The following is a 53,743-nucleotide window of genomic DNA, read 5'->3' on the forward strand; positions in this document are numbered from 1 at the left end:
CGCCCTCATCTGCCTTGCCCGACGCCGCTGCGACGTCCTATTCGCCATGCTCCGCCACAAGACCCCCTACCAACCACGCCCGACGGCCCCCGTCGCTGCTTGACGAAACCCATAGGGACACCCCCCCCGGGCCCCCCGCTCACCCCGGTGATCATGAGGTTGGCGGGCGGATCCGTCCGGATCCGGCCCGCCAACCTCATGATCAACCAGGAGTGGTCGCGTGGTCAGCCCACTATCGCGTCGGACGGGGGCGTGAACTGCCGGGTGGGTTTGCCCTTCAGGGCGTCCCGGAGGGTCTCCGCCACGGCGCTGATCGGGATCTGGGACTGGCCGTCACCCACCGCGTTGAACGGGTTGTCGGGGTCGGAGATGAAGCTCGCCGCCGCCAGCTCCGGCGTGTAGCCCACGAACCAGGCCGACCGGGTGCTGTCCGTCGTACCCGTCTTGCCGGCCACCGGCCGCCCCACCGTGCCCCGGACGCTGTCCGCCGTCGACCAGCCGCCGCAGCTTCCCCGGGCCGGGGTGTCGCCGGTCGGGCAGCGGGCCGCGTCGGTGGCCGCGCGGGCGGCGTCCGCGCTCACCACCTGCCGGCAGCGGGGCTTGGCCACCTCCCGGGTGATGCCGGACGCGGTCGTGTACGTGGTCGGCGTACCGTCCCGGTTGTAGATCGCCTGCACCGGCATGGCCTCGCAGTACCGGCCGTCGGCGGCGATGGCCGCGTACGCGTTGGCCATCTCCAGCGGGGTGGCGTCGGAGACGCCCAGCGTGAAGGCCCCCCACTTCTTCACCTTCTCCGGTGAGGCCTGGTCGCGGTCGACGTCGGTGCGCCAGCGCAGCCCGAGCTGTTCGGCGAGCCGGACGCCCGCCTCGGCGCCGATCTGCTCCTCCAGCCAGACGAAGTACGTGTTGACCGACTTGCCGAAGCCCGACCACATGGTCTGCAGGCCGGACATCGCCCCGCTCGCGTTGGACGGCGCCCACCCGTCGAAGACCTTCGACTGGTACCGGTACGGGGCGTTGAACGAGGTGGACAGCGGCATGCCGGCGTTGAGCGCGGCCAGCATCGGGAACATCTTGAACGTCGATCCGGCCTGGTAGCCCGGCAGGTCGCCGCCGCCGAGCAGGGGCGCCACGGTGTTCGGGTAGTTGGCCTTCACGTTCGGCCCGGCCTCCGGGTTGGAGCTCTGCGGGTTCTCGTTGAGGTCCAGGGAGTAGGTGCGGTTGACGGCCATCGCCTTCACCCGCCCGGTCCCGGGCTCGCTCACGACGATCCCGTTGGCGAACGGGCTGCCGGTGCCGGCGCCGAGGTTCTTCTCCGCCGCTTCCTGGATCTTCGGGTCGATGCCGAGCACGATCCGGTAGCCGCCGCGGCGGAGCTTGTCCATCCGCTCCAGCCGGTTCGCCCCGAACGCGGGCTGCGCGCTCCACCAGTTCTTCAGGTAGTCGCAGATGAAGCCCCAGCTGTTGTACTTCTTCGGGACGGCGGCGCAGTCGTTCGGCGGGTCGGTCAGCTTGAGCCGGATCGGTTCGGCCTTGGCGGAGGCGGCCGCGTCCGGCGAGAGGTAGCCGAGCTGCGTCATCCGGTCCAGCACGTAGTTGCGCCGTGCCGTGGCGTCCTTCTGGTCGGAGGTCGCCGGGTCGTACTGGCTGGGTGACTTGACCAGGCCGGCCAGCGTCGCCGCCTCGACCGGTGTCAGGTCCTTCGGCGTCTTGGAGAAGAAGATCTCGCTGGCGGCGTAGATGCCGTACGCGCGGTGACCGAAGTACGCCGAGTTGAGGTACCGCTCGATGATTTCCTCCTTGCTCAGCTCCTTCTCCAGGTCGAGCGCCAGCCGCATCTCCTTGATCTTGCGCAGGCTGGTCTGCTGGGTGGCCTCCTGCACCTCCTTCGGTGTCGTGGCGCTGTCCCGCAGTGCCATGCGGACGTACTGCATGGTGAGCGTGGACGCGCCCTGGGAGACGCCGCTGGAGCGGGCGTTGGCCACGAACGCGCGGACGACGCCCTTCGGGTCGACGCCGTGGTGCTGGTAGAAGCGCGAGTCCTCGGCGGCCACGATCGCCTGCTGGATGTGCGGCGACATGTCCGACAGCTTCGTGTACTGCCGGTACTCCTCGTAGAACATCGTCAGCACGGTCTTGCCGTCGGGCAGGTAGAGGTAGGAGGTCTCGGCGGGCAGGGCCTTGGTCAACAGTCTGGTCTTGTGCTCCGTGGCGTGCGCGGTGGCCTTCGCGCCGAGCCCGGTGAACGCGACCACGGGGTAGGCGACGGCGGCGATCACGATGCCCGCGATCAGTCCGGCGCGAAGGAGAGGAATGGCACGACCAGCGGTGGCAAGGGGTCGGTTGCTCACAGGGTCAAGCTATGACATTTCCGATTCGGAAATGAGAAAAATTCATAAACGGGCGGACGGCAATGGAGTGGTGACGCGGCCCACGTCGTGATCGGCTGTCCCGCACGCCGCCTTCCCGGCAGGATCGCGGACATGCGTGGTCAGCCGATGGGGACGCCGCCCGGCGCCGGAGCGCCACCGGCCCCCGCGCCGCCCGCGGACGACGGGCCGGACCTCGGTCACCACGGCGACGCCGAGGTCGGGGAAGGGCTCGTGGACCTCGCCGTCAACGTCCGGCACGCCGCGCCGCCGCCGTGGCTGGCCGAGCCCATCGCCGCCACCCTCGGCGACCTCGCCCGCTACCCCGACCCGGCACCGGCCCGGGCCGCCGTCGCCGCCCGGCACGGCCGCGCCCCGGACGAGGTGCTGCTCACCGCGGGTGCCGCCGAGGGGTTCGTGCTGATCGCCCAGGCCCTGCGCGGCGTACGCCGCCCGGTGGTGGTGCACCCGCAGTTCACCGAGCCCGAGGCGGCGCTGCGGTCGGCCGGTCACCAGGTCGAGCGGGTGCTGCTCGACGCCGCCGACGACTTCCGGCTCGACCCGGCCCGGGTGCCCGCCGACGCCGACCTCGTGATGATCGGCAACCCGACGAACCCCACCTCGGTGCTGCATCCCGCGGACGACCTCACCGCGCTGGCCCGCCCGGGCCGGGTGCTCGTGGTCGACGAGGCGTTCGCCGACACCACCACGGTCCCCGGCCGCCCGGGCGAACCGGAGTCCCTCGCCGGCCGGCGGGACGTGCCCGGTCTGCTCGTGGTGCGCAGCCTCACGAAGACGTGGGGGCTGGCCGGGCTCCGCATCGGCTACCTGCTCGGCGCCCCGGAACTACTGGCCCGGCTCGCCGCCGTCCAGCCGCTCTGGGCGGTCTCCACGCCCGCGCTGGCGGCCGCCGCGGCCTGCGCCAGCCCCGTCGCGGTCGAGGCCGAGCGCGCGATCGCCGCGCGACTGGCCGCCGACCGCGAACACCTGGTGGCCCGCCTCGCCGGCCTGCCGGGCGTACGCGTCGCCGGCCGGCCCGCGAGCGCGTTCGTCCTGATCCACCTGCCCGGCGCGGCGGCGGTCCGCGCCGCCCTGCGCGAGCGGGGCTGGGCCGTACGCCGCGGCGACACCTTCCCCGGCCTCGGGCCGGACTGGCTGCGGGTGGCGGTCCGCGACCCGGCCACCACCGACGCGTTCACCCGGGTACTGGGCGAGATCCTGGAGGCATGATGCTGGAGAGCACGATCGCGGCCATCCGACCGCTGGACGACGCCGCGATGGCCGCGGCCCGTGAGCTGCACGGGCGGCTCACCAAGCCGGCCGGTTCACTCGGCGCGCTGGAGGAGCTCTCGGTACGGCTCGCCGGCCTGGCCGGCGCCTGCCCACCCCCGCTGCCGGAGCGGGCGGCGGTGGCGATCTTCGCGGGCGACCACGGCGTGCACGCGCAGGGCGTGAGCCCGTGGCCGCAGGAGGTCACCGCCCAGATGATCGCCAACTTCCTGGCCGGCGGCGCCGTGGTCAACGCGTTCGCCCGGCAGGCGGGCGCCGCGGTCACCGTGGTGGACGTCGGGGTGGCGACCCCGATCCCGACCGCCGGCACGGAACCGCTCGACCCGGCCGGCGGCGCGGTGCTCGATCCCGCCGGCAGCGCGCGGGTGCTCGACCCGGCCGTGCCGCGCCTCGTCGACGCCAACGTCCGGCCCGGTACGGCCGACCTCACGGTGACCGCCGCCCTCACCCGCGACGAGGCCCGGGCCGCGGTGGAGACCGGTGTCCGCGTCGCCGACGAGCTGATCGACGCCGGCGCCGGGATCCTGCTCACCGGGGACATGGGCATCGGCAACACCACCCCGGCCGCCGCGCTCATCGCGGCCTTCACCGGCGCCGACCCGGCCGCGGCGACGGGTCGCGGCACGGGCGTGGACGACGCCACGTACCAGCGGAAGGTCGACGTGGTGCGGGCGGCGCTGGAACGCCACCGGCCGGACCCGACCGACCCGCTGGGCGTGCTGGCCACGGTCGGCGGCCTGGAGCACGCCGCGCTGGCCGGGCTGATCCTCGGTGCGGCCGCGCGTCGGGTGCCGGTGCTGCTCGACGGGGTGATCGCGGGCTCCGCCGCCCTCGCCGCCGCGGCGTTCGCCCCGGACGCGGTGGGCGCCATGGTCGCCGGGCACCGGTCGGCCGAGCCGGGCGCCACGCTCGCGCTGCGGAAGCTCGGCCTCGACGCGCTCATCGACCTCGGCCTGCGCCTCGGCGAGGGGACCGGCGCCCTGCTCGCGCTCCCCGTGGTCACCGGTGCCGTGCGGGTGCTGCACGAGGTCGCGACGTTCGACTCCGCCGGCGTGGCCGAGAAGTGACCGTGCCCGTCGGCCTCACCCTCCGGCCGCGCCGCACCGCGCCCGTCCGCGCCGCGACGGCGGGCGGGGCCGCCGTCCCTTCGGGGAGTGTCGCACCGTGAGCGGTCGCGTCGAGCCGTCGGGCGGCAACCCGTACCCCCTGGGCCTGCGCCTGCGCGGCCGGCGGGTGGTCGTGGTGGGCGGGGGGACGGTCGCCACCCGGCGCGTGCCGGCGCTGCTCGACGCGGACGCCGACGTCCTGCTGGTGGCCCCGGAGCTGACCCCGGCGCTGCGCGCCCACGTCGACGCGGGACGGCTGCGCTGGGAGGCACGCCGGTTCGTCCCGTCGGACCTCGACGGCGCGTGGCTGGTGCAGGTGGCGGTGGACGACCGGCGGGCCGCCGCGGCGGTGAGCGCCGCGGCGGACGAGCGGCGCGTCTTCTGCGTACGCGCGGACGACCGGGACGCGGCGACCGCCTGGACGCCGGCCGTCACCCGGCACGGTCCGGTGACCGTGGCCGTGCTCGGCGGCGGTGATCCCCGCCGGGCGATGAGCGTGCGCGACGCCGTCCGGGCGCTGCTGGAGGCGAGGCCGGGCCCCCTGTCGACGGATCCGGCAGAGGAGGCGGGCCCTGTCCACGCCCCCGGCGGCCGGGTCGCCCTCGTCGGCGCCGGGCCGGGCGATCCCGAGCTGATCACCGTGAAGGGCCTGCGGATGCTCACCGAGGCGGACGTGGTGGTCGCCGACCGGCTGGTGCCCGGGCTGCTGCTGGACGAGCTGCGCGCCGACGTGGAGCTGGTCGACGCCTCCAAGATCCCGTACGGGCCGGCCCGGACGCAGGAGGAGATCAACCGGATCATCGTGGACCGGGCCCGGGCGGGGCGGTTCGTCGTACGGCTGAAGGGCGGCGACCCGTACGTCTTCGGCCGTGGCGGTGAGGAGCTGCTGGCCTGCGCGGAGGCCGGCGTGCCGGTGACGGTGGTGCCCGGGGTGACGAGCGCCGTGGCGGTCCCCGCGGTGGCCGGCATCCCCGTCACGCACCGGGCGGTGGCCCACGAGTTCACCGTGGTGTCCGGGCACGTCGCGCCGGACTCCCCGGCGTCGCTGGTGCGCTGGGACGCGCTCGCCGCCCTGCGCGGCACGCTGGTGATCCTCATGGGGCTGAAGAACCTGGCGGCGATCACGGCGACCCTCGTCGCGCACGGACGCCCGGAGGGAACCCCGGCGGCCGTGGTGCAGGAGGGCACGACGGGCGGGCAGCGGGTGCTGCGCTCGACGCTCGGCAGGGTCGCCGCCGACGTGGCGGCCGCCCACCTGCGCCCACCCGCCATCGTGGTGGTCGGCGAGGTGGTAACCACACTCCCGCCCGGCTAACCGACCCCCGGCCCGCCCCGGGGCCAGGGCCGTCGATCATGAAGTTGTCGTCACGACACGCCGTGCCGGACGGCGATAACTTCATGATCAACGGGGTCGGGCGGGGCCAGGCGGGGCCAGGCGGGGCCAGGCGGGGCCGAGCGCGGGGGCCTCGGGGCGCCCAGACGGGCGCCCCGAGGCCCCCGCCGGTCACTGCTTGAGCATGTTGTCCAGCAGCAGGGCGCAGCGGATCAGGCCGAGGTGGCTGTACGCCTGCGGGTGGTTGCCCAGGCCGCGCTCGGCGAGCGGGTCGTACTGCTCGGGCAGGAGGCCCGTCGGCCCGGCGGTGTCGATCATCTGGGCGAACAGCTCCTCGGCGTCACCACGCCGCCCGGTGCGCAGGTACGCCTCGATGAGCCACGCCGTGCAGATGTGGAAGCCGCCCTCCCGGCCGGGCAGGCCGTCGTCCCAGTGGTAGCGGTAGACCACGGGGCCGCTGCGCAGGTCCGCCTCGATCTTGAGCACGGTCGAGAGGAACCGCGGGTCGTCGCCGGGCAGCAGGCCGGACAGGCCGATCCACAGCGACGAGGCGTCCATGTCCTCGTCGCCGTACGCGACGCTGTACGCCTCGGCGTGCTCGTGCCAGCCGTACTCCAGCACGTTGTCGGCGATCCGGTCGCGCAGGTTCACCCACTCCGGCCGGTCCTCGCCGCCGTGCCGGCGTACGACGTGCAGGGCCCGGTCGACGGTCATCCAGCACATCACCTTCGAGAAGATGTGGTGCCGCGGCGGGAGGCGCGCCTCCCAGATGCCGTGGTCGGGTTCGTGCCACCGGCGGCTGACCGCCTCGACCATGGACTCCAGCACCCGCCACTCCGTCTCGCGCACCGAGCCGCGCAGGTCGGCGACGGCGGCGATCAGGTCGGCGACGGGCCCGAAGACGTCGAGCTGGAGCTGGTGGTTGGCGAGGTTGCCGACCCGGACGGGCCGGGAGCCGGCGTAGCCGGGGAGGGTGTCGATGACGGCCTCGGCGCCCAGCTCGTACCCGTCGACCGTGTAGAGCGGGTGCAGCCGCTCCGGGTGGCCGCCGGTGCGCTCGACGACCCCGTCGATCCACCGCAGCAGCGCCTCGGCCTCCTCGGTCGAGCCGAGGTCGACCAGCGACCGGGCGCTCAGCGCCGCGTCCCGCAGCCAGCAGTACCGGTAGTCCCAGTTGCGTACGCCGCCGAGCTCCTCGGGCAGCGAGGTGGTGGCGGCGGCGAGGATGGAACCGGTCGCCTCGTGGCAGAGCCCCCGCAGCGTGAGCGCGCTGCGGATGACGAGGTCACGGGCGGTCGTGGGCAGCCGGAGCGAGGCCACCCAGTCCTTCCAGGGCTGCTCGGCCGCGGCCTGCCGCTCGTGCACGGGCACCCGGTGGTGTTCGAGGCTGTGCGTGCCGAAGCGCAGCTCCAGCACGACCTGCCCGCCGGCCGCCCGCAGGTCCACGACCGCCTTGGCGCTCTCGTAGACGCCGTCGCTGACGACCTCCCACTCCACGCCGGGGGAGTAGAGGGCCACCGGCTCGTTGGAGCCGAGCACCAGCAGCCCGTCGTCGAGCGGTTGCAGCTGTACGGCCACCTGGCCGAACTCGGGCCGGGGTGCGAACTCGATCCGGGCCCGGGCGGTGCCGCTCAGCACCCGGACGAGCGTCGAGTCGCCGCTCATGACGGCGGGACCGTCGGGCGTCGTCTCCCGGGCCGGCTTGTCGAGCCAGTCGGTGACGGTGAGACCGGACCAGCGGGTCTCCACGGTCATGGTGCCCGGACGGTAGCGCTGGCCCAGCGGGATGCCGCCCCGCTCGGGCGAGACGGTGAAGTGGCCGGCCGGGCTGCCGCCCACGAGGTCGGCGAAGATCGCCGCCGAGTCCGGCTTCGGGTGGCACAGCCAGGTGACCTTGGCCGCCGGCGTGAGCAGCGCGACGGTGCGGCCGTTGGCCAGCATCGAGTGCCGCTCGATCGGCACGGCCCGCTCGCCGAAGAGCCAGTGCCGGCGGGTCTCCAGGAGCAGCCCGAGGGCGCGGGCGGCGTCGAGCGGTTCGGCGACCCGGTAGTCGGCCTTGGTGTCGCCGGGACCGATCTTGATCCCGACGTCCGGGCCGTGCAGGTTGCCGAAGGCGTTCTCGTCGGTGACGTCGTCGCCGATGAACAGCACGGCGCTGGCGGAGAGCTGGGTGCGCAGCTGGTCGACGGCGGTGCCCTTGTGGGTGGCGACCACCGACAGCTCGATGACCTCCTTGCCCTGGGTGACGGTGACGCCCTCCCAGGTGGCGGGGCCGCTGCGGACCGCCTCGATGGCGGCGGCGGCGATCTCCGGGTCCACCCCGCGGGTGTGCACGGCGACGCTCGCCGGCTTGCGTTCGAGGCGGATGCCCGGGTGGGCGGCGGCGATCTCGCGCAGCGCGTCGCGCAGCCGGGTGCGGATCGCGATCAGCTCGGGGGAGAGGCGCTCCACGAAGCCGATGTCGAACTCGGAACCGTGGCTGCCCACCAGGTGCACCTCGCTGGGCAGCCGGGAGAGCGCGGCCAGGTCGCGCAGCGCCCGGCCGGAGACCACCGCCACGGTGGTCTGGGGCAGCGCGGCGAGCGCGCGTACGGCGGCCACGGCCTCGGGCAGCGGCACGGCCTTGCTCGGGTCCTCGACGATCGGCGCCAGGGTGCCGTCGTAGTCGCAGGCGACCAGGAGCTGCGGCACGCGGGCGATCCGGCCGATGGCGGCACGCAGCTCGGGGTCCATGACGTCGGTGAGGACGGTGGACCCGCCGGGGACGGGGGTGGTCACGCGGCCTCCGCCTCCGGGGCGCCGAGCTCGGTGAGGAAGGACTGGGCCCAGTGGCCCACGTCGTTGGTACGCAGATGGCGTTGCATTGTCCGCATGCGGCGGCGGGCCTCCGGCTTCTCGACATGCACGGCCCGCAGCAGGGCGTCCTTGACCGCGTCCGGGTCGTGCGGGTTGCACAGGAACGCCTGACGCAGCTCGGTGGCCGCGCCGGCGAACTCACTGAGCACGAGCGCGCCACCCTGGTCGGCGCGCGATGCCACGTACTCCTTGGCCACCAGATTCATCCCGTCTCGCAGCGGGGTCACCATCATCACGTCGGCAGCGACGTACAACGCGGCCAGCTCGCTGCGACTGTACGACTGATGCAGATAATGCACCGCCGGCACGCCCACCCTGCCGAATTCGCCATTTATCCGACCAACTTCGCGTTCTACCTTGACGCGGAGTGCCTGGTAGTGCTCCACCCGCTCCCGGCTGGGCGTGGCGACCTGCACCATGACCGCGTCCGGAACGCTCAGCTTGCCGTCGGCGAGCAGTTCGCGGAAGGCCTTGAGACGTAGCTCGATGCCCTTCGTGTAGTCCAGCCGGTCCACGCCCAGGATGATCGTCCGCGGGTTGCCCAGCTCCTCGCGGATCTCCTTGGCCCGGGCCTGGACGGCCGGGTCGGCGGCCATCCGCTCCATCTCCTTCGTGTCGATCGAGATGGGGAACGCCCCGGCCTTCACCTGCCGGCCGTCGACCTGGATCATCTGCCCCTCGTAGCGCAGGCCGAGCAGGTGCCGGGCCAGCCGGACGAAGTTCTGGGCGGCCAGGCGCTGCTGGAACCCGACGAGGTCCGCGCCGAGCAGGCCGCGCAGGATCTCCGTGCGGAACGGCATCTGCATGAACAGCTCGATCGGCGGGAACGGGATGTGCAGGAAGAAGCCGATGCGCAGGTCCGGCCGCAGCTCGCGCAGCATCGCCGGCACGAGCTGGAGCTGGTAGTCCTGCACCCAGACGGTCGCGCCCTCGGCCGCGACGTCCGCCGCGGCCTCCGCGAACCGGGCGTTGACCAGGCGGTACGTCTCCCGCCAGCGCCGCTTGTAGACCGGCGTCTCGACGGCGTCGTGGTAGAGCGGCCAGATCGTCGCGTTGGACTGGCCCTCGTAGTAGCGCTCCAGCTCGTCGGCGCTGAGCGGCACCGGGTGGAGCCGGATGCCCTCCAGGTCGAACGGTTCGGGGGCGGCGCCGGTGCCGCCCGCCCAGCCGACCCACGTGCCCTTGTGCGCGGCGAGGACGGGGTGCAGTGCGGTCACCAGCCCGCCCGGGCTGCGCCGCCACTGCCGTCCCTCGGGTGTGCTCACCTCGTCGACCGGCAGGCGGTTCGCCACTACGACAAAGGAGCTGCGGACGGTCACGTTCGGCCACCTCCGGTGCTGACGGGTCAACCGCATGAGCGTACTGAGCGTAGCTGCGGCGTCTGGACCCCCGTGCCGGAGTTCCCTACCCGTCCCACGCTCGCCGAATCCCAGATCGTGATCTTGTCAACAGCCGGGGCCCGGGGCGCGACCGGGGGCCCCGGTGCGCGGGCCGGCCGCGACGCGGACGTACGCCCGGCGGGGTGATGTGGGCGCTGCGCCGCGTACCTGTCAGGATTGACGATGGCGTGCGTGCGGCCGGCCCCGGCCGGCGGCCCCGGAGGCACCCGTCGCCCGGGCCCATCGCCCGCCGGCTCCCAGTCGAAACCTACGGAGGTAGCCCGCACCGTGGCCCAGTTCATCTACGTCCTGGAAAAGGCGCGCAAGGCGCACGGCGACAAGGTCGTGCTGGACAACGTGACGCTGAACTTCCTGCCGGGGGCCAAGATCGGTGTGGTCGGGCCGAACGGCGCCGGTAAGTCCAGCCTCCTCAAGATCATGGCAGGGCTGGACCGGCCGAGCAACGGCGAGGCCCGGCTGATGCCCGGCTACACCGTCGGCCTGCTGGCCCAGGAACCGCCGCTCAACGACGCCAAGACCGTCCTCGGCAACGTCGAGGAGGCGGTGGCCGAGACCAAGGCCAAGCTGGAGCGGTTCAACAAGATCGCCGAGCAGATGGCGACCGACTACTCCGACCAGCTCATGGAGGAGATGGGCCGGCTCCAGGAGGAGCTGGACAACGCCGACGCGTGGGACATCGACTCGAAGCTCGAACTGGCCATGGACGCGCTGCGCTGCCCGCCGCCGGACGCCGACGTCACGACGCTCTCCGGTGGTGAGCGTCGCCGGGTCGCGCTCTGCAAGCTCCTGCTGGAGGCGCCCGACCTGCTCCTGCTCGACGAGCCCACCAACCACCTGGACGCGGAGAGCGTGCAGTGGCTGGAGCAGCACCTGGCCAAGTACGCCGGCACCGTCATCGCCATCACCCACGACCGGTACTTCCTCGACAACGTGGCCAACTGGATCCTCGAGCTGGACCGCGGCCGCACCTACCCGTACGAGGGCAACTACTCCACCTACCTGGAGAAGAAGGCCGCGCGGATGGCGGTCGAGGGTCGCCGCGACGCCAAGATGAAGAAGCGCCTCGCCGAGGAGCTGGAGTGGGTGCGCTCCAACGCCAAGGCCCGGCAGACCAAGTCCAAGGCCCGTCTCGACCGGTACGACGAGATGGCCGCCGAGGCGGAGAAGACCCGCAAGCTGGACTTCGAGGAGATCCAGATCCCGCCGGGCCCCCGCCTGGGCAACACGGTCATCGAGGTCAAGAACCTCACCAAGGCGTTCGGTGACCGGGTGCTGATCGACAACCTGTCGTTCTCGCTGCCGCGCAACGGCATCGTGGGCATCATCGGTCCGAACGGCGTCGGCAAGACGACCCTGTTCAAGACGATCGTCGGGCTGGAGCAGCCGACCAGCGGCGAGGTGCGCATCGGCGAGACCGTGTCGCTGTCGTACGTCGACCAGAACCGGCAGGGTCTGGCCGGCGACCGGACCGTCTGGGAGACGGTCTCCGACGGGCTGGACCACCTCATGGTCGGCAAGGTCGAGATGCCGTCGCGCGCCTACATCGCGGCGTTCGGCTTCAAGGGACCGGACCAGCAGAAGCCGACCAAGGTGCTCTCCGGCGGCGAGCGGAACCGGCTCAACCTGGCGCTGACCCTGAAGATCGGCGGCAACGTGATCCTGCTCGACGAGCCGACCAACGACCTGGACGTGGAGACCCTCGGCAGCCTGGAGAACGCGCTGCTCGAGTTCCCCGGCTGCGCCGTGGTCATCTCCCACGACCGGATGTTCCTGGACCGGGTCGCCACCCACATCCTCGCGTGGGAGGGCGACGACCAGAACCCGGCGAAGTGGTTCTGGTTCGAGGGCAACTTCGAGGCGTACGAGAAGAACAAGGTCGAGCGGCTCGGCGCCGAGGCGGCCCGCCCGCACCGGGTGACGTACCGCAAGCTGACCCGTGACTGAGGACGGCCGACCGGTACCGCGCCATGAGTGACCGTTTCGTGTACCACTGCACGCTGCGGTGGTCGGACCTGGACGCCTACGGTCACGTCAACAACTCGCGCTTCCTCACCCTCTACGAGGAGGCGCGGGTGGCGATGATGTTCGCGGGCGCCCGGGCGTGGGGGGTCGACTCGTTCGCCGAGGGGGTCGTGATCCGCCGGCACGAGGTCGACTACCTGCGCCCGGTCGACTACTCCCTCGACCGGGCCACCGCCGAGGCCGCGCCCACGGTGCGGATCGAGTTGTGGGTGGAGGAGATCCGGGCGTCGCGCTTCACCGTCGCGTACGAGCTGTACGACGGCGAGGTGCTGGCCGGGCGGGCCCGTTCCGTGCTCGTGCCGTTCGACCTGGGTCGGCAGGTGCCCCGACGGATCACCGAGCGGGAGCGGGAGTTCCTGCTGAACTACGCCCCCTCGGGCGGGCCCGCGTGACCCGCCCGGGGGGCTCGACCGGCGTCCCCGGCCGGACCGGTCCCGGCGGGGGTTCGTCGACCGGCCCCGGCCGGGCCGGTCCCGGTGGCCGCCCGACGCTGCCCGAGCAGCCGGGCGGGGGCGCGGCGCCGGCCGGCGGCCACGGGATCGTCGGGGTGGCCGACGCGGGCGCCTTCCTCGCCCGGCTGGTCCGCCTGGACCCGGCGGCGCCGGTCCGGTTCCGCCCGGCCGGGCCGGACCGGACCGCGCTCTGGGCCCGGCTGCCGTGGCGCGTGCTCGTGGTGCGGACGGTGGCGGGCGCCGGCCCGGGCGACGCGGCGGTCGCGGCGGGGGAACTCCTCGCCGAGCTGGAACGCTCCGGTGCCGCGCTGCCGCCGCGCCGGGACGCGTTGTGGCGCTGGCCGCTGCCGCCGGCCGCGAGCCGGCCCGTGGAGACGCTGCCCGCGGACGACGTGTGGCGGATCGCCCGGGCGGCGGCGGGCACGCTGCGCGTCGCGAGCGAGCAGGGTGTGGCCGGGCGGGCCGTCGGGCAGCGGGCCCTGCGCGACGCCCTGCTCGACCACGTGGCCGTGCTGGTGACGCCCGAGGATCCGCCCGGTCCTCCGGTGGAGGTGCCCCAGCGGCTCGTGCAGGGTCTGGTTCGGATGGGCTTCCTGGGCTCGCCGGACGCGGCCCGGCCGGCGGCCGACGTGCAGGTGCGCGTCGTCGGTCGATGGGTCGGTCTCGTGGGACCGTACGGAGCGGCCTGGTTGCAGAAGGGCACCGATCTTGCCCTGACGCCGATCGCACCTCGTCCGAACGGATGACCACCGGTCATCCTTCCGGTTTGGGGCGGCCGTTGGGGGGATGCTTCAACCCGGCTGTCCGGGTACCGTCCATCCTCGGATCCAACGCACGGTAGGCGGCTGGATCCGCTGGGGAGTGAGGTGCGCGTGCGATGCCGTGGTGGTCATGGCGCCCCGGTCCCGCCAACGGCGGCGACCCGGAAACTCGAAGCGGGATCACAGTGGAGGGCACCGTCCGGGTCGGAGCGCCGACCCCGCGCAAGCCGGGAGACGACTGCACGGGCAACGAGCGGCCCGTCCTCGCCGAGATGCCGGCCACCGTCGCGCCGGTCACCCTGAGCCGGGTCTGCGACGCGCTCGACCTGCTCGACGTCCGCTACCTGGCCGACGGCGACGGCAACCTCCTGGCCATGTGGGAGCGGCACGCCGTACTGGTCACCCTCGAGGGCCCCGAGGACGAGATCCTGGTCATGCGGGCCCGTCCACACGCGACGGTGCCGCCGGACTGGGCCGACCGGGCCTACCGGGTGGTCAACGAGTGGAACCACACCCGCCGGTTCTGCAAGGCGTACGTCGGCGACCCCACCGAGCGCGGGCAGTTGCCGATCTACGCCGAGCTCCAGGTGCCGCTGGGCGCCGGGACGCACGACGCGCTCCTGGTGGAGATGCTCGACTGCGGCGCGGCCGTGGCCACGAGCTTCGTCGACTGGCTGCACGACGAGGGCGCCCTGCTCTGAACCTCCGGCGTGGGGTCCGGCCCGTCAGGCCGGGTCCTCCATGACGTTGACCATGAAGTACGCGGCCCGCTCCAGGTAGTCCCACAGCACCGTGGCGTGCTCCTGCGGCAGGTCGAGCCGGTCGACGGCCCGGCGCATGTGGCGCAGCCAGGCGTCGCGCTCGGCCGCGCCGATCCGGAACGGGGCGTGCCGCATCCGCAGCCGCGGGTGCCCCCGCTGGGCCGAGTACGTGTTCGGGCCACCCCAGTACTGCATGAGGAAGAGCGTGAGCCGGTCGGCCGCCGGGCCGAGATCCTCCTCCGGGTACATCGGCCGCAGCAGCGGGTCGGTGGCGACACCGGCGTAGAACTCGTCCACCAGCTTCCGGAAGGTGGGCTCGCCTCCGATCGCCTCGAAGAGGGTCTTCGTCGGCCGGGAAGTGTCGGATTCGCCTGCGGGATTCACCGTTCCATCCTGCCAGGCGCCCCCGCGGGTGGCGGTAGGCAGGAGACCCGCTTCGCTGTGCGGCCGGTCACGAGGGCCGTCGGAGCGCGCCGAGGGCCCGGCCGTGGGGGAGCGCTCAGCTGACCGCGTGCCGTGGCCGTCCGTCGCGGGAGGGGCCGCCGACCGGATCGGCGGCCGGGCCGGGGTCGTCGCCCGCGCCGGCTTGGGCGGGACGGGCGGCCGCGGCCACGGCCGCGGCGATCGTCTCCCGACTCGGCCAGCTCAGGCTCACCAGCAGCATCAGCAGGACGCCCGCGATGCTCCACAGGCCGACGACGGACGGGATGGCGAAGCGGTCGGCGAGGACCCCGGTGATCAGTACGGCGGCGCCCTGGATCACCTGGATCCCGGTGGCCATCACGCCGAAGGCCCGAGCCCGGAAGGCGTCCGGCAGGGCCTGGACGAAGAGGCCGTTCGCCGTCGGGATCATGCCCGCCACGGCGAAGCCGCAGGCGGCCGCGAGCAGCGCCACCACCAGTGGCGACGGGTCGAGCAGGGCCGGCACGAGGGTGAGCGGGGCGAGCACGGCCAGCGGCCGCATGAGGGCCAGCCGGCGGGCCGGGCCGAACGCGCGGCCGATCAGCAACCCGCCGAGGATGAAACCGACCGGGTTGGCGGCCATGATGATCGCCTGCGCGACGCCCGTGTCGAGATCGTCACCGGCGCTGGTCTTGGCCCAGCCCGCCGCGAGCCCCTCCGGCACGATCGAGAAGAGCATGGCGCTGAACACCAGCACGGCGATCGCCCGCAGCACGGGGGCCCCGAACACGAACCGGACCCCTTCGGCGGTCTCCCGCAGCAGTCGGGTGCGGTGGGCCTCGCTGAGCGCCGGTGGCCGCTCGTGCACGCCGAAGCGGACCAGCACGGCCGAGACGCCGAACGTCGCGGCGTTGATCAGCAGCGCGATCACCGGGTTGAAGCCGCCGATCGCTCCGCCCAGCAGGTAGCCGACGACCTGGGCGGCCTGGCCGGCGCTGGCGTTGAGCGACAGCCCGAGGACCAGCCGGTCACCGGTGAGGATGTGCGGCAGCAGCGCCGACTTGGCCGCCTGGCTCGGCGGGTTGGCCAGCGTGGCGAGGAAGAGGAGCGCCAGCAGGACCGGCACCGGCAGGCTGGGGATGGCGATGAGCAGCATCAGCACCATCCGGATGAGGTCGCACGCGACCATCACCCGCCGGTAGGGGTGCCGCTCCGCGAGGGCGGCGAGCAGCGGCCCGCCGACGAGCCACGGCAGGTAACTGACCGCGAAGGCGGTGGCGGAGAGGGCGACCGAGCTGGTCTCCTGGTAGACGAGCAGGGTGACGGCCGCCTTGGCGAGGTAGTCGCCGACCCAGGAGAGCGCGCCAGCCGCGAAGACGGCCCCGAACTCCCGCTGGGCGAAGACCTCGCGGAAGGTTGCCGGCCCTTCCGGAGAGGGTCGCTCGTCGGACACCGTCGCCTCCATCGTTCCCCAGGGCGGGCCACTGATGGCGGCGCCAGCCCGGGAACTCTCGTCAGATCTGCGGATCAGCGAGGACGCAGCACGCTTCTGGCGGGAACGCGTGCCCCGGATTCTGCCCGATCGTCTGACAACTGGCTAGGGCGAACGGATAGATCGTCGCATCTCCGACTGAACGAACGGACGATACCTGAGGGGCCGCGCGGCTCGCGACCCCTCGATCCTCGGTCAGCCCCGGTGTCAGGTCGCGCCGCTCTGTCCCGTCCCGCCGTCGGCCGGCGGCCGGGCCGGCGCCACGGGGTAGAGGCGGGCGGCGGCGATCTGCGCGGTGATCCCGGAGTTCTCCAGCGCCTCGGCGAGGCGGCGTCGCAGTTCCCGGCCGACCGCGAACTGCCCCTCGGCGGTCGTCTTCACCACCGTCCGGATCACCGCGCCGTCCACGGTCATCTGCTCGACGCCCAGCACCTCCGGCGCCTCGACGATCTCCGACGACAGGTCCGGGTCGACGGCCACGGAGGCCGCCGCCGTCCGCAGCACGGCCGTCGCCTCCTCCGTGGGCGCGAAGCCGATGGGCAGGTCGACGACGACCAGCGCCCAGCCCTGGCTCTTGTTGCCGACCCGGACGATCTCGCCGTTGCGGATGTACCAGAGGACGCCGCGCCCGTCCCGGACCGTGGTCACCCGCAGTCCGACCGCCTCGACCACACCGGTCGCCTCGCCCAGGTCGACGGTGTCGCCGACGCCGTACTGGTCCTCGATGAGCATGAACAGGCCGGCGAGCAGGTCCTTGACGAGGCTCTGCGCGCCGAAGCCCAGCGCCACGCCGGCGATCCCGGCGCTCGCCAGCAGCGGCGCCAGGTCGAAGCTGAACTCGCGCAGGACCATCAGCAGCGCGATGCCGAACACGAACGCGGTGGTGAGGCTCCGCAGCACCGACCCGATCGCCTCGGCCCGCTGCCGGCGCCGTTCGGGGACGAACTCACCGGGCTCGGTGGCGGCGGTCGGGATCCGCTCCCGCAGCGGCCGGAGCATGGTGGGCACGCCGGCGTCGCTCGTCGTACGCACGAGCCGGTTGATCGTACGGTGTACGGCCCATCTCGCGACCACGGCGAGCAGCAGGATCAGCGCGACCCGCAGCGGCTTGACCAGGATCCAGTAGCTGCCCTCGGCGAACCAGACCGAACCGGTGAGCTTCCAGACGGCGTTGCAGACCGCTTCGTTCAGGCAGTCCGGGCTGGGGCTGTCGCCCTGTCCGGGGGCGGCCGCGAGGAGCGTCAGAGCGGAGGCAGTCACCCTGTCTTCGTACCGCAACGGGCCGGGCGGGCCGCCGCCGACCCACCGCCGGGTGACGCGACGGCGGTGCGGCCCTGGCCGGAGGGTGAACGCGCGGGGCGAAACCGGTCATCTTGTCACGGTCGGAAATCGCTTCACGAGGGACCCCGGATTAGTACGTGCAATCGCGGGTCCGATCAGGGACGATTGGCGCAACGGACGTCGGTGATCCGGCCGGCGTCGACCCTGGTGGCCGTCGTGCCCCGATCCGGGTCGGCGGCGCGCGAGGTGGCCGCTGAACCGGGAGGGTGAGCGCGATGCCTGACATACGACCCACGGTGGGCTCCGGTGCGCTGGTCCTGAATGCCACCTACGAGCCGCTGTGTGTCGTGTCCGTGCGTCGTGCCGCGATCCTCGTCCTGTCCGCCAAGGCCGTCTGCGTCGCCGACGGCGACGGCATCCTGCACAGCGCCCGGGAGGCCCTTCCGGTGCCCTCGGTGGTCCGCCTGACCCGCTACGTCCGGGTGCCCTACCGCACCCACGTGGGCCTCTCCCGTCGGGCCGTCTTCGCCCGGGACGGGTGGCGCTGCGCCTACTGCCGCGGCCCGGCCGAGACGATCGACCACGTCTTCCCCCGCAGCCGGGGCGGCCGGCACGCCTGGGAGAACGTGGTGGCGGCGTGCGCCCGCTGCAACCACACGAAGGGCGACAAGACCCCGGCCGAGATGGGCTGGCGCCTGCACTCGCTGCCCGCCGCCCCGAAGGGGACGGCCTGGCGGGTGCTCGGCCACCGGACGCCGGACCCGCGCTGGGCCGACTGGCTCGACCTGCGCGAGCCCGAGGCCGCCTGACCCCGGCCCGCTCACGTCCGGCGGGCCTTCACGAGGGACGCGAACACCACCACGTTGTCCGCGTAGCCGGTCTCCCCGCCGACCCAGCGTCCGCCACAGGTGATGAGGCGCAGGTTGGGCCGGCTGAAGTCGCCGAAGACCTCGTCCACCGGCAGCTCGTCCTTGTCGAACCGGTGCAGCGAGTTCACCTCGAAGACCGCCACCGTGCCGTCCTGCCGGGTCACCTCCACCCGGTCGCCGGCGCGCAGCTCCTTGAGCTGGTGGAAGACCGCGGGCCCGGTCGTCGTGTCCACGTGCCCGACGATCACCGCCGGCCCGTACTGGCCGGGCGTGGGGCCCTGGTCGTACCAGCCGGCCTCCTGCGCCCGGGCCGCGTCCGGCACCCCGATGCTGCCGTCCGGCGCGATGCCCACGTTGTGCACCGGCGCGCGCAGGTCGATGGTCTGGATCGTGAGTTCCACCGGCTCGCTGGCCGGCAGCACCGGGAACTTCTTCGGCGGTGGCCGCAGGCCGGCGCCGAGCTGGTCCGGCAGGACGTCGAGCCCCGTCACGCGCTCGACGCCGAGCATCGCGACGATCAGCACCATGAGCGAGGCGACGAAGAGGACCGGCAGGCCGGGGCCGGCGCCCGCCCGGCGGCGGACGACGCGCCGCTGCCGCCGCGCCGGCAGGGGCGGCGCCTTCGGGTCGGTCGTGGCGACGCTCGCCGACATCGCGTGGTGGGCCACCCGACCCAACCGGCGCGAGGTGGACGCCGCCCACCGGCCGGACGCCCGCAGCGCGGTCCGGGTGGCCGCGCGGACTCGGCCCGGATCCGGCCGCCTCCGACGTGCGGTTGCGCGGGCCATGGCGCTCCCGGATCAGGAACCGGCCCCGGTCCGCCGGCGGCCGCCCGCCAGGCCGAGGGCCACCGCGGCGCCCGCCGCGGCCAGCCCGCCGATCAGCAGCATCCTGCCGGTGCCGCCCATCGCGGTGCCCCCGCCGCCGGTCGCCGGCCCCTTGCTGGGCTGGGCCATGTTCAGCACGGTGAGCGTCGTGGACGCCGTGTTGTTGTTCGGGCAGCGCAGGTTGACCGGGTAGTCGCCGGGCTCCTTGTTGGCCGGCACGGTCACGGAGCCGGTCAGGAAGCCGTTGTCGGGTCGTACGGTGACGCGCCCGAACGCGTCCGACTCGACCTGCGCCTGCCGATTGTTGTTGTTGTCGCAGCTGGCGCGGATGTTGACCCGGCTGCCGGCCTGGACGCTGTTGGGCGTCACCTCGACGAAGACGTTCTCACCCGCCCGGGCCGGCGCGGCACCGACCAGGACGAACGCCACGAACAGCGCAACGGCGCCGAGCATCCGCACGATGGTCGACGGGGCGGAAAGCGCGCCACCGTCCGGTCGCAGACCCCGCATGATCCTCCCTCCCGGCACCGGTGCACCGGTCCTGCTGGGGCGACCCGCGGTGCTTTCCCCCTGGTCTGCCGGCTAACCCGGCGCCCGTCGGGCGGGAGCCCCCGGCCGGCGCCCCGCGCCGCCCGCCGTACCGCGCCACGCCGACCGGCGCCGGGTCAGCGGCGCCGGTCGGTGTCCGGTCCGGCGGGCGGCAGCGGGGTGACCGGGTGCCAGTCCAGGGGAGTGGAGAGGACCATGGTGCTGGAGGGCTGGCCGTACGGGGCGAGACGGTCGATGACCCGCTCGAACGCGTCGATCGAGCCGGCCGCGACCTTCAACATGCTGCACGCGTCCCCGGTGATCCGGTGGATCTCCAGGATCTCCGGCCAGCCGGCCACGTCCGGGTCGTAGAGGATGCAGCGGGAGCCGTAGCAGGACATCCGGATCAGGGCCACGACGCTGCGACCGGCCCGGCTCAGGTCGACGTGGGCGTGGTAGCCCGTGATCACCCCCGACTCCTCCAGCCGGCGTACGCGCTCCGCGACGGCCGGCGGCGAGAGGTGCACCCGGCGCGACAGCTCGCTGAAGGAGAGGCGGGCGTCGGCCTGCAACTCGCGCAGCAGGGCCCAGTCCATGTCGTCCATGAGCAGACCTTACTTTCCTGAACCGGAATCGCCTTCATGGCTTCCGATCGGTAGGTCGATGCCGGCCAGTCCCGTTGATCGGGCATTCCGCCGGGCGATCCGCCCGCGACATCATGACGTGATCCGGCTCATGGAGGAGACGACGGTGGAACAGACGGAGCTGCGGGGCCGCACCGTGACCGCGGCGCTACGTCCGGTCACGCCCAAGCAGCGGGAGGCGAAGGCGGCGCGCACCGGCGGCGAACCCACCCTGGAGTTCGACGGCCGAACGCCCTACGACGTGTACGTGAACGCCAGCACGTTGCACCGGCTGCAGCAGCCGATCAGCGACGACCCGGGCGAGATGTCCTTCCTGATGGTCAGCCAGATCATGGAGCTGTACTTCGGGCTGACCCGCTACGAGCTGTTGCAGGCCCAGCGGATGCTGCGCGCCGACCGGGTGTGGGACGCCCTCGCGCCGCTGCGCCGCGCCGGCCTGCACCTCGAGGCGCTCAACGCCGCGTGGCGGGGGCTGCGCTGGATGACTCCCGCCGACTTCAACCGCTTCCGCGACCTGCTCGGCGAGGCGTCCGGCTTCCAGTCCGCCATGTACCGCCAGCTCGAGTTCCTGCTCGGCCTCCGCGACCCGGCGCTGATCCGGCCGTTCCGCCGCCAGCCGGACGTCTACGCGGAGCTGCGCGAGACGCTCGCCGCGCCGAGCCTGTGGGACGACGTGATCGCCCTGCTCGCCCGGCACGGCTTCGACATCCCCGCCGACCTGCTCGACCGGGACGTCTCGGTCGAGCACGAGGCCCACCCGCGGGTGGAGGCGGCCTGGGTGCGCATCTACGCCGACGACGGCCCGGAGAACCAGCTCCGGCTGCTCGGCGAGGCCCTCACCGAGGTGGCCGAGCAGTTCGGCGACTGGCGCTGGGAGCATGTCAAGGCGGTGCAGCGGACCATGGGGGCCAAGGTCGGCAGCGGCGGCTCCGCCGGACTGGCGTGGCTGCAACGCAGCATGGCCCGGGTCGTCTTCCCCGAGCTGTGGTCGGCCCGCACCAGCATGTGACCCGGAAGCGAGACAACTGCATGAACGCCCCTCACCCCCCACCGCACGGGCTCGACGAGGCCCAGGCGCTCCGGCTGGACGCCGAGGACCCCGGGCACCGGGACCTGTTCCACGTGCCGCCGGCCGACGGCGGCCGCTATCCCGACGCCGCGTACCTGGCCGGCAACTCGCTCGGGCTGCAACCACGGGCCACCCGCGACGAACTCCTCGCCGACCTGGACGCCTGGCGCCGGCTCGGCGTCGAGGGGCACCTCGAGGCGGAGCGGCCCTGGCTGCCGTACCACGAGCTGCTGACCGGGCCCGCCGCGCGACTGGTCGGCGCCCTGCCGTCGGAGACCGTGGTGATGAACTCGCTCACGGTCAACCTGCACCTGCTGATGGTCAGCTTCTACCGCCCGTCCGGCCGGCGCACCCGGATCGTCATCGAGGACAGCGCCTTCCCCTCGGACAGCTACGCGGTCCGCAGCCAGGCCCGCTTCCACGGCCTCGACCCCGACGAGACGGTGGTCCGGCTGCGTCCCCGCCCCGGCGAGGACACGCTGCGCACCGAGGACGTGACCGGCTACCTCGCCGCGGAGGGCGACCGGGTGGCCCTCGTGCTGCTCGGCGGCGTCAACTACCTCACCGGCGAGCTGATGGACATCCCGGCCGTCACGGCGGCGGGCCGGGCGGCCGGCGCCATCGTCGGCTGGGACCTCGCCCACGCCGTGGGCAACGTGCCGCTGGCGCTGCACGACTGGGACGTGGACTTCGCCGCCTGGTGCTCCTACAAGTACCTGAACTCCGGGCCCGGCGCGCTGGCCGGCGTGTTCGTCCACGAGCGGCACCTCGGCGACCCGTCCCTGCCCCGCTTCGAGGGCTGGTGGAGCACCGAGGCGGCCACCCGGTTCGAGATGACGCCGGTGTCCCGGCCGCCCGCCACAGTGGAGGCCTGGCAGATCTCCAACCCGCCGATCTTCGCGATGGGGCCGGTCCGTACGTCGTTGGAGCTGTTCGACCGGATCGGCATGCCGGCGCTGCGGGAGCGGAGCCTGCGCCTCACCGGCTACCTGGAGCGGCTGCTCGACGAGGTGACCGCCGACCGGCCGCTGACCGTCGTGACCCCGCGCGACCCGCAGCGGCGCGGCTGCCAGCTCTCGGTGCGCATCGGCGCCGGCAGCGCGGCCGAGCTCACCAAGCGCCTGCGCCACGAGCACGGGGTGATCGCCGACGCGCGGGAGCCGGACATCGTGCGGTTCGCACCGGTGCCGCTCTACTCGACGTACCACGACTGCTGGCGGGCGGCGGACGCGCTGGCCGCGACGGTGGCGGTGGCGCGGTGAGCGCGACGAGCGGGCCGCGACCCGCGCGGACGGAAGGCGGAGCGGGGCGATGAGCACCGGACGTGACGAGATCGCGGTGGTCGGCGCGGGACTGGCCGGTTGCCTGCTGGCCTGCTTCCTGGCCCGCCGCGGCTACCGGGTGGCGCTGTACGAGCGGCGGCCGGACCCGCGCACCGGGCGGGTCGAGCGGGGCCGCTCGATCAACCTGGCGCTGTCCGAGCGTGGCCTCGACGCGCTGCGCCGGATCGGCCTCGACGAGCAGGTGATGGCCGACGCGCTGCCGATGCGCGGCCGGATGATCCACCCGGTGGCCGGCGAGCCGCAGTTCCAGTCGTACAGCGCCACGGGCGACCGGGCGATCAACTCGATCAGCCGGGGCGCCCTGAACAACGCGCTGCTCGACGCGGCCACCGCGCTGCCGGGCGTGCGGATCGCCTTCGACCACCGGCTGGTCGGGCTCGACCCGGCCAGCGGCGAGATGACGTTCGAGACCCCGCGGGGCAAGGTGACCGCGTCCGCGCCGGTGGTCCTGGGCGCCGACGGGGCCGGGTCGGCCGTACGCGGGCAGCTGCTCGCGCACGGGCTGCTCACCGAGAGCCTGGACTTCCTCGACTACGGCTACAAGGAACTCACCATCCCGCCGCTGGGCGGCGACTTCGCGCTGGAGCCGGACGCGCTGCACATCTGGCCGCGCGGCACCTCGATGATGATCGCGCTGCCCAACCCGGACCGGTCCTTCACCTGCACGCTCTTCTGGCCGACGCACGGTACCGCGGCGTTCGCGTCGCTGGGCAGCCCGGCGGCGATCGAGCGGCACTTCGCCGAGCAGTACCCGGACCTGATCCCGCTCGCGCCGAACCTGGTCGACGACTACCAGCACAACCCCGTCGGGGTGCTCGGTACGGTCCGCTGCGCCCCCTGGCAGGCGAACGGAGTCGTGGGCCTGCTCGGCGACGCGGCCCACGCCATCGTGCCGTTCTACGGCCAGGGCGCGAACTGCGCCTTCGAGGACGTGGTCGAGCTGGACCGCTGCCTCGACGACTGCGACGACGACTGGGCGGCCGCGCTGCCGCTGTTCGAGCGGCGGCGGCAGCAGAACGTCGAGGCCATCGCCCAGATGGCCCTGGCGAACTTCGTGGAGATGCGGGACAAGGTGGCCTCGCCGCTGTTCCAGCTCGGCCGCCGGGTGGAGCACGCGCTGGAGCGGGCGCTGCCCGGCCGGTACGTTTCCCGGTACGAACTGGTGTCCTTCTCCACCACGCCGTACGCCGAGGTGGTCCGCCGGGTCCGCCGGCAGCACCAGGTGCTCGGTGCCGTCGCCGCGGGAGCGGCGGCGCTGCTGGCCGGCGCGGTCGGCACGGTGCTCAGCCGAGGGAGGCGTCGATGACCGTCACCTGGGACCCCCGCCTGATGACCGGCCGCGCGCCGGACGGGCCGGGGCTCCTGCGCAACTTCGTCGCCGGCGAGTTCGTCGCCGCCGGTCAGCGCTTCACGAAGGCCAGCCCGGTGACGGGCGAGCCGGTCTTCGAGGTCGTGGAGGCGGACGCATCCGCTGTGGACGACGCCGTGGCGGCGGCCCGGGCGGCGCTGCGCGGCCCGTGGGGCCGCATGGGCGAGCGGGAACGCGCCGAGGTGCTGCGGCGGATCGCCGACGAGCTGGAGCGCCGCTTCGACGACCTGGTCACCGCCGAGGTGGCCGACACCGGCAAGTCCATCTCGCAGGCCCGTACGCTCGACATCCCGCGCGGCGCCGCCAACTTCCGGGCGTTCGCGGAGATCGTCGCCACGGCGCCCACCGAGTCGTTCACCACCGTCACGCCGGGCGGCGGCCGGGCGCTCAACTACGCCGTCCGCAAGCCGGTCGGGGTGGTGGCCGTCATCGTGCCGTGGAACCTGCCGCTGCTGCTGCTCACCTGGAAGGTGGCGCCCGCGCTGGCCTGCGGCAACACCGTCGTGGTCAAGCCCAGCGAGGAGACTCCGGCGTCGGCGACGCTGCTCGCCGAGGTGATGGCCGCGGCCGGCGTGCCGGCGGGGGTGTTCAACCTCGTGCACGGCTTCGGGCCGGGTTCGGCGGGGGAGCACCTCACCCGGCACCCCGGTGTCGACGCGATCACGTTCACCGGCGAGTCGGCCACCGGCAGCGCCATCATGCGGGCCGCCGCGGACGGCGTGAAGGCGGTCAGCTTCGAGCTGGGCGGCAAGAACGCCGGGCTGGTGTTCGCCGACGCCGACCTGGACGCGGCGGTGGCCGGGTCGGTGCGGTCCAGCTTCACCAACGGCGGCCAGGTCTGCCTGTGCACCGAACGCATCTACGTGCAGCGGCCGGTCTTCGAGGAGTTCACGGCGCGGCTCGCGAAGCGGGCCGGTGAGCTGGCGTACGGGTGGCCGACCGACGAGGCCACCGCCACCATGCCGCTGATCTCGCACGGTCACCGGGCCAAGGTGCTGGGCCACTACGACCTCGCCCGCGCGGAGGGCGCGCAGGTGCTCACCGGGGGCGGCACGCCCCGCTTCGGAGACGCCCGCGACGGCGGCGCGTACGTGCAGCCCACCGTGCTGACCGGGCTCGGCCCGGACACCCGGACCAACCGGGAGGAGATCTTCGGCCCGGTCGTGCACGTGGCGCCGTTCGACGACGAGGACGAGGCGTACGCCCTCGCGAACGGCACCGAGTACGGTCTCGCGGCGACGGTGTGGACCCGGGACGTGGGTCGGGCGCACCGGGCCGGCGCCCGGCTCGACGCGGGCATCGTCTGGGTGAACACCTGGTTCCTGCGCGACCTGCGTACCCCGTTCGGCGGGGTGAAGGCGTCCGGCATCGGCCGCGAGGGCGGCGTGCACTCCCTGGACTTCTACTCCGAACTCACCAACGTCTGCGTGGACCTGTCATGACCGGCATCTCGATCGACCTCGAGGCGGCCAACCGCGAACTGGCCGAGGCCCGCACCAGCGGGAAACCCTGCCCGCCGTTACGCGGGCGGCTGCTGCCCGAGGGGGACGTCGAGTCGGCGTACCGGGTGCAGCAGCTCCAGACGCGCGCCTGGCAGGGCCGCGGCGAGCGCCGGGTGGGCGCGAAGATCGGGCTGACGTCCCGGGCCGTGCAGGAGAGCCTCGGCGTCTTCCAGCCGGACTTCGGGGTGCTCACCGACGCCATGGCGGTCGGCGACGGCGTCGAGGTGCCGATACGGCGGCTGCTCCAGCCCCGCGTGGAGGCGGAGGTGGCGTTCGTGCTCGGCGCGGACCTGACCGACGAGCGGGTCACCACGGCCGACCTGATCCGCGCGGTCGACCACCTGCTGCCGGCCATCGAGATCGTCGACTCCCGCATCGCCGGCTGGGACATCTCCATCGTGGACACGGTGGCGGACAACGCCTCCAGCGGGCTGTTCGTGCTCGGCACGACGCCCCGTCGCCTCGCCGACGTGGACCTGCGGCTGTGCGGCATGGTGCTGGAGCACGCGGGGGAGCCGGTGTCGGTGGGCGCCGGCGCCGCCTGCCTGGGCAACCCGCTGCACGCCCTGGAGTGGCTCGCGCGGACGCTGGCGCGCACCGGCGACCCGCTGCGGGCGGGTGACGTCGTGCTCTCCGGTGCGCTCGGTCCCATGGTGCCGGTCACGCCCGGCGCCGCGTACGAGGCGCGCATCTCCGGTCTCGGCTCGGTGCGCACCTGCTTCTCGAAGGAGGGTGAGCGATGAGTGTCGGAGTGGCGGTGCTCGGGTCCGGCAACATCGGCACCGACCTGATGATCAAGGTGCTCCGGCTCGGTGACCGGCTGCGGATGGTCGCGATGGCCGGCATCGACCCGGACTCCGACGGTCTGGCCCGGGCGCGCCGCCTCGGCGTGGCCACCACGGCCGACGGCGTGGACGGGCTCGTCGCCATGCCGGAGTTCGCCGACGTCGAGGTGGTCTTCGACGCCACCTCGGCCGGGGCGCACCGGCACAACGACGCGGTCCTGGCCGCGCACGGGCGGACGGTCGTCGACCTGACCCCGGCCGCGATCGGCCCGTACGTGGTCCCGCCGGTGAACCTCGACGAGCACCTGCACGAGCGCAACCTCAACATGGTCACCTGCGGCGGGCAGGCCACCGTGCCGATCGTCGCGGCCGTCGGCCGGGTCACCCCGGTGGCGTACGGGGAGATCGTCGCGTCGATCGCCTCGAAGTCGGCCGGCCCGGGCACCCGGGCCAACATCGACGAGTTCACCGAGACCACCGCCCGGGCCATCGAGGTGGTGGGCGGCGCCGAGCGGGGCAAGGCGATCATCGTGCTCAACCCCGCCGACCCGCCGCTGCTCATGCGGGACACCGTCTACTGCCTCTGCCCCGACGCCGACGCCGACACCGCGGCGGTCGCCGCCTCGGTGGCGGAGATGGTGGCGACCGTGCAGGAGTACGTGCCCGGCTACCGGCTCAAGCAGGACGTGCAGTTCGACCGGGTGGACACCTACCTGCCGTCGCTGGGCCGTCGCGTGTCCGGGCTGCTGGTCTCGGTCTTCCTGGAGGTCTCCGGCGCCGGGCACTACCTGCCCGCGTACGCCGGCAACCTGGACATCATGACCTCGGCCGCGCTGCGTACCGCGGAGCGGCTGGTGGCGCTGCGCGGCCAGGAGGTGACCGCGTGACCGACCTGTACATCCAGGACGTGACGCTGCGCGACGGCATGCACGCCATCGCCCACCGGTACACCGTCGACCAGGTCCGCACGATCGCCGCGGCGCTGGACGCGGCCGGGGTGGCCGCCATCGAGGTGGCGCACGGCGACGGGCTCGCCGGGTCGAGCGTCAACTACGGCCCCGGCGCGGCCAGCGACGCCGAGTGGATCGCCGCGGCGGCGGAGGTGCTCACGAGCGCGAAGCTCACCACCCTGCTGCTGCCGGGCATCGGCACCATCGCCGACCTGAAGGCCGCGCGGGCGCTCGGCGTGACGAGCGTACGCATCGCCACCCACTGCACCGAGGCGGACATCGCGGCGCAGCACATCTCCTGGGCCCGGGAGAACGGCATGGACGTCTCCGGGTTCCTCATGATGTCGCACATGAACGACCCGGCCGGCCTCGCCGCCCAGGCCAAGCTCATGGAGTCGTACGGCGCGCACTGCGTCTACGTCACCGACTCCGGCGGCCGGCTGCTGATGTCCGACGTGGCGCAGCGGATCGACGCGTACCGGCAGGTGCTGGAGCCGGAGACGCAGATCGGCATCCACGCGCACCACAACCTGTCGCTCGGGGTGGCGAACAGCGTGGTCGCCGTCGAGCACGGGCGGATCCTCGGTGACGCGCCGGCCGGCCCGGACGCCCCGCACGGGCGGACGGTGCGGGTGGACGCCTCGCTGGCCGGCATGGGCGCGGGCGCCGGGAACGCGCCGCTGGAGGTGTTCGTGGCCGTCGCCGAGCTGCACGGCTGGAAGCACGGCTGCGACGTGTTCGCGCTCATGGACGCGGCCGACGACCTGGTGCGGCCGTTGCAGGACCGGCCGGTGCAGGTCGACCGGGAGACGCTCTCGCTCGGCTACGCCGGGGTGTACTCGAGCTTCCTGCGGCACGCCGAACGCGCCTCGGCGAAGTACGGCGTGGACGTCCGCTCGATCCTCGTCGAGCTGGGCCGCCGCCGGATGGTCGGCGGCCAGGAGGACATGATCGTCGACGTGGCGCTGGACCTGGCCGGCCGGCGCGACCAGGACCCGGCGGGCGACCAGCTCCCGGTGGGCCGGGGCGACCGGGAGGAACGGGCATGATCGGACCGGACGTGGCGGGGATCGCCGAGAAGCTGGGCGCGGCCGCCGACACGGCCACGGCCATCGGCCAGCTCGCCGCCGAGACCGGCCTCGACGTCGACGCCGCGTACGCGGTGCAGACCGCGCTGCTGCAACGCCGGCTGGACCGGGGTGAGCGGCTCGTCGGGCTCAAGATGGGGCTCACCAGCCGGGCGAAGATGGCCCAGGTCGGCGTGGACGAGGTGATCTGGGGGCGGCTCACCGACGCGATGCGGGTGCCCGACGGGGGCGCGGTGGACGTCGGCGCGTACATCCATCCGCGGGTGGAACCGGAGGTGGCGTTCCTGCTGGACCGCCTGCCCGGCCCGGGCGAGCCGGTCGGCGACTTCACCGACGCGGTCCGCGCGGTCGCCCCGGCGATCGAGCTGATCGACTCCCGGTACGCCAACTTCACGTTCTCGCTGCCCGACGTGATCGCCGACAACACCTCGGCCGCCGCGTTCGTCATCGGCCCCTGGTCGCCCGTGCCGGACGGCCTGGACAACCTGGGTGTGCTGCTGGAGATCGACGGGCGGGTGGCCCAGGTGGGCTCGACGGCGGCGATCCTCGGCGACCCGCGCCGCGCGCTCGACGAGGGGATCCGGCTGGCGGGCCGGCACGGGGTCCGGCTGCGCGAGGGCTGGGTGTTCCTGGCCGGGGCCGCGACCGCCGCGGTGCCGCTGCGCCCCGGCGCGCACGTGCGGGCCGTCGTCGAGAAGCTCGGTGCCGCGTCGCTGCGGGCGGCGTCGTGACCCGCGCCGGGCGGCCTACCCCGCTGCGGGCGGTCGGGCCTGACGCCTCGACCCGGCCGCCGGCCCGCAACGCCGGGGGGCCCGCCGGGAACCTCGTCGTGGTCACCGTCCCCGCGTCGGAGGCCGGAGGTGGTCGACGTGGGTGACGGCGCGAAGGTGGTGCCGGGCAAGGCCGTGCCGCGCGGCGCGTTCCCGCACGTCAAGGTGGCCGGCGGGTTCGTCTTCGTCTCCGGTACGTCGTCCCGGCGGCCGGACAACACGTTCGCGGGCGTCGAGGTGGACGAGTTCGGCACGACCAACCTGGACATCCGGGTGCAGACGCGCGCCGTCATCGAGAACGTCCGGGACCTGCTGCGCTCGGTCGGCGCGGACCTGTCCGATCTCGTCCAGGTGACCACCTACCTCGTGAACATGAACGACTTCGGCGGCTACAACGAGGTGTGGGCGGAGTTCTTCGACGCCACCGGACCCACCCGGACCACGGTCGCCGTACACCAGTTGCCCCACCCGCACCTGCTCATCGAGATACAGGCCGTGGCCCTTCTTCCCTCAGGAGGTCAGTCGTGAGCGAGATCGCCGAGCCGTTCAGCTTTCCCGGGTGGATCGCCGAGAACCAGCACCTGCTCAAGCCTCCGGTCGGCAACAAGGAGATGCTGCCGGGCAGCGACGACTTCATCGTCATGGTGGTCGGCGGGCCGAACCAGCGCACCGACTTCCACGTCGACCCGTACGAGGAGTTCTTCTACCAGGTCAAGGGCAACATGCACGTCAACCTGATGCTGCCGGAGGGGCCGCGTACGGTCCACATCCGCGAGGGTCAGATGTGGATGCTGCCGCGCAACACCCCGCACTCGCCGCAGCGGCCGGAGGCCGGCTCGATCGGGATGGTGATCGAGCGGGTCCGCGAGGAGGGCACGCTGGAGAAGTTCCAGTGGTACTGCCCCGAGTGCCACCACAAGGTGCACGAGGTCGAGCTCCAGGTCCGGGACATCGCGGCCGACCTGCCCCCGGTGTTCCAGGCGTTCTACGCCGACGAGAAGGCGCGCACCTGTGACAACTGCGGTGCGCTGCACCCGGGCAAGGGCTGATGGGCGCACCGGTGGTCGACGTGCACACGCACGTCGTACCCAGGGGATGGCCGGACCTCGCCGCGGCGTGCGGCGGGTCCGGCTGGCCGTGGCTGCGGATCGACTCCGAGCGTGCCGCCATGATCATGGTGGGGGAGACGGAGTTCCGGCCGGTCGGCGCCGAGTGCTGGGACGCGCCGACGCGGCTGGCCGACATGGACACCGACGGCGTGGACGTCCAGGTCGTCTCGCCCACCCCGGTCTTCTTCAGCTACGACCGGCCCGCCGACCAGGCCGTGAAGGTCGCCCGCGTCTTCAACGACCTCACGCTGTCGGTGACCGCCGCCGGTGGCGGCCGGCTGGTCCCGTTCTGCCAGGTGCCGCTCCAGGACCCGGACGCCGCCTGCGCCGAGCTGGACCGGTGCCTCGCGGCCGGCCACGTCGGCGTGGAGATCGGCAACCACGTCGGCGACCGGGACCTCGACGACGCCGGGATCGTGCAGTTCCTGACCCACTGCGCGCAGGTGGGCGCCCCGGTCTTCGTCCACCCCTGGGACATGCCGGGCGGGCCGCGCCTGGACCGCTGGATGGCCCGCTGGCTCACCGGCATGCCGGCCGAGACGCACCTGTCGGTGCTGGCGCTGATCCTCGGCGGTGTCTTCGACCGCGTGCCCGACACGCTGCGGATCTGCTTCGCGCACGGCGGTGGCAGCTTCCCGTTCTGGCTCGGCCGCGCCGACAACGCCTGGCACCGTCGCGGCGACCTCGTCCGCGGCGCCTCCACGGCGCCGCCCAGCGCCTACGTCGACCGGTTCCTCGTCGACTCGGTCGTCTTCGACCCGGCGGCGCTGCGGCTGCTCGTGGACACCATGGGGGAGGACCGGGTGCTGCTCGGCAGCGACTACCCGTACCCGCTGGGGGAGCGGCCGGTCGGGCAGGTGGTCCGCAAGGCCGACTTCCTCACGCCGGACCAGCGGGAGAAGCTGCTGTCCCGCAACGCCCTGCGTTTCCTCGGCCGGTAGCGCGGCCCGGACGACGTGTCTTTCCCGCCGGCCGGCCCGCCGGCGGGCAGGATGGGGGCATGGCCGAGCCGCACGACCTGACCGCGCTGGAGCAGGCCGCCGCGATCGCCCGCGGCGAGCTGTCCAGCGTGGAACTCGTCGAGCATCACCTGCACCGGGTGGCGGCGCTCGGCGACACGGTGGGCGCGTTCGTGACCGTCACGCCCGACGCGGCCCGCGCGGCGGCCCGCGACGCCGACGCGGCGCCGGCGGACGGCCGCGGGCCGCTGCACGGCGTACCGACCGCGTTCAAGGACCTGACCCTGACCGCCGGTGTGCGGACGACCTTCGGTTCGGCGGCCTTCGCCGACTTCGTGCCGCCCGTCGACGCCGACGTGGTCCGGTTCATGCGGGCCGCCGGCATGGTCAGCCTCGGCAAGACCACCACGTCGGAGCTGGGCTGCTCGCTCTACTCGGAGGGCCTCGTGGCGCCGCCGGCCCGCAACCCGTGGGACCTCGCGTACACGGCGGGCGGGTCCAGCGGAGGCGCGGCCGCGGCCGTGGCGGCCGGGCTGGTGCCGGTGGCACAGGGCTCCGACGGCGGCGGGTCGGTGCGCATCCCCGCCGCACTCTGCGGCCTGGTCGGTTACAAGCCGAGCCGCGGCCTGGTGTCCGGCGGCCCCCTCGGGTTCGGCGCGTTCGGCCTGCCCACGCCCGGCCCGATCGGGCGTACGGTCACCGACGTCGCGGCCCTGCTCGACGTGATGGCCCAGCCGGTGCCCGGGGAGCCCTACCTGCCGCCCGTCGCGCCGCCGGACGGCTATCTCGCCACCGCCCGCGCAGCCTCGCCGGGCCGGCTGCGGATCGGCCGGTTCACCACCCCCATGCTCGCCGAGGAACCGGTGCACCCGGACTGCGTCGCCGCCGTGGACCGCGCCGCCGCGCTGCTCGCCGCCGCGGGCCACGAGGTGGTCGACGTGCCCGCGCCGCTCGGGCCCGCGGCGTGGCCGCTGTTCGAGGTCGTCTGGTACGTCCTGGCGCTGTCCCCGGTGCCGCCCGAGCGGGAGAGCGAACTGCTGCCGCTCACCCGGTTCCTCCGGGCCCGGGGCGCACAGATCTCCGCCGGCACGCTCTCCGCCACGCTCGGCGAACTCCAGGCCCAGGTACGCCTCGGCGCCCGCCGCACCGCCGACTGCGACCTGCTGCTCTGCCCCACCCTGGCCGCACCGCAGGCGCCCGTCGGCTGGTTCACCGCCGACGGCGACCCGGAGGCGGATTTCGACCGCCAACGCCGTTTCTCCCCGTACTGTGCCATCTTCAACGTCACGGGCCAGCCGTCCGTATCGCTGCCGATCGGGACGACGGGGACCGGCCTGCCCGTGGGAGTGCTGCTCACCGGCCGGTACGGTGACGACGCGCGCCTGATCGCGACCGCTGCGGAACTCGAGAACTCCAGTGGCGGATGGGATCGCCACCCCGCGATCTGGCGGGCCGTGGACTCCGCTAACGTGAATGGCAGCGGAGTCGGGCGGTCGACGCCTTGAACCTGTCCACCCGACCTTGATGCCTGAGGTCTCTTCTTCCGCCTGGGGGCGTTGGGATTGTCTGTTACCGACACGTTGCTGGTCTACGTCGGCATCCCGGCGGCGGCCGTACTGGTGATCGGCGGCCTCGCGTACGCGGCCAGTCGCGGCAATGGTGGGCGCGGCGCGAAGCGCTACCGCCCGGGCCGGCCCTTCGACTTCACGCCGGTCTGGTTCCTGGCCCGCCCGGAGCACCTGGCCGACTCGGCCGGCACCGCCCTGGCAGCGGGCGCGCAGGCACCCGCGCTGACGAGCCGCAAGCAGGAGCAGGCCGGCCGCGAGGCGCCGGCCGGGGGAACCGGAGGCGCAAGTGACCGTTGGTGAGGTTCAGGCTGGCACGGGCAACCCGCCGGAGGTGCTGGACGGCCCGTTCTCGACCCGCCAGCTGCTGCGCATCGACGAGGCGCTCCGCCTCGCCGACCAGGGCACCGGCCTGGTCTTCTCGGTCTTCGTGGGCGGCCTCGACGAGCCCGTCCGGGAGCACGCCGAGCGGCTGCACCGCCAGCTCGCCGACCCGGACCGCTCCGTCCTGATCGCGGTCTCGCCCAACCAGCGACGCCTGGAGATCGTCACCGGCCGCCACGCGCGCAAGCGCATCCCGGACACGTACGCCAAGCTGGCGGCGCTCTCCATGGTGGCCTCCTTCGGCGGCGGCGACCTGGCCGGCGGCATCATCAGCGGCCTCGACCAGCTCGCCAGCCACGCCGGCCGGGGCTGACCCGCTCGCGTACGACGAAAGCCCGGCCCGCGCGCACGCGGGCCGGGCTTTCGTCGTCCTGACGGGGCGGATCGACCGGCCAGGACCCCGGCCCCCTGCCGGGCGCGGGTGCTCGGGTCCCGACGGAACCGCGGGCGGGCCGTCGAGCGCACCGGCCGAGGCCCGGCGGCGGTCCGGGAGCGCCATGGAACCGTGCGTCGGAGGCGACGCCGTCGCGTCCCCGCCGGACGAGGACGGCCCGGGCGGGTGCGGGCCTGCGCCCACGCCCGCCCGGGCCGCGTCCGATCCTTCGCGTCAGGCGCTGCGCGCGTCCCTCTCGCGGGCCCTGAGGGCGCGCACCACGCCGTCACGCCCCTCGGCCACCAGCCGGCGCAGCGGCGCCGGGTTGCCCTCGGCGGCCAACCAGGCGTCGGTGGCCGCCACGGTGTCCTCGTCCACCAGGTACGCCGGGTACGCCAGCTGGGCGAACTCCTGCGCGGGCTCGCTGTCGCGGCTGGCCCAGACCTGGCCCACCGCGGCGAAGTACCGCTCGCGGTACGGCGCCACCAGCTCGACCTGCGTCGGGTGGGTGAAGCCCTGGAGCAGGGCGCGGTGCCGCCAGTTCGGCAGCGCCTCCGGGCCGGTGAGCTGGGCCCACACGGCCGCCTTGTTCTCCGCGGTGGGCACCAGGGCGTGCACGTACGCGGCCTCCCGCTCGCCGCTCGCCGTCCGGTCACGGGCCAGCTCGGCGTCCACGTCGGCCGGCCCGGCCGCGCCGTTGGCCACGAGCGCGGCGAGCAGGCCCCAGCGCAGCTCGGTGTCGATCGTCAGCCCGTTCGGCACGTCCGTGCCGTCCAGCCAGCCCCGCAGGATCGCGAGGTCCTCGCTGGAACGGGCCGCCGAGGCGTACGCCCGGGCCCAGGCGAGCTGGAAGCCGCTGCCCGGCTCGGCGGCGGCGAGCGCGGCCTTCGCGGTGCGGGCCAGCTCCGCCCAGCCGGTCGGCGCCCAGGCCGGGTCGGCGTAGAAGGTGAGCGTGGTGGTGGCCTGCCGCAGCGTCGCCGTGACCAGGTTGATGTCGCCCTCGGCGGGCAGCCCGGCGAGCACCAGCGCCACGTAGTCGCGGGCGGCGAGTTCCGCGTCGCGGGTCATGTCCCAGGCGGCGGTCCAGCAGAGCGCCCGGGCCAGCGACGACTCGAAGCCCGCGATGTGCTGCACGACCGTGGACATCGACCGCTCGTCGAGGCGGAGCTTGGTGTACGTGAGGTCGTCGTCGTTGAGCAGCAGCACGTCGGCGGCCCGGACACCGGCCAGGTCGCCCAGCTCGGTCCGCTCCCCGGCGACGTCCACCTCCCACCGCTCCCGGCGCACCAGCCGGCCGTCGGTGAGGTCGTAGAGGCCCACACCGATGCGGTGGGTGCGCAGCGTCGGGTGCCCGGCCGGGGCCTCCTGCCGGACGACCACCTGCTCGTAGGTGCCGTCGGGGGCGATGGTCACCTCCGGCCGCAGCGTGTTGACCTGGGCGGTCTCCAGCCACTGGGCGGCGAACTTGCGCAGCTCCCGACCCGAGGCCGCCTCCAGCTCCGAGAGCAGGTCGTCGAACGTGGCGTTGCCCCAGGCGTACTTGCCGAAGTACGCCCGCAGGCCGGCCAGGAACGGCTCCTCACCGACGTACGCCACCAGCTGCTTGAGCACGCTCGCGCCCTTGGCGTACGTGATGCCGTCGAAGTTGACCTCGACGGCCTCCAGGTCGGGCATCTCGCAGTAGACGGGGTGGGTGGAGGAGAGCTGGTCCTGCCGGTAGCCCCAGTTCTTGCGGATGGACAGGAACGTCGTCCAGGCCTCCCGGAACCGGGTCGCGTGGGTGTTGCACCAGTGGCTGGCCCACTCGGCGAACGACTCGTTGAGCCACAGGTCGTTCCACCAGCGCATGGTGACGAGGTCACCGAACCACATGTGGGCCATCTCGTGCAGGATCGTGTTGGCCCGCTGCTCGTACTCGAAGTCGGTCACCTGCGAGCGGAAGATGTAGTGCGACTCGGCGTGCGTGACGCAGCCGAAGTTCTCCATGGCGCCCGCGTTGAAGTCGGGCACCCAGAGCTGGTCGTACTTCGGCAGCGGGTAGCGGACGCCGAACTGCTCGTGGAAGAAGTCGAAGCCCTGCTTCGTGATGAGGAAGAGGTCGTCGGCGTCCATGTACTGCGCCATCGACGCCCGGCAGAAGACGCCCAGGTCGATGCCGTCGTGGCTGTCGCGCACCTCGTGGTACGGGCCGGCGCAGAGCGCCGTGATGTAGGTGCTCATGCGGACCGACTGCGCGAAGTGGACGGTCTTGAGGCCGTCGCCCGCCGGCTCCTCCCGCTCCACCGGCATGTTCGACACCACCCGCCAGTGCTCCGGCACCGTGGCGTGCCACGTGTAGACGCTCTTCAGGTCGGGCTGGTCGAAGCAGGCGAAGACCCGCTGCGCGTCGGCGGTCTCGAACTGGCTGTACAGGTACGTCTCACCGTCGACCGGGTCGACGGTGCGGTGCAGGCCCTGGCCGCTGCTCGAGTACGCGAAGTCGGCGTCGACCACGAGCGTGTTCTCGCCCTTGAGGTCGGTCAGGGCGAGCCCCTTCTCCGCCGACCAGTCGGACAGGTCCACGGGGGAGCCGTTGAGCGTGGCCGAGCGCACCGACTCGGCGGCCACCTCGATGAACGTACTCGCGCCCGGTTCGGTGCAGCGGAACCGGACCTCGGTGGTGGACCGGAAGGTGCGACCCTCGGCCGCCTGCACGGCGGTCGACAGGTCCAGGCTGATGTCGTATCGGGTCACCTCGAGCAGGCGGGCTCGCTCGGTGGCCTCGACCTGCGTCAGGTTGCGCACTCCCGGCACTGTTGTCTCCATCCCATTCGCTTCACGCCGCGGCGGCGCCGCTCGCCGACCGGCTCGTGGTGGTCGGCCCGGAACGAGTCTTCCATGCAGCGGCAGCCCGCGGTGGCCGAGGTCACGCTCTCATTCCACTGCCGCTCCCCGCATCCCGGGGTGAAGATCGGGTGGGACGCCGCACGGTACGGCGTCAGCCGTCGTGGAGGGACCGCGCCGATGAGCGAACGCGTAGCCGTTGACATGTGGTTCGATCCGATCTGCCCGTGGGCCTGGATCACGTCCCGCTGGCTGCTGGAGGCCGAACGGGTCCGTGACCTGGACGTCCGGTTCCACGTCATGAGCCTGTCGGTGCTCAACGAGGGTCGCGACCTGCCCGAGGAGTACCAGGAGCTGATGCGGACCGGCTGGGGCCCGGTGCGGGTGTGCATCGCGGCCGAGCAGCGGTACGGCGGCGACGTGCTGCGCCGCCTCTACACGGCGCTCGGCACGCGCATCCACCTCGGCAAGGAGAACCGGGGCCCGGAGCTGTACGCCGCCGCCCTGACCGACGCCGGCCTGGACCCGGCGCTCGCCGCGGCCGCCGACAGCACCGAGTACGACGAGGCGCTGCGGGCCAGCCACGAGAAGGGCATGCGCCCGGTCGGCCAGGACGTGGGCACGCCGGTCATCCACGCTCCCGGCCCAGACGGCGGCACCGTGGCCTTCTTCGGCCCGGTGATCACGCCGGCGCCGAAGGGTGAGGCGGCGGGGCGGCTGTGGGACGGCGTCCTGCTGGTCGCCGGCACGCCCGGCTTCTACGAGCTCAAGCGGACGCGGGAGCAGGACCCGATCTTCGACTGAGGTGCGGACAGGGGCCCCGTCGACGCGGTCGGTCGTAACAGGGGCCCCTGTTAACACCACGCCACGTACCGTCACCGCCCCGCCTCCGACCTCGTTTGGCCGGATGTCCGCCGCAGCCAGTCGCAACCCGCATCTCGCAGCTCGTGGAGGCATCCCGATGGCCAAGCACCGCCGCGTGTCCGGTGACGATCCGCTGAACCAGGAGGAGGCGGCCGAGACGGCCGCGTACTGGTCGGTCGACGACTCCCGCTGGCCGACGGTCCGGCCCGACCTGCCCACGGACGTGGCGGACCTGCTGGCCCCGCCGATCGTGGTGGGCGTCGCCCGGGTGGCGGCGACGTCCCGGCTGACCCCGCCCGGGGCCACCGCGGCGTCCGCCCGGCTGACCCCGCCCGGGGCCACCGCGGCGACGTCCCGGCTGACCCCGCCCGGGCCTACCGCGGCGCCCGCCCGGCGGAACCAGCCCCGCCCGGCGGCTCCGCCCGTCCCGGCCGCCCGCCCGGCGGGCCCGCCCGCGGCGGGCGCCCGTCCGGCGGCTCCGCCCACCCCGGCCGCCCGTCCGGTGCCCCCGCCCGTGTCGGCGACCTCCGGCGTCCGCCCGGTCCTTCCGTTCCCCCCGGGTGTCCGCCCGGCCGGGGCGCCGGTCGGCCGGCACCGCCGCTCGGCCGAGCAGAGCCGCTGAGCCCTCCGCACGATGACCGGACGTGCCGGGTCGCCGCTTTCACCTGGTGGACGGCGGCCCGGGTCCACGTCGCCGACCGGTACGGCGACGGTAGCGTCAGCGGGCATGACGGTCGTGCATCCGATCGCCCGGGCCTGGATCACCACTGGCGGCACCGGCGCGCAGAACTACGACGAGTTCGCCGACGACGCGGAGATCACCGCGATCATCGAGGCGAACCCGCACAGTGCCCTCGGCATCGAGATGCCGCACCGGGCGCCGGGCAGCCTCGGGAAGTCGTTCCTCGACGCGCTGCCCGACGCGGTCGCGCGGCTCGCCGAGGCGAAGGCCGACGGCAGCTACACCCCGGCCGAGCGGGTGGTCGTCCTCTACCGGATCACCGCGCCGGGGGAGGAGCCGGCGTACGGGCTCTTCGCGATGGTGGACACCGACCAGATCTCCACCCGCGCCGACGAGCCGGGCCTGGTGATCCGCAACGAGGACGTCTTCATCGCCAAGGTGCGAGAACGCGTCGCCCTGGCCGAGGCGCTCGGCCACCTGCTCTCCCCGGTGCTGCTGCTCCAGACCGGGCGGGGCGAGGAGCTGCACGAGGCGCTCGCCGCGGCGACCGAGTCCGCGGGCGCGCCCGCGGCCACCGACACCGACCAGGCCGGGCGGACGCACGCGATCTGGCTGGTCGGTCCCGGCCCCGAACAGGACCGGCTCACCACTCTCGCCGGGGGTGGCGAGCTGGTCGTCGCCGACGGCAACCACCGCAGCCTCGCCGCCCAGACCGGCAACCTGCCGCGTTTCCTGGCGGTGGTCACCACGCCCCGGTCGGTCGCCATCCAGCCGTACAACCGGTTGGTGAGCGAGCTGACCACCAGCGGCGCCGAGCTGCTGGACCGGCTCCGCGCGGCCGGCGCCGAGGTCACCCCGATCGACGGCCCGGTCGAGGTCCCGGCCGCCGGCGGCACCGTCCACCTCCGGCTCCCCGGCCAGGGGTACGCCGTCCGGCTGCCCCACGTCGACGGTGGGCCGCTCGACAACCTCGACCACACCCTGGTCGAGCGCCTGCTGCTGCGCGACGCCCTCGGGCTCGACCCGGGTGACAAGCGGATCACGTACGTCGGCGGGGACTACCCGGCGAGCTGGCTGACGGGCGAGGTCGACGCGGGACGGGCCGAGCTGGCCATCCTCATCGCGCCGGTGACCGTCGACGACTTCGTGGCCGTCAACCTGGCCCGGGAGAAGATGCCGCGCAAGAGCACCTGGTTCACGCCGAAGGCGCGCGGCGGCCTGGTGGTCGCCGAGCTGGCCGGCTGACGCTGTGACGAATCGCCCCGGTGACGCCGCCCGCGCGTCGTCACCGACGGCGGCCTGACAGACTGCGCGGTATGCGCGTCTACCTGGGATCCGACCACGCCGGCTACGAGCTGAAGGTGCACCTGGCCAGCTACCTGGCCAACCAGGGCTACGAGGTGGTGGACGTGGGGCCGCACGTGTTCGACCCCGACGACGACTACCCGGCCTTCTGCCTGCACACCGGTGACCGGGTGGTGGCCGACGCGGGCAGCCTCGGCGTGGTCATCGGCGGCTCCGGCAACGGCGAGCAGATCGCCGCGAACAAGATCGCGGGGGTGCGGGCGGCGCTCGCCTGGAGCGTCGAGACGGCGCAGCTGGCCCGCGAGCACAACGACGCCAACATCGTCGCCGTCGGGGCGCGCCAGCACACCCTGGACGAGGCGACCGCGATCGTCGAGGCGTTCCTCACCACGCCGTTCTCGGGCAACGAGCGGCACGCGCGGCGCATCGGCCAGGTCGCCGCGTACGAGGCGAGCCGGCAGCTGCCGCCGCTGCCCTGACGGGTCGCCGACGCGCCGGGTGACGTGCCGCGGGGCGAGAGTCAGTGGCGCGGGAGTCAGCGGGGCGAGCGGGGGAGTTCCTCGCGGGGCACCCAGTTGCGCCGTACGACGACCACGCGGGCCTCGGCCTCGGCCAGGTCCCGCTCGGTCGGTCGGGCGGCGTCCCGGGCCCGCAGGGCGGCGCTGAGCCCCACCTGTGACGAGCCCGAGCCGACGAGGCCGCGCAGCCCGCGCTCGCCGTCGCGCTCGTCGGCGGCCGGGCCGCGGCGTCGGGGCGGGTCGCCGTCGTGGACTCCGGACGTCGTGGCCGACCCGCCGGTGCCGCCCCGCCCGGGCCCGTCGTCGCCGTGGTGCCTCAGCCGTCGTCGCCGTCGCTCCGCATCGCCCACCCCCCGACCGTACCGCCCACCCCCGCCTCTCCCCGCGATCTTGCACTTTCGGCCCCAGGTTCGGGGCTTTTGTCCGGTACGCCGGGGCGTAAAGTGCAAGATCGCGGGCGGTGGTGCATTTGCCGGGTGGCTACCCTCGGACTCAGGCGGCGGTGAATGCCGCCGGTCAGGGGGAGGAGAGAGATGGCGGACCAGACCCAGCCCTGGGCGGAGCGGACCGTCGAGCCGGGCCAGACCCAGCCCTGGGCGGAGCGGACCGTCGAGCCGGGCCAGACCCAGCCCTGGGCGGAGCGGACCGTCGAGGTGCCGCCGCGGCCCGGGGGCGTGCCCCAGCAGCGGGACGGCTTCCGCCGGGGCGTCGCCTCGGTCGGCCAGCCCCGGGCGCCGCGAACCGAGCCGTTCCCCGCCGTCGGGCAGGAACCGACCGGCATCGGCTGGCCGGGCGAGCCGGCACCGCGCCGGCCGATGAGCTGGCACCTGGCGCAGCTGCGGCGCGGCGGCGAGTGGAGCGCCGCGGGGGCGCTCTTCGCGTTCGTCTGCTGGGGGATCTGGGCGATCTCCGGGCAGGGGAACCTGACCGGACCGTTCCTGATCCTCGTGCTGAGCCTGCTGGTCGCGGTGGGCCTCTTCGCGCTCTCCCGGCTGGTCGGTCGCGTGATCCTCGAACGCCAGCTCGGCCGGGTCCGGCGCAGCGCCCGCGGCGCCCACCTGATCACGGCCGTCTTCCTGGTGGGGCTCGGCGTCGCCTGGTTGCAGCAGACCGACTGGGTGGTGTCGGCCTGGAACTGGATCACCGGCCACTGACGCCGCCCGGGATCGACGCGAGAAGCTGACCGCGGGCGGGCGGGCCACGCCCGCCCGCCCGCGCCCGGTCGCGGAGTCGCCGCGACGTCGTCGTCCTCCACCAGGCTGGGCCGCTGCTTACCCGGACCGCCGCGGTTCATCCACGGCAGGAGACCGGGCACGCCGGCAACTGCGCGCGGTCAGTGCCCGCCGGCGCCGCCCTCCGCGTCGGCGCGCGGCGACGCCACGCGGGCGGCCGGGTCCTCGACGCCGGGCTCGCCGCCGCCGGGGGCCACCATCCCGTCGTACGTGTAGACGGTGCCGCCGTCGTCGTGCCGCTTCGTGGTTCGGATGTACCGGTGGATCATCCCGTCGATCTCCAGCTCCAGCAGGGCGCTGTCACCCGCGTCGTGGGTGCTGCCGTCCCGGGGGCCGCCGACGAGGTGCGCGGTGTCGTTCGTGTCCATGTCGAAGCCGTACCCGGGCCGGGTACGCGCAAAACGGACGCGGCCCGGGACGGGCCGGCCGGGTCGTCCGGCCGGCCCGCCCCGGGCACCCGGGTCTCGGGGCGGCGGCCCGTCAGCCCTCCTGGGCGGCGGCGTAGTCGCGGGCCACCCGGACCATCTCGACCAGCCCGCCGGCGTACTCCTGGGACTCGGCGTGCGCCTCCTCGAACGGCGGCTGGAAGCCGACGCCCTCCCACTGGCCGGTCTCGTCGTTCCAGCGGTCGTTGCCCACCTCGAAGTCCCACGCGAAGATCCCGAGTTCGTAGTAGAGCTCGTCGGCCGAGTTGCCGGCGGCCGAGTAGAGCACGTCGGCGACCGGACCGGTCTGCGACGGCCAGGTGACGGTGCCGCGTTCCTGCGCGATCGCGCCCACGATCCGCCGGGCGCTGTCGAGGAAGAGCTTCGACTCGTCGATCGACGGCCGCGGCAGGGTGACCCGCCCGTCGGCCTTGTACGCCCCCGGCGGCCACATGAAGTACCCGCCGTAGGAGTGCACGTTCATGGCGAACCGGATGTTGCGGTGCTCCCGGGCCAGCGCGATGACGTTGCGGCTCTCCGCCTCGGACAGCTCGCCGGAGCCGGCGTACGTGCCGGAGAGGCAGTTGCCGCTGCCGCCCACGTACCCGTCGAAGTACGAGCCGACCGTGTAGTTGCGGTTGAGGTCCACGCCCCACGCGTCCCGGTTGCGCGGGTCGCGGCTGGTCCCGGTGCAGTGGTTCACCAGGTTCTTGCGCTGGAAGTTGAAGTCGTGGAACGAGTAGTTCGCCCCGTCCGGGTTGACCGTCGGGATGACGAAGATGTCCACCTGCTCCAGCAGCTCGCGGGTGGCCGGGTCGGTGCGGGAGTTGGCGAGCATCCGCTCGGCGAACTCCAGCGTGACCAGCGGCGTGGCCCACTCCCGGGCGTGCTCCTGGGAGTACGCCAGGACGCCGATGCGCGACCCGTCGCGGTGCTTGCCGATGCGCAGCGCCTGCACCGTCCACGGCTTCGTGGGCACCTCGGTGCCCTCCAGCCCGTCGTCGAGGCGGACCGGTGCGACGACCGGCATGGGCAGCCCGGCGGAGCCGTCCTCGACGAACGCGCGGAACCGGTTCGGGAACCGGGCGTTGATGACGGCGGCGACGTCGTCGGTGGTGCTGACGACCGCGCCGGAGCGGTCGGTGGCGAGCGAGACGGTGAGCACCCGGTCCCGGTAGGTGGCGGTGAGCGGGCGGTTGCCCCGGCCGGGGTCGACGGTGCGGACCTGGACGCCGTTCATGCCCTGGTCACCGAAGCGCACCGACTCCACCACGACGGCCGCGGCGGCGGGGTCGCCGAGGTACGCGGTGGCGGTCCGCCGGTAGCCCTGCGTCTTGTACGGCAGGTCGATGACGTCCACCAGGCCGCGGTACTGGCGGGCCAGCCGCTTGATCCGGGCCTGGATGTCCACGGGCGTCAGGTACGCGTCGATGAAGTCCTTCTGGTAGCCCTCCGGCAGCGGCGGCGGAGCGGCGTTCGGCCACAGCGCCGGCGTGACCGGCCGGCTCACCCCGCCGAGGCTGGAGGTGGCCGTCACCTGCACCGGCCGGCTCGGCACCGGCACGGGGAGCGTGTAGTGGTACTGGTACTCGCCCGAGTCCTCGAACCGGGTCAGCGGGAACGAGCCGGTGGCGCCGTCGGCGGCGCGCCAGCTCACCGTGATCTCGACGTCCGGGTCGTCGGTGGCGGTGGTCGCCACCTGGGTCTGCACGAACGTCCGGCCACCGGTGGTCCACCAGTACGCCTGGAGGAACTGGAGGGTGTCCACGGCCGTCGCGGCGCTCGTCGTGCGCTGCCCCGCGGCCGGGGCGCAGAGTCCCGCCGCCGTACGGGCCTGCGCGGCGCGGACGCTCTCCGCGAAGTGCCGGGCCCCGTCGCCGGCGCGCTGCACCACCTGGACGGCGGTGGCCCCCTGCGCGGTCAGCTCGGCGAGCTGAGCGCCGGTCAGCACCAGGTCCGCGAGGATCCGCCCGTCGGCGGACCGGGGGCGGTTGGCGAGGTCCGCTCCGCGGGCCACGAGCTGGTCGAGCTGCGCCTGGTCCCGCAGCTGCACCCGGACCAGCGCCGTCTCGTCGCCGGCCAGGGTGACCGCGGGCCGGGGCGCGGGGGCCGGCGCGGCGGCGCCGGAACCGGGATGGGACAGGACCGCGCTGATCAGGATCGCTGTGGTGGCGGCGGCCGTCCACCGTCGTCGGACGATCATGTGCCCTCCTGACGGACGTCGATGTCTCCGGCCCTCCACACCAGTCCACGGATCGATTTCTGTCAAGAAGGCTTCCCGTGGTGCGCCGGTGTTTGGCCCGGCGGGGCCCCGGGAACCCGGGGAGGCCGGGAAGCCGGCGGGCCTGGTGGGGCCCGGGAATCCGGCGGCGCCGGGGAGGCCGGGAAGCCAGGCCGGGTTGCCGCCGGCCGCTCGGGCCGGCAACGCCGCCGATCACGTCACAGGCCGGGAGGACGCCGTGGCACTGCCGACCCGGGAGGACGGGCGCGTGACGCCGGTCGTCGCCAACGACCGCGTCTGCACGGGGGTCACCACCGTCGACGGGCGCATCTTCGTGAGCTTCCCGGGAGCGGACGAGCCCGGGGTGCAGGTCGCCGAGGCGCTGCCGGACGGTCGGCGGGTGCCGTGGCCGGACGAGTCGTGGAACGCCGTCCACGACGAGCCCCGCCCCGACGGCGCGTACGTGCACGTCAACGGCCTGCGCGCCGGCCCGGACGGCCGGTTGTGGATCGTCGACTCCGGCGCGCCCGGGCTCGGCCGGCCGCAGGTGCCCGGTGGGGCCCGGCTGATCGTCACGGACCCCGGCTCCGGCGAGGTGACCCGGATCTACGACCTCGCGGCGGCCGTCGGGGAGCACAGCTACGTCGACGACGTACGGTTCAACGGCGGCACGGCGTACCTCACCGACGCGGGCGTGGGCGGCCTCATCGTCCTCGACCTGGCCTCCGGGCGGGCCCGCCGGGTGCTCGACGGGCATCCCAGCACGCGGGGGCGGCCGCTGGTCGCCGACGGGGAGGTGCTGCGCGGCCCCGACGGCGCCGAGGTCGTGCTGCACGTCGACCAGCTCGAGGTGTCGCCCGACGGGCGGTACCTGTACTACCAGCCGGCCTCCGGCGGCCTGTCCCGCATCGAGACGCGGTGGCTCGACGACCCGTCGGTCACCCCCGCGACGGTGGCCGCGCACGTCGAACCCTGGCTCGACACCCCGACGACCGGCGGAACGGCCATCGACGCGGCGGGCACCATCTACCTCGCCGACGCCGAGCGGCGGCGGATCCTCACCGTCTCACCGGAGCGCGAGGTGGCGACGCTGGTGGCCGACCCCCGCCTGGCCTGGGTGGACGCGATGTGGGTGGACGCCGACGGCGACCTCTGGATGCCGGCGGCCCAGCTGCACCGGACCCCCGGGCTCGCCCGCGGAGAGCAGCGCGTCGAGTACCCGGTCTGGATCTACCGGATGAGCGTCGGCGTCCCGCCCGCGCCCAACGACCACGCCTGAGCCGGGCGCCGGCGGCGCGGCCCGGGTCAGCCGCGCGACGTGGCCTGCGCGGACCGGCCGGCGAGCCACTCCTCGCGGGTGATCGCGTACTCGACCTCGCCCTGCTCGGTGCCCGGCAGCGGGTCGTCGAAGTCCTGGTGGAACGTGCGGACGTACCGCAGCCCGACCGAGGCCATCGTGGCCCGTGACGGCGTGTTCACCGTCATCGTCTCAGCGAAGATCCGGGTCAGGCCGAGATCCTCGAAGCCGTGCCGGATCAGCTCGCGCGCCCCCTCGCTCGCCAGCCCGCGACGCCAGTACCGGCGCAGGAGCCGGTAGCCGAGCTCGGCCTGCCCCTGGACGGGCCCCTGGTCGGGGCGCTGCGGCGGTTCGAGGATCCACCAGCCCACGAAGTCGGAGTCCACGAAACCGGCCCAGAAACCCAGGCCGGGCACCTGGTCCGCGACCGCGAGCCGGCGGCGGTGGAACTCCTCGACCTCCGCCCGGGTACGCGCCGGGCCGAGGTACCGCATCACCTCGGGGTCGGCGTCGAGTTCGACCTCGTGGTCGAGGTGCTCGTCGGCGAGCGGCACCAGTCGGATCCGGGCGGTGTGCAACGTGGCCTGGGACATGGGCGGGATTCTCACCCGCCGGTCGCGCATGGTCAGCCGAATATCGCCCGGCCGGGCGGCCCATATTGCGGTGCCGCCGGCGCCGGCGCTGCCTACCATGCCGTCCATGGTCCCTGAGCACTGGATTCCCCACCGACGGCAGGACGACGGTGAACTGCTCGGCTACCTCGTGCCGGTGGAGGAGGGCGTCTTCGCGCCGGTGACGGTCTTCGGCCACCCGCTCGGCGAGGCCGGCGACCGGGAGGACGTGGAACGCACGCTGGACGCGGTCGGCCTGAGCTACCTCGCCGACCGGTGGATGCTCCAGCTGCCGGAGCGCGACGAGCCCATCGCGGTGCAGCTCGTGGAGGCGAGCCCCGAGCGCCTCGTGGTGCAGAACGTCGACTTCGGCTACGAGGGTGACTACGGGACGCGCTTCCACCTCGACGTACCCGAAACCGGGCGGCTGCGCCGCGCCTGACCGCCACCGCGCGACGTGGGGGCCGCCGCTATCGTCGCGGCATGCCGGAGCTGATCGCGCCGACCGTACGCCTGCACGCCGCCTGGCTCGCGGCGCACCGGGAGTGGGGCCCGGGCCTGCACGAGGACGGTTTCGGGCTGCGGCCCTCCGACGAGGTGACCTCGCCCGCCGGGTTCGCGGCGTGGGTGGCCCGGCTGACGGACCAGTCGGACCCGGCGAAGCCCCTCGACGGTCGCGTGCGGTGCACGTACCGGTGGATCGTCGAGGGGGACGAGGTGCTCGGCGGGATCGCGCTGCGGCACGAACTCGACGACTTCCTGCTGCGCGTCGGCGGCCACATCGGCTACGGCGTCCGGCCGTCCGCCCGCCGGCGCGGGATCGCGAGCTGGGCGCTCGGCCGGATGCTCGACGAGGCGCGGCGGCTCGGCCTGGACCGGGTGCTCGTCACGTGCGAGGTCGACAACGCCGCCTCGGCACGGACGATCATGCGCAACGGGGGCGTGCTGGAGGACATCCGGGACACCGAACTCGGCACCGTGCGGCGCTACTGGATCACGCTCTGAACAACGTCCCGTCGCCTCGGCGAGCATCGGATCATCGTGCCGTCTGCCGCTGTCGTCGTGGTTCCGCTCGACGGGCGGTGGACGGCGAAGACCCGTGGGGGAGCATCTCCTCCTCGGGCAGCTGGCAGCCCTGGTGGTGCTTCGTGGGTGGAGCGGGCGACGGGAATCGAACCCGCACCGTCAGTTTGGAAGACTGAAGCTCTGCCATTGAGCTACGCCCGCGTACGCCCCGACACACGCGGGGCGCGCCCGACAGCCTACCCAATCTCCCCGCCGGCCGCGCAGCCCCACCCGCGGCCCCGGCCCCGCCGCCGCCGGCCAAGATCCGCACTGTTTCCGGGAAGTTGTGGCCTCCCCGACGCACGGAGACAGCACTATCCACGATGTTGTCCCCTCGGAACCCCCTCGGAACGCCCTCGGAACGCCCGCGCGGCGCCCGCCGGCGCGGGTGGTAGGGGATGAAGTGTCGGGTTGGCCGTGCCCCGAGGCCCGGGCCGGGGCGCGACGGCATACACTCTTCGACGCCACGGGGTGTGGCGCAGCTTGGTAGCGCACTCGCTTTGGGAGCGAGGGGCCGTGGGTTCAAATCCCGCCACCCCGACTGTCGTCCGCGGCCGGGTCGCCTCCCGGGCACCGCTCGATTCCGGGCGGTCCCTGGGCGCTGCCGGAGGGCCGGGCCGGCTCGCCTACACTCGATGGGCTGAATCCACGCCCAGACTCAACTGAGATCCGTCAAGGAGTACGCCTGTGAAGAGCACCGTCGAGACTCTGAGCCCGACGCGCGTGCGGCTCGCCATCGAGGTGCCGTTCGTCGAGCTCGAGCCGAGCCTCAAGAAGGCGTACCGGGAGATCGGCCAGCAGGTCCAGGTTCCCGGCTTCCGCCGGGGCAAGGTGCCGCCCGCGGTGATCGACCAGCGGGTCGGCCGGGGCACCGTCCTCAACGAGGCGGTGCAGGAGGCCATCCCGCAGAACATCCTCGCCGCGGTGCGCGAGCACGACCTGAAGACGCTCGGCCGCCCCGAGGTCGAGATCACCGAGTTCGCCGACGGCGACTCGCTGAACTTCACCGCCGAGGTCGACGTACGGCCGGAGATCACCCTCCCCGACCTCGCCACCGTCGAGGTGACCGTCGACGAGCTCAAGATCGACGAGAGCGAGATCGACGAGCAGGTGAAGAACCTGCGCGAGCGGTTCGCGACCCTCAAGACCGTCGAGCGGGCCGCCCAGGAGGGCGACTACGTGCAGATCGACCTGCACGCCACCGTTGACGGCGAGGACGTGCCGGGCGGGTCGGCGACCAACATCTCGCACGAGGTCGGCAGCAAGCAGCTCCTGCCGGGCCTGGACGAGGCTGTGGTCGGCCTCGCGGCCGGCGACAGCACCACGTTCAGCACCCAGCTCGTGGGCGGCGAGTTCGCCGGCCGTGACGCCGAGGTCTCGGTGACGGTGCGGACGGTGAAGGAGAAGGAGCTGCCGGAGCTGGACGACGAGTTCGCCCAGATGGCGAGCGAGTTCGACACGATGGACGAGCTCCGCGCCGACCTGCGGGAGCGGGTGAGCCGGGGCAAGCAGGTCGAGCAGATCTACGCCGCCCGTGACAAGGCGCTCGAGCAGCTGGTGGCGGCGGCCGAGGTGCCGGCCCCGGAGGGGGTCGTCCGCGAGGAGGTCGCGAGCCGCAAGCAGGCCATGATCGACCAGCTGGAGCGGATCGGCGCCACCCTGGAGGACTACCTGGCCTCCGAGGAGAAGACCGAGGAGCAGATCGACGCCGAGCTCACCGAGGCGGCGACCGAGGGCGTGAAGATCCAGCTGCTGCTGGACACCCTGGCCGACGCCGAGGACGTCCAGGTCTCCGACGACGAGTTCGGCCACGAGATCGTGCACCGGGCCCAGCGCGCCGGGATGGCCCCGCAGCAGTACTACGACCAGCTGGTGCGCTCCGGCGCGGCGCCCGCCGTCTACGGCGACGTCCGGCGGGGCAAGGCGCTCGCCTCCGTCATGGAGCGGATCACGATCAAGGACACCGCCGGCAACGAGGTCACCCTCGACGCCCTGCGGGCCGCCAACGAGGCCGAGCACCAGCACGACCACGAGCACTGATCGTCGGGTGAGGCCGCCGTCCGCCACGCGTGGCAGACGGCGGCCGAAACCCTTTTCCGGGTACGTCCCGAGGGTGGCTGCGCTGTGAGCGAACAGTGCCACGACCGGGACTCTGCCGCCCGGCCGAGCGGTTAGGGTCGGGTAGGACGGTACGGAGAGCGAAGGGCTGCCATGACCGACATGCACATCCCACCGAAGCCGCTCCGGGCGATCGACGCCCGAGGTGGCGACAACATTGGCAACCTCGACGACTCGGTCTACAACCGGTTGCTCAAGGAGCGGATCATCTTCCTGGGCAGCGAGGTGACCGACCAGGTCGCCAACCGCATCTGCGCGCAGCTGCTGCTGCTCGCCGCGGAGGACCCGGACCGCGACATCAACCTCTGGATCAACTCGCCGGGTGGCTCGGTCTACTCCGGCATGGCGATCTACGACACGATGCAGTTCATCGACAACGACGTCTCGACCGTGGCGATGGGCATGGCCGCCTCCATGGGGCAGCTGCTGCTCTGTGCGGGCACCAAGGGCAAGCGTTACGCCCTGCCGCACGCGCGGATCATGATGCACCAGCCGTCGGGTGGCGTGGGCGGCACGGCCGCCGACATCGCCATCCAGGCGGAGCAGATGCTCTACACGAAGCGGATGTTCCAGGAGCGGGTCGCCTTCCACACCGGTCAGACCCCCGCGCAGATCGAGGCGGACTCGGACCGCGACCGTTGGTTCACGGCCCAGGAGGCCGTCGACTACGGCTTCATCGACAAGGTCATCACCGGAGCCGCCCAGGTTCCGGAAGGTGCCGGGACTCTGAGCTGAGGAGCTGACGATGACCGACCTGAGCTTGCCGCCCCAGTTCGCGGCCGTGCACAACCGTTACGTGCTGCCGTCGTTCGTCGAGCGCACGTCGTACGGGGTGAAGGAGTCCAACCCGTACAACAAGCTCTTCGAGGACCGGATCATCTTCCTCGGCGTGCAGGTGGACGACGCGTCGGCCAACGACGTGATGGCCCAGCTGCTGACGCTGGAGGGCACCGACCCGGATCGCGACATCATCATGTACATCAACTCGCCGGGTGGCTCGTTCACGGCCATGACGGCGATCTACGACACCATGCAGTACGTCCGGCCGGACATCCAGACCGTCTGCCTCGGGCAGGCCGCCAGCGCCGCCGCCGTGCTGCTCGCGGCGGGCACTCCGGGCAAGCGGATGGCCCTGCCGAACTCGCGGATCATCATCCACCAGCCGGCCACCGAGGGCGGCTACGGGCAGGGCTCGGACATCGAGATCCAGGCCCGGGAGATCCTCCGGATGCGTACGCAGCTGGAGGAGATGATCTCGCGGCACGCCAACCAGTCGATCGAGAAGGTCCGCAAGGACATCGATCGTGACAAGATCATGACGGCCGAGGAGGCCCGTGAGTACGGGCTGGTCGACACGATCCTGACCAGCCGCAAGAAGGGCCTGCTGGCCGCCAACGCCGCCAGCTGACCAGTGCCGGGTCGGAGGTCGGTCGGGACGGCGATCCCGGCCGACCTCTGACACACCCGTTTTGGGGGTCGGAGAAAACTCCGCCAGCGGGTAACGTCGGGTCTGTACCGCTTCGCTGGTCGGACCGGCGGGGTGAACAAGACGGCGGGGCGCAGCCGCCGCGGGTCATGGCCGGGTCCCCGGCCGGTTGAGTGCAGGGAGAACGTAGGTGGCACGGATCGGTGACGGCGGCGACCTACTGAAGTGCTCCTTCTGTGGCAAGTCGCAGAAGCAGGTCAAGAAGTTGATCGCGGGCCCCGGGGTCTACATCTGCGACGAGTGCATCGATCTCTGTAACGAGATCATCGAGGAGGAGCTGGCCGAGTCCGGCGAGGTGAAGTGGGAAGAGCTTCCGAAGCCGATGGAGATCTGCCAGTTCCTCGACAACTACGTCGTCGGGCAGGACCAGGCCAAGAAGGCACTCTCCGTAGCGGTCTACAACCACTACAAGCGGATCCAGGCCGAGGCGGCCGGCGGGCCCGGCTCCGACGCTGTCGAGGTGGCCAAGTCCAACATCCTGCTGCTCGGGCCGACCGGCTGCGGTAAGACGCACCTGGCCCAGACCCTCGCGCGGATGCTGAACGTGCCGTTCGCGATCGCCGACGCCACCGCGCTCACCGAGGCGGGCTACGTCGGCGAGGACGTGGAGAACATCCTCCTCAAGCTCATCCAGGCCGCCGACTACGACATCAAGCGCGCCGAGACCGGCATCATCTACATCGACGAGGTCGACAAGATCGCCCGCAAGTCGGAGAACCCGTCGATCACCCGGGACGTCTCCGGCGAGGGTGTCCAGCAGGCGCTGCTCAAGATGCTCGAGGGCACCGTGGCGAACGTGCCGCCCCAGGGCGGCCGCAAACACCCGCACCAGGAGTTCATCCAGATAGACACCACCAACGTGCTCTTCATCTGTGGTGGGGCCTTCGCTGGTCTGGAGCAGATCATCGAGGCGCGCACCGGGCACGGTGGCACCGGCTTCGGCGCGCGGCTCCGGGCCGTCTCGGACCGCTCGACCGACGACATCTTCAGCCAGGTGATGCCGGAGGACATGCTCAAGTTCGGGCTGATCCCCGAGTTCATCGGCCGGCTTCCGGTGATCACGAGCGTGCGGAGCCTGGACCGCAACGCCCTGGTGCGGATCCTCACCGAGCCCCGCAACGCGCTGGTCCGGCAGTACCAGCGCCTGTTCGAGCTGGACGGGGTCGAGCTGGAGTTCGAGCCCGCCGCGCTCGAGGCCATCGCCGACCAGGCCATGCTCCGCGGCACCGGCGCCCGCGGACTGCGGGCGATCATGGAAGAGGTCCTGCTCTCCGTGATGTACGAGGTGCCGAGCAACCCCGACGCCGCCCGGGTCCTGATCACCCGCGAGGTCGTCCTCGAGAACGTCAACCCGACGATCGTGCCTCGCGAGTTCACCGGCCGGCGCGCCCGCCGGGAGCGCGAGGAGAAGTCCGCCTGACCGGGGCGCCGCAGGCACGGGTACGCCGCCGCGAGGCGAGTGAGGGCGGCACGTCCGTCCCTGTCCCGGTCGGCTGCGTCCCCGTACGCTGAGGCTCATGCGTGTCGCCGTCTGCCAGCTGAACGCGCGGGAGGACCGCAAGGCCAACCTCGCCGCCGCGGAGTCGTTGCTGGAACGCGCCGCCGTCGGCGGCGCGGACCTCGCCGTCCTTCCCGAGTACGTCGACTACCTGGGTCCGGCGGCGGGCATGCCCGAGCCGGAGCCGGTCGACGGCGAGGTCGGCACGTTCTTCGCCGGCGTCGCGCGCCGGCTGGGCATGTGGCTGGTCGCCGGATCGTTCCACGAGGCCGGGCCGGACCCGGAGCACACCTGGAACACGTCGCTGGTCTTCGACCGCACCGGGGCGCTCGCCGCCAGCTACCGGAAGATCCACCTGTACGACGTGGAGATTCCCGGCCGGGTCTCCTACCGCGAGTCGGCGACGGTGGCCCCGGGCGACCAGCCGGTGGTGGTGACGGTGGAGGGTGTCCAGGTCGGGCTGTCGATCTGCTACGACCTGCGCTTCCCGGAGCTGTACCGCCGGCTGGCCACCGACGGCGGCGCCCAGGTGCTGGTGGTGCCCGCCGCCTTCATGTTGCACACCGGGCGGGACCACTGGGAAGTGCTGTTGCGTGCCCGTGCCATCGAGAACCAGTGCTACGTGCTGGCCGCCGGCCAGATCGGTGACCACGAGCCGGGGCGGACGTGCTTCGGGCGGAGCATGGTCGTCGACCCGTGGGGCACCGTCCTCGCGCAGGCGCCGGACGAGCCCGGCGTCACCTTCGCCGAGCTGGATCTCGACCGGCTCGCCACGATCCGGGCCGAGCTGCCCAGCCTCGCCAACCGGCGGCTCTGACGCGGCGTCCGTCGTCAGCCCTGCAGGAGCACCCCCACGACCGCGAATCCGACGATGGCGGCGGCCGTGACGAGGAGGGCCGTCGTCATGCGGGACCGGCCCCGCCGGGCCAGCCGCCGCACGGAGAGCAGCAGTACGACGAGGACGAAGGCGCCGATCACCAGCTGCCAGAACGGCAGAAGGAGCCCGAGCAGCGCCTCCTCGGCGAGTGGGGCGGCCGGCAGCCGGTGGACGTCATCCATGCCAGACACTGTGGCACGCGGGAGCGCCCGGTGCGCAGGCCCGCGCCCGCGAACGACCAGCCCGGCGGGCGGGAACAGCCTCGCGGGCTGTGGCGTTGGACCTTCGCGACCGGTCGCACCAGGGCCGCGGGTCGGACGTGCCGCCGGGGACCGCGGGCGGTCGTCCGGGCGGGCAGGGACCGCCGGACACCCGCCGCCGACAGTGCGCGGCGTGCCGCCGGCGGTCTGGCAGACGGGTCGCGTACCTAGCAGTGACGGACGTTGATTTGCCTTCTCCGGGCCGTCCGCGTAACTTTCTCTCTGCACGCGGGAGGCCGGGCAAACCGGCCGACAACGGGCACCAGGCTCGGGGCGGAGACGCCGACCGAGGCTGGACCGGGCGGTGCGGGGCAGTTCCGAGAGATTCGGGGTTGCGGCCGCGAAGCCGACCGGGTAAAGTTCTGGAGCCGGCAGGAGCCGGGCGGGTGGCCGCGAAAGTGGTGCCGGCCGGTCTGCGGTTCTCCCACGACAGCAACGACCGCCGATTCTCGGCGTGCGTCGGCGTGGGATCCCGAACCAGTCAGTTCGATCACCCCACGCGGGGTTGGCGTTCCTGACCGGGACGGGTAAGTTCGAGCGGTTGCCCCGAGAGGGGTCTCGCAGCGCGGGGCCTTGATCGGTGTGTGGTTGTTCTTTGAGAACTCAACAGGGTGCTTGATAAGCCAGTGCCAATTTGTTTTATACCCCCCGTGCTGGTCGGGCCTTTTGGTTTGGCTGGTGGGGATTCCTTTGGCAACTTTTGTTGCTGGGATGATTTTCCAAGTTTTTGTTGGAGAGTTTGATCCTGGCTCAGGACGAACGCTGGCGGCGTGCTTAACACATGCAAGTCGAGCGGAAAGGC

The 53,743-nt window shown here is 73.2% G+C and carries 50 protein-coding genes, 2 tRNA genes and 1 rRNA gene; 37 read left to right on the forward strand and 16 right to left on the reverse strand.

The annotated features are described in order from the left end of the window. Positions 1-224: 224 nt before the first annotated feature. Positions 225-2,351 (reverse strand): transglycosylase domain-containing protein, encoded by a 2,127-nt coding sequence (locus tag D7I43_RS28760; protein WP_120331730.1) that lies wholly within the window; start codon positions 2,349-2,351, stop codon positions 225-227. 147 nt (positions 2,352-2,498) lie between these two features. Here D7I43_RS28760 and cobC point away from each other — a divergent pair, with 147 nt between their 5' ends. The 3 genes from cobC to cobA all read left to right on the forward strand — a co-directional run bounded on the left by cobC (position 2,499) and on the right by cobA (position 6,080). Further along, entirely contained in the window at positions 2,499-3,599 is a 1,101-nt protein-coding gene (cobC, locus tag D7I43_RS28765) for an Rv2231c family histidinol phosphate aminotransferase CobC (protein ID WP_420870254.1), read from the forward strand. After that, complete coding sequence (locus D7I43_RS28770; RefSeq protein WP_120331732.1) at positions 3,599-4,726, forward strand: nicotinate-nucleotide--dimethylbenzimidazole phosphoribosyltransferase; 1,128 nt, start codon at positions 3,599-3,601, stop codon at positions 4,724-4,726. Before cobC ends, D7I43_RS28770 begins: the two co-directional genes overlap by 1 nt. A gap of 97 nt (positions 4,727-4,823) precedes the next feature. Further along, a complete protein-coding gene (cobA, locus tag D7I43_RS28775) occupies positions 4,824-6,080 on the forward strand; it encodes a uroporphyrinogen-III C-methyltransferase (RefSeq protein WP_120331733.1) in 1,257 nt (418 codons plus the stop codon). Positions 6,081-6,269: 189 nt separating this feature from the next. Here cobA and otsB read toward each other — a convergent pair whose 3' ends face one another. Next, positions 6,270-8,831 (reverse strand): trehalose-phosphatase, encoded by a 2,562-nt coding sequence (gene otsB, locus D7I43_RS28780; protein ID WP_120331769.1) that lies wholly within the window; start codon positions 8,829-8,831, stop codon positions 6,270-6,272. Between the two features lie 41 nt (positions 8,832-8,872). Then, the gene (locus D7I43_RS28785) at positions 8,873-10,273 is read right to left on the reverse strand and encodes an alpha,alpha-trehalose-phosphate synthase (UDP-forming) (protein ID WP_120331734.1); all 1,401 of its coding nucleotides are present in this window, start codon (positions 10,271-10,273) and stop codon (positions 8,873-8,875) included. A gap of 348 nt (positions 10,274-10,621) precedes the next feature. Here D7I43_RS28785 and ettA point away from each other — a divergent pair, with 348 nt between their 5' ends. From ettA to D7I43_RS28805, 4 genes are all read left to right on the forward strand, one after another. Next, positions 10,622-12,298, forward strand: coding sequence for an energy-dependent translational throttle protein EttA (ettA, locus tag D7I43_RS28790; RefSeq protein ID WP_120331735.1), 1,677 nt, complete (start codon positions 10,622-10,624; stop codon positions 12,296-12,298). A 23-nt stretch (positions 12,299-12,321) separates the two neighbouring features. Beyond that, the gene (locus D7I43_RS28795) at positions 12,322-12,768 is read left to right on the forward strand and encodes an acyl-CoA thioesterase (RefSeq protein WP_120331736.1); all 447 of its coding nucleotides are present in this window, start codon (positions 12,322-12,324) and stop codon (positions 12,766-12,768) included. 98 nt (positions 12,769-12,866) lie between these two features. Then, a complete protein-coding gene (locus D7I43_RS28800) occupies positions 12,867-13,574 on the forward strand; it encodes a DUF8185 domain-containing protein (RefSeq protein WP_120331770.1) in 708 nt (235 codons plus the stop codon). Positions 13,575-13,705: 131 nt separating this feature from the next. Beyond that, a complete protein-coding gene (locus D7I43_RS28805; protein ID WP_120331737.1) occupies positions 13,706-14,290 on the forward strand; it encodes a type III secretion system chaperone family protein in 585 nt (194 codons plus the stop codon). A 24-nt stretch (positions 14,291-14,314) separates the two neighbouring features. On the opposite strand, the gene D7I43_RS28810 is transcribed toward D7I43_RS28805, so the two are convergent. The 3 genes from D7I43_RS28810 to D7I43_RS28820 all read right to left on the reverse strand — a co-directional run bounded on the left by D7I43_RS28810 (position 14,315) and on the right by D7I43_RS28820 (position 17,522). Next, positions 14,315-14,734, reverse strand: a complete 420-nt coding sequence (locus tag D7I43_RS28810) for a globin (protein WP_120331738.1) — start codon at positions 14,732-14,734, stop codon at positions 14,315-14,317. A gap of 115 nt (positions 14,735-14,849) precedes the next feature. Then, on the reverse strand, positions 14,850-16,217 hold the full coding sequence (locus D7I43_RS28815) for an MFS transporter (protein WP_120331739.1): 1,368 nt from the start codon (positions 16,215-16,217) through the stop codon (positions 14,850-14,852). 234 nt (positions 16,218-16,451) lie between these two features. Beyond that, positions 16,452-17,522, reverse strand: a complete 1,071-nt coding sequence (locus tag D7I43_RS28820) for a mechanosensitive ion channel family protein (RefSeq protein ID WP_120331740.1) — start codon at positions 17,520-17,522, stop codon at positions 16,452-16,454. 278 nt (positions 17,523-17,800) lie between these two features. Here D7I43_RS28820 and D7I43_RS28825 point away from each other — a divergent pair, with 278 nt between their 5' ends. Next, a complete protein-coding gene (locus D7I43_RS28825; protein ID WP_120331741.1) occupies positions 17,801-18,334 on the forward strand; it encodes an HNH endonuclease in 534 nt (177 codons plus the stop codon). Between the two features lie 11 nt (positions 18,335-18,345). Here D7I43_RS28825 and D7I43_RS28830 read toward each other — a convergent pair whose 3' ends face one another. The 3 genes from D7I43_RS28830 to D7I43_RS28840 all read right to left on the reverse strand — a co-directional run bounded on the left by D7I43_RS28830 (position 18,346) and on the right by D7I43_RS28840 (position 20,354). Further along, on the reverse strand, positions 18,346-19,182 hold the full coding sequence (locus D7I43_RS28830; RefSeq protein WP_120331742.1) for a class F sortase: 837 nt from the start codon (positions 19,180-19,182) through the stop codon (positions 18,346-18,348). 12 nt (positions 19,183-19,194) lie between these two features. Continuing rightward, a complete protein-coding gene (locus tag D7I43_RS28835; protein WP_120331771.1) occupies positions 19,195-19,674 on the reverse strand; it encodes a hypothetical protein in 480 nt (159 codons plus the stop codon). A gap of 212 nt (positions 19,675-19,886) precedes the next feature. Continuing rightward, positions 19,887-20,354, reverse strand: a complete 468-nt coding sequence (locus D7I43_RS28840; RefSeq protein ID WP_120331743.1) for an Lrp/AsnC family transcriptional regulator — start codon at positions 20,352-20,354, stop codon at positions 19,887-19,889. A 145-nt stretch (positions 20,355-20,499) separates the two neighbouring features. Between D7I43_RS28840 and D7I43_RS28845 the strand changes: the two genes are divergently transcribed. The 14 genes from D7I43_RS28845 to D7I43_RS28910 all read left to right on the forward strand — a co-directional run bounded on the left by D7I43_RS28845 (position 20,500) and on the right by D7I43_RS28910 (position 33,599). After that, positions 20,500-21,402 carry a tryptophan 2,3-dioxygenase gene (locus D7I43_RS28845; RefSeq protein WP_120331772.1) on the forward strand — a complete coding sequence of 301 codons (903 nt, stop codon included), beginning with the start codon at positions 20,500-20,502 and terminating at the stop codon, positions 21,400-21,402. 20 nt (positions 21,403-21,422) lie between these two features. Next, the gene (gene kynU / locus D7I43_RS28850; RefSeq protein ID WP_120331744.1) at positions 21,423-22,724 is read left to right on the forward strand and encodes a kynureninase; all 1,302 of its coding nucleotides are present in this window, start codon (positions 21,423-21,425) and stop codon (positions 22,722-22,724) included. 49 nt (positions 22,725-22,773) lie between these two features. Beyond that, positions 22,774-24,111, forward strand: coding sequence for an FAD-dependent oxidoreductase (locus D7I43_RS28855; protein ID WP_120331745.1), 1,338 nt, complete (start codon positions 22,774-22,776; stop codon positions 24,109-24,111). Between the two features lie 23 nt (positions 24,112-24,134). Beyond that, a complete protein-coding gene (locus tag D7I43_RS28860) occupies positions 24,135-25,616 on the forward strand; it encodes a 2-hydroxymuconic semialdehyde dehydrogenase (protein ID WP_120331773.1) in 1,482 nt (493 codons plus the stop codon). After that, complete coding sequence (locus tag D7I43_RS28865) at positions 25,613-26,419, forward strand: 2-keto-4-pentenoate hydratase (RefSeq protein ID WP_396844420.1); 807 nt, start codon at positions 25,613-25,615, stop codon at positions 26,417-26,419. The genes D7I43_RS28860 and D7I43_RS28865 overlap by 4 nt, the downstream gene beginning before the upstream one ends. Further along, positions 26,416-27,348, forward strand: a complete 933-nt coding sequence (locus D7I43_RS28870) for an acetaldehyde dehydrogenase (acetylating) (protein ID WP_120331746.1) — start codon at positions 26,416-26,418, stop codon at positions 27,346-27,348. Before D7I43_RS28865 ends, D7I43_RS28870 begins: the two co-directional genes overlap by 4 nt. After that, complete coding sequence (dmpG, locus tag D7I43_RS28875; protein WP_240033220.1) at positions 27,345-28,460, forward strand: 4-hydroxy-2-oxovalerate aldolase; 1,116 nt, start codon at positions 27,345-27,347, stop codon at positions 28,458-28,460. Before D7I43_RS28870 ends, dmpG begins: the two co-directional genes overlap by 4 nt. Further along, positions 28,457-29,230 carry a 2-keto-4-pentenoate hydratase gene (locus D7I43_RS28880; protein ID WP_120331747.1) on the forward strand — a complete coding sequence of 258 codons (774 nt, stop codon included), beginning with the start codon at positions 28,457-28,459 and terminating at the stop codon, positions 29,228-29,230. Before dmpG ends, D7I43_RS28880 begins: the two co-directional genes overlap by 4 nt. Before the next feature lie 138 nt (positions 29,231-29,368). Then, the gene (locus tag D7I43_RS28885; RefSeq protein ID WP_120331775.1) at positions 29,369-29,797 is read left to right on the forward strand and encodes a RidA family protein; all 429 of its coding nucleotides are present in this window, start codon (positions 29,369-29,371) and stop codon (positions 29,795-29,797) included. After that, on the forward strand, positions 29,794-30,318 hold the full coding sequence (locus D7I43_RS28890) for a 3-hydroxyanthranilate 3,4-dioxygenase (RefSeq protein WP_120331748.1): 525 nt from the start codon (positions 29,794-29,796) through the stop codon (positions 30,316-30,318). The genes D7I43_RS28885 and D7I43_RS28890 overlap by 4 nt, the downstream gene beginning before the upstream one ends. Beyond that, positions 30,318-31,319: an amidohydrolase family protein gene (locus tag D7I43_RS28895; protein WP_120331749.1), complete on the forward strand. Its 1,002-nt coding sequence runs from the start codon at positions 30,318-30,320 to the stop codon at positions 31,317-31,319. Before D7I43_RS28890 ends, D7I43_RS28895 begins: the two co-directional genes overlap by 1 nt. Before the next feature lie 59 nt (positions 31,320-31,378). Continuing rightward, the gene (locus tag D7I43_RS28900; protein ID WP_120331750.1) at positions 31,379-32,842 is read left to right on the forward strand and encodes an amidase; all 1,464 of its coding nucleotides are present in this window, start codon (positions 31,379-31,381) and stop codon (positions 32,840-32,842) included. A 57-nt stretch (positions 32,843-32,899) separates the two neighbouring features. Then, the gene (ctaJ, locus tag D7I43_RS28905) at positions 32,900-33,205 is read left to right on the forward strand and encodes an aa3-type cytochrome oxidase subunit CtaJ (RefSeq protein ID WP_435870841.1); all 306 of its coding nucleotides are present in this window, start codon (positions 32,900-32,902) and stop codon (positions 33,203-33,205) included. Further along, positions 33,192-33,599 carry a DUF5130 family protein gene (locus tag D7I43_RS28910; protein ID WP_120331752.1) on the forward strand — a complete coding sequence of 136 codons (408 nt, stop codon included), beginning with the start codon at positions 33,192-33,194 and terminating at the stop codon, positions 33,597-33,599. The genes ctaJ and D7I43_RS28910 overlap by 14 nt, the downstream gene beginning before the upstream one ends. 294 nt (positions 33,600-33,893) lie before the next feature. Here D7I43_RS28910 and pepN read toward each other — a convergent pair whose 3' ends face one another. Beyond that, complete coding sequence (gene pepN / locus D7I43_RS28915; RefSeq protein WP_120331753.1) at positions 33,894-36,443, reverse strand: aminopeptidase N; 2,550 nt, start codon at positions 36,441-36,443, stop codon at positions 33,894-33,896. 219 nt (positions 36,444-36,662) lie between these two features. Between pepN and D7I43_RS28920 the strand changes: the two genes are divergently transcribed. The 4 genes from D7I43_RS28920 to D7I43_RS28935 all read left to right on the forward strand — a co-directional run bounded on the left by D7I43_RS28920 (position 36,663) and on the right by D7I43_RS28935 (position 39,812). Beyond that, positions 36,663-37,286, forward strand: coding sequence for a mycothiol-dependent nitroreductase Rv2466c family protein (locus D7I43_RS28920; protein ID WP_120331776.1), 624 nt, complete (start codon positions 36,663-36,665; stop codon positions 37,284-37,286). A 157-nt stretch (positions 37,287-37,443) separates the two neighbouring features. Next, positions 37,444-37,968 (forward strand): hypothetical protein, encoded by a 525-nt coding sequence (locus D7I43_RS34205; RefSeq protein ID WP_192902297.1) that lies wholly within the window; start codon positions 37,444-37,446, stop codon positions 37,966-37,968. Positions 37,969-38,073: 105 nt separating this feature from the next. Further along, positions 38,074-39,273, forward strand: coding sequence for a DUF1015 family protein (locus tag D7I43_RS28930; protein WP_120331754.1), 1,200 nt, complete (start codon positions 38,074-38,076; stop codon positions 39,271-39,273). Between the two features lie 71 nt (positions 39,274-39,344). After that, the gene (locus D7I43_RS28935) at positions 39,345-39,812 is read left to right on the forward strand and encodes a ribose-5-phosphate isomerase (RefSeq protein ID WP_120331755.1); all 468 of its coding nucleotides are present in this window, start codon (positions 39,345-39,347) and stop codon (positions 39,810-39,812) included. 56 nt (positions 39,813-39,868) lie between these two features. Here D7I43_RS28935 and D7I43_RS28940 read toward each other — a convergent pair whose 3' ends face one another. Then, positions 39,869-40,201 (reverse strand): hypothetical protein, encoded by a 333-nt coding sequence (locus D7I43_RS28940; RefSeq protein WP_120331756.1) that lies wholly within the window; start codon positions 40,199-40,201, stop codon positions 39,869-39,871. A gap of 183 nt (positions 40,202-40,384) precedes the next feature. Between D7I43_RS28940 and D7I43_RS28945 the strand changes: the two genes are divergently transcribed. Next, entirely contained in the window at positions 40,385-41,005 is a 621-nt protein-coding gene (locus tag D7I43_RS28945) for a hypothetical protein (RefSeq protein ID WP_120331757.1), read from the forward strand. A gap of 179 nt (positions 41,006-41,184) precedes the next feature. On the opposite strand, the gene D7I43_RS28950 is transcribed toward D7I43_RS28945, so the two are convergent. Both D7I43_RS28950 and D7I43_RS28955 read right to left on the reverse strand, forming a co-directional pair. Then, positions 41,185-41,451 carry a hypothetical protein gene (locus tag D7I43_RS28950; protein WP_120331758.1) on the reverse strand — a complete coding sequence of 89 codons (267 nt, stop codon included), beginning with the start codon at positions 41,449-41,451 and terminating at the stop codon, positions 41,185-41,187. Positions 41,452-41,563: 112 nt separating this feature from the next. After that, complete coding sequence (locus D7I43_RS28955) at positions 41,564-43,711, reverse strand: M14 family metallopeptidase (RefSeq protein WP_120331759.1); 2,148 nt, start codon at positions 43,709-43,711, stop codon at positions 41,564-41,566. Between the two features lie 256 nt (positions 43,712-43,967). Between D7I43_RS28955 and D7I43_RS28960 the strand changes: the two genes are divergently transcribed. After that, the gene (locus D7I43_RS28960; RefSeq protein ID WP_240033221.1) at positions 43,968-45,008 is read left to right on the forward strand and encodes an SMP-30/gluconolactonase/LRE family protein; all 1,041 of its coding nucleotides are present in this window, start codon (positions 43,968-43,970) and stop codon (positions 45,006-45,008) included. 26 nt (positions 45,009-45,034) lie between these two features. Here D7I43_RS28960 and D7I43_RS28965 read toward each other — a convergent pair whose 3' ends face one another. Next, positions 45,035-45,619, reverse strand: a complete 585-nt coding sequence (locus D7I43_RS28965) for a GNAT family N-acetyltransferase (RefSeq protein WP_120331761.1) — start codon at positions 45,617-45,619, stop codon at positions 45,035-45,037. A 106-nt stretch (positions 45,620-45,725) separates the two neighbouring features. On the opposite strand from D7I43_RS28965, the gene D7I43_RS28970 reads away from it, so the two are divergent. Together D7I43_RS28970 and D7I43_RS28975 are read left to right on the forward strand one after the other, a co-directional pair. Further along, positions 45,726-46,079 carry a hypothetical protein gene (locus tag D7I43_RS28970; protein WP_120331777.1) on the forward strand — a complete coding sequence of 118 codons (354 nt, stop codon included), beginning with the start codon at positions 45,726-45,728 and terminating at the stop codon, positions 46,077-46,079. Between the two features lie 41 nt (positions 46,080-46,120). After that, entirely contained in the window at positions 46,121-46,642 is a 522-nt protein-coding gene (locus tag D7I43_RS28975) for a GNAT family N-acetyltransferase (protein ID WP_120331762.1), read from the forward strand. 148 nt (positions 46,643-46,790) lie between these two features. Here the strand turns inward: D7I43_RS28975 and D7I43_RS28980 are convergent. Beyond that, positions 46,791-46,864: transfer RNA gene (locus tag D7I43_RS28980), tRNA-Gly, on the reverse strand. 305 nt (positions 46,865-47,169) lie between these two features. Between D7I43_RS28980 and D7I43_RS28985 the strand changes: the two genes are divergently transcribed. The 6 genes from D7I43_RS28985 to D7I43_RS29010 all read left to right on the forward strand — a co-directional run bounded on the left by D7I43_RS28985 (position 47,170) and on the right by D7I43_RS29010 (position 52,621). Continuing rightward, positions 47,170-47,243: transfer RNA gene (locus D7I43_RS28985), tRNA-Pro, on the forward strand. A 146-nt stretch (positions 47,244-47,389) separates the two neighbouring features. Beyond that, complete coding sequence (gene tig / locus D7I43_RS28990; RefSeq protein WP_120331763.1) at positions 47,390-48,742, forward strand: trigger factor; 1,353 nt, start codon at positions 47,390-47,392, stop codon at positions 48,740-48,742. A 171-nt stretch (positions 48,743-48,913) separates the two neighbouring features. Beyond that, a complete protein-coding gene (locus D7I43_RS28995) occupies positions 48,914-49,555 on the forward strand; it encodes an ATP-dependent Clp protease proteolytic subunit (protein WP_120331764.1) in 642 nt (213 codons plus the stop codon). Between the two features lie 10 nt (positions 49,556-49,565). Beyond that, positions 49,566-50,228, forward strand: coding sequence for an ATP-dependent Clp protease proteolytic subunit (locus tag D7I43_RS29000; RefSeq protein ID WP_120331765.1), 663 nt, complete (start codon positions 49,566-49,568; stop codon positions 50,226-50,228). Positions 50,229-50,436: 208 nt separating this feature from the next. After that, complete coding sequence (gene clpX / locus D7I43_RS29005; protein ID WP_120331766.1) at positions 50,437-51,726, forward strand: ATP-dependent Clp protease ATP-binding subunit ClpX; 1,290 nt, start codon at positions 50,437-50,439, stop codon at positions 51,724-51,726. 97 nt (positions 51,727-51,823) lie between these two features. Next, positions 51,824-52,621 (forward strand): carbon-nitrogen hydrolase family protein, encoded by a 798-nt coding sequence (locus tag D7I43_RS29010; protein WP_120331767.1) that lies wholly within the window; start codon positions 51,824-51,826, stop codon positions 52,619-52,621. A 14-nt stretch (positions 52,622-52,635) separates the two neighbouring features. Here the strand turns inward: D7I43_RS29010 and D7I43_RS29015 are convergent, their stop codons facing one another. Next, positions 52,636-52,863 carry a hypothetical protein gene (locus tag D7I43_RS29015; protein ID WP_120331768.1) on the reverse strand — a complete coding sequence of 76 codons (228 nt, stop codon included), beginning with the start codon at positions 52,861-52,863 and terminating at the stop codon, positions 52,636-52,638. Positions 52,864-53,668: 805 nt separating this feature from the next. Between D7I43_RS29015 and D7I43_RS29020 the strand changes: the two genes are divergently transcribed. Then, positions 53,669-53,743, forward strand: a 16S ribosomal RNA gene (locus tag D7I43_RS29020); the annotation flags it as partial.

Origin of the sequence: Micromonospora globbae (assembly GCF_003610785.1) — a bacterium.
GTDB classification, from domain to species: Bacteria; Actinomycetota; Actinomycetes; order Mycobacteriales; family Micromonosporaceae; genus Micromonospora; species Micromonospora globbae.

Bases quoted from the DNA above. Each gene is read 5' to 3' on its own strand.
- D7I43_RS28950 (WP_120331758.1), bottom strand. From the start codon at position 41,451: ATGGACACGAACGACACCGCGCACCTCGTCGGCGGCCCCCGGGACGGC.
- D7I43_RS28955 (WP_120331759.1), bottom strand. From the start codon at position 43,711: ATGATCGTCCGACGACGGTGGACGGCCGCCGCCACCACAGCGATCCTG.
- kynU (WP_120331744.1), top strand. From the start codon at position 21,423: ATGAACGCCCCTCACCCCCCACCGCACGGGCTCGACGAGGCCCAGGCG.
- D7I43_RS28930 (WP_120331754.1), top strand. From the start codon at position 38,074: ATGACGGTCGTGCATCCGATCGCCCGGGCCTGGATCACCACTGGCGGC.
- D7I43_RS28795 (WP_120331736.1), top strand. From the start codon at position 12,322: ATGAGTGACCGTTTCGTGTACCACTGCACGCTGCGGTGGTCGGACCTG.
- D7I43_RS28880 (WP_120331747.1), top strand. From the start codon at position 28,457: ATGATCGGACCGGACGTGGCGGGGATCGCCGAGAAGCTGGGCGCGGCC.
- D7I43_RS29000 (WP_120331765.1), top strand. From the start codon at position 49,566: ATGACCGACCTGAGCTTGCCGCCCCAGTTCGCGGCCGTGCACAACCGT.
- D7I43_RS28965 (WP_120331761.1), bottom strand. From the start codon at position 45,619: ATGTCCCAGGCCACGTTGCACACCGCCCGGATCCGACTGGTGCCGCTC.
- D7I43_RS28870 (WP_120331746.1), top strand. From the start codon at position 26,416: ATGAGTGTCGGAGTGGCGGTGCTCGGGTCCGGCAACATCGGCACCGAC.
- D7I43_RS28935 (WP_120331755.1), top strand. From the start codon at position 39,345: ATGCGCGTCTACCTGGGATCCGACCACGCCGGCTACGAGCTGAAGGTG.
- D7I43_RS28855 (WP_120331745.1), top strand. From the start codon at position 22,774: ATGAGCACCGGACGTGACGAGATCGCGGTGGTCGGCGCGGGACTGGCC.
- D7I43_RS28895 (WP_120331749.1), top strand. From the start codon at position 30,318: ATGGGCGCACCGGTGGTCGACGTGCACACGCACGTCGTACCCAGGGGA.
- D7I43_RS29010 (WP_120331767.1), top strand. From the start codon at position 51,824: ATGCGTGTCGCCGTCTGCCAGCTGAACGCGCGGGAGGACCGCAAGGCC.
- D7I43_RS28815 (WP_120331739.1), bottom strand. From the start codon at position 16,217: ATGGAGGCGACGGTGTCCGACGAGCGACCCTCTCCGGAAGGGCCGGCA.
- D7I43_RS29015 (WP_120331768.1), bottom strand. From the start codon at position 52,863: ATGGATGACGTCCACCGGCTGCCGGCCGCCCCACTCGCCGAGGAGGCG.
- D7I43_RS28970 (WP_120331777.1), top strand. From the start codon at position 45,726: ATGGTCCCTGAGCACTGGATTCCCCACCGACGGCAGGACGACGGTGAA.
- D7I43_RS28860 (WP_120331773.1), top strand. From the start codon at position 24,135: ATGACCGGCCGCGCGCCGGACGGGCCGGGGCTCCTGCGCAACTTCGTC.
- D7I43_RS28995 (WP_120331764.1), top strand. From the start codon at position 48,914: ATGACCGACATGCACATCCCACCGAAGCCGCTCCGGGCGATCGACGCC.
- D7I43_RS28975 (WP_120331762.1), top strand. From the start codon at position 46,121: ATGCCGGAGCTGATCGCGCCGACCGTACGCCTGCACGCCGCCTGGCTC.
- D7I43_RS28835 (WP_120331771.1), bottom strand. From the start codon at position 19,674: ATGCTCGGCGCCGTTGCGCTGTTCGTGGCGTTCGTCCTGGTCGGTGCC.
- D7I43_RS28770 (WP_120331732.1), top strand. From the start codon at position 3,599: ATGCTGGAGAGCACGATCGCGGCCATCCGACCGCTGGACGACGCCGCG.
- D7I43_RS28805 (WP_120331737.1), top strand. From the start codon at position 13,706: ATGCCGTGGTGGTCATGGCGCCCCGGTCCCGCCAACGGCGGCGACCCG.
- D7I43_RS28865 (WP_396844420.1), top strand. From the start codon at position 25,613: ATGACCGGCATCTCGATCGACCTCGAGGCGGCCAACCGCGAACTGGCC.
- D7I43_RS28830 (WP_120331742.1), bottom strand. From the start codon at position 19,182: ATGGCCCGCGCAACCGCACGTCGGAGGCGGCCGGATCCGGGCCGAGTC.
- D7I43_RS28945 (WP_120331757.1), top strand. From the start codon at position 40,385: ATGGCGGACCAGACCCAGCCCTGGGCGGAGCGGACCGTCGAGCCGGGC.
- D7I43_RS28900 (WP_120331750.1), top strand. From the start codon at position 31,379: ATGGCCGAGCCGCACGACCTGACCGCGCTGGAGCAGGCCGCCGCGATC.
- D7I43_RS34205 (WP_192902297.1), top strand. From the start codon at position 37,444: ATGGCCAAGCACCGCCGCGTGTCCGGTGACGATCCGCTGAACCAGGAG.
- D7I43_RS28825 (WP_120331741.1), top strand. From the start codon at position 17,801: ATGCCTGACATACGACCCACGGTGGGCTCCGGTGCGCTGGTCCTGAAT.
- otsB (WP_120331769.1), bottom strand. From the start codon at position 8,831: ATGGACCCCGAGCTGCGTGCCGCCATCGGCCGGATCGCCCGCGTGCCG.
- D7I43_RS28920 (WP_120331776.1), top strand. From the start codon at position 36,663: ATGAGCGAACGCGTAGCCGTTGACATGTGGTTCGATCCGATCTGCCCG.
- D7I43_RS28840 (WP_120331743.1), bottom strand. From the start codon at position 20,354: ATGGACGACATGGACTGGGCCCTGCTGCGCGAGTTGCAGGCCGACGCC.
- cobC (WP_420870254.1), top strand. From the start codon at position 2,499: ATGGGGACGCCGCCCGGCGCCGGAGCGCCACCGGCCCCCGCGCCGCCC.